This window comes from Enterobacter sp. MGH 4 (genome assembly GCF_000534735.1).
GTDB classification, from domain to species: domain Bacteria; phylum Pseudomonadota; class Gammaproteobacteria; order Enterobacterales; family Enterobacteriaceae; genus Enterobacter; species Enterobacter intestinihominis.
Window position 1 is genome coordinate 115,343 of record NZ_KI973298.1, and the last position, 57,671, is coordinate 173,013.

The window sequence follows — 57,671 nt, forward strand, 5'->3', positions numbered from 1 at the left end:
TGCGGTTTAACCGGGATGTTTTCCATTCACAGTTGCTCTCCAGCTACAGTCACAGCAAAGACTACAATTACGATCCGCACCTTGGACGCTATGACTCCACAGCAACCCTGGATGAAATCAAACAGTACAATGTTCAGTGGACCAACTCAGTTGACGTGGGGCATGGCAACATCGGCGCGGGCGTTGACTGGCAGAAACAGAGCACCGAGCCGGGTACCAACTACGTAACCAACGCCTATGACCTGCGTAACACTGGCGTCTACCTGACTGGGTTGCAGCAGTTTGGAGATTTCACTCTGGAGGCGGCGGCCCGCAGCGATGACAACTCTCAGTTTGGTCGCCATGGTACCTGGCAAAGTAGCGCAGCCTGGGAGTTCGTTGACGGTTACCGCTTCATAGCCTCTTATGGCACGGCCTATAAAGCGCCGAATCTGGGTCAGCTCTATGGCTTCTACGGCAATACCCATCTTGATCCTGAAGAGAGCAAACAGTGGGAAGGGGCGTTTGAAGGCCTGACGGCAGGCGTAAGCTGGCGCGTATCCGGCTATCGTAATGACGTTGATGATCTCATCGACTTCAACAATAACCTGCAGCAATATTACAACGTCGGCAAAGCACGCATTAAAGGTGTAGAAGCGACAGCGTCGTTTGATACGGGTCCGTTGACGCATACTGTGGGCTACGACTATGTGGATGCCCGCAATGCGGCAACCAATCAACTTCTGGACCGTCGTGCTAAACAGCAGGTGAAATATCAGCTTGATACGCAGATCTATGATGTTGACTGGAGCCTGACGTATCACTATCTCGGCACGCGCTACGACACCGACTTTGGAACCTATCCGTCAGAGAAAGTTAAAATGGGCGGCGTCAGCCTGTGGGACGTCGCGGTTTCATATCCTGTCACCTCACATCTCACAGTTCGTGGTAAAATAGCCAACCTGTTCGATAAAGATTACGAGACAGTTTATGGCTACCAAACTGCAGGACGGGAATACACCTTGTCTGGCAGCTACACCTTCTGATCCGCGTCCCACCGTGCTGGTGTTTGATTCCGGCGTCGGTGGGCTTTCGGTCTATGATGAGATTCGGCAGCTCCTGCCGGATCTCCATTACATCTACGCCTTCGATAACGTCGCGTTCCCGTATGGGGAAAAGAGTGAAGACTTTATCGTTGAGCGTGTGATTGAAATCGTCACCGCGGTACAAAAGCGCTATCCCCTGGCGCTGGCGGTTATTGCCTGTAATACGGCAAGCACGGTCTCTCTTCCTGCCCTGCGCGAAAAATTCCCGTTCCCGGTTGTGGGCGTTGTCCCGGCAATCAAACCTGCGGCGCGTCTGACGGCGAACGGTATCGTGGGGTTGCTGGCGACACGCGGTACGGTAAAACGTCCTTATACGCGAGAGCTTATTGAGCGCTTTGCCAATGAATGCCAGATCGCCATGCTCGGCTCCGCGGAGCTGGTGGAAATGGCGGAAGCGAAACTGCACGGCGAGACGGTATCGCTTGAAGAGCTGCGTCGCATTCTGCGTCCATGGCTGCGGATGCAGGAACCACCGGATACGGTTGTTCTCGGCTGCACCCATTTCCCGCTATTACAGGAAGAGCTGTTAAAGGTTTTGCCTGAAGGGACCCGGCTGGTGGATTCCGGTGCTGCGATTGCGCGTCGGACGGCCTGGCTACTGGAGCACGAGGCGCCGGATGCGAAATCAGCGGATGCGAACATCGCTTTCTGTATGGCGATAACAAAAGAAACCGAACAACTTTTGCCCGTTTTACGTCGTTATGGCTTCGAAACGCTCGAAAAACTGGCGCTGTAGCACGGTTTTGAGCAAAAAAGAGACGGTTGAACGTTTTTTTTCAAAGAGGGGTTGTCAACGTCTGAGAACTCCCTATAATGCGCCTCCACTGACACGGAACAACGGCTTACAAGCCGCCGGGACAGCGGGGTTCAGAGATGAACGCCAACAGAGAAAAGTGAAAATAATTGCTTGACTCTGAATGAGGAAAACGTAATATACGGGACCTCGCAACGGTGAGCGAAAGCCGCGTTGCACTGCTCTTTAACAATTTATCAGACAATCTGTGTGGGCACTCAAAGTGACATGGATTCTTAATGTCTTCGGACACTAAATGAATACCAAGTCTCAACGAGTGAACACGTAATTCATTACGAAGTTTAATTCATTGAGCATCAAACTTTTAAATTGAAGAGTTTGATCATGGCTCAGATTGAACGCTGGCGGCAGGCCTAACACATGCAAGTCGAACGGTAACAGGAAGCAGCTTGCTGCTTCGCTGACGAGTGGCGGACGGGTGAGTAATGTCTGGGAAACTGCCTGATGGAGGGGGATAACTACTGGAAACGGTAGCTAATACCGCATAACGTCGCAAGACCAAAGAGGGGGACCTTCGGGCCTCTTGCCATCGGATGTGCCCAGATGGGATTAGCTAGTAGGTGGGGTAACGGCTCACCTAGGCGACGATCCCTAGCTGGTCTGAGAGGATGACCAGCCACACTGGAACTGAGACACGGTCCAGACTCCTACGGGAAGCAGCAGTGGGGAATATTGCACAATGGGCGCAAGCCTGATGCAGCCATGCCGCGTGTATGAAGAAGGCCTTCGGGTTGTAAAGTACTTTCAGCGGGGAGGAAGGCGACAGGGTTAATAACCCTGTCGATTGACGTTACCCGCAGAAGAAGCACCGGCTAACTCCGTGCCAGCAGCCGCGGTAATACGGAGGGTGCAAGCGTTAATCGGAATTACTGGGCGTAAAGCGCACGCAGGCGGTCTGTCAAGTCGGATGTGAAATCCCCGGGCTCAACCTGGGAACTGCATTCGAAACTGGCAGGCTAGAGTCTTGTAGAGGGGGGTAGAATTCCAGGTGTAGCGGTGAAATGCGTAGAGATCTGGAGGAATACCGGTGGCGAAGGCGGCCCCCTGGACAAAGACTGACGCTCAGGTGCGAAAGCGTGGGGAGCAAACAGGATTAGATACCCTGGTAGTCCACGCCGTAAACGATGTCGACTTGGAGGTTGTGCCCTTGAGGCGTGGCTTCCGGAGCTAACGCGTTAAGTCGACCGCCTGGGGAGTACGGCCGCAAGGTTAAAACTCAAATGAATTGACGGGGGCCCGCACAAGCGGTGGAGCATGTGGTTTAATTCGATGCAACGCGAAGAACCTTACCTACTCTTGACATCCAGAGAACTTTCCAGAGATGGATTGGTGCCTTCGGGAACTCTGAGACAGGTGCTGCATGGCTGTCGTCAGCTCGTGTTGTGAAATGTTGGGTTAAGTCCCGCAACGAGCGCAACCCTTATCCTTTGTTGCCAGCGGTTAGGCCGGGAACTCAAAGGAGACTGCCAGTGATAAACTGGAGGAAGGTGGGGATGACGTCAAGTCATCATGGCCCTTACGAGTAGGGCTACACACGTGCTACAATGGCGCATACAAAGAGAAGCGACCTCGCGAGAGCAAGCGGACCTCATAAAGTGCGTCGTAGTCCGGATTGGAGTCTGCAACTCGACTCCATGAAGTCGGAATCGCTAGTAATCGTGGATCAGAATGCCACGGTGAATACGTTCCCGGGCCTTGTACACACCGCCCGTCACACCATGGGAGTGGGTTGCAAAAGAAGTAGGTAGCTTAACCTTCGGGAGGGCGCTTACCACTTTGTGATTCATGACTGGGGTGAAGTCGTAACAAGGTAACCGTAGGGGAACCTGCGGTTGGATCACCTCCTTACCTTAAAGAACCTGCCTTTGCAGTGCTCACACAGATTGTCTGATGAAAAACAGCAGTAAAAAATCTCTGCAGGCTTGTAGCTCAGGTGGTTAGAGCGCACCCCTGATAAGGGTGAGGTCGGTGGTTCAAGTCCACTCAGGCCTACCAAACTCCTTTTAAAGGATGAGCGGTACAGAGATTACAAACGATGGGGCTATAGCTCAGCTGGGAGAGCGCCTGCCTTGCACGCAGGAGGTCTGCGGTTCGATCCCGCATAGCTCCACCATCCTTTACTGCGAACACAAGAAAACTTCAGAGTGAACCTGAAAAGGTGCACTGCGAAGTTTTGCTCTTTAAAAATCTGGATCAAGCTGAAAATTGAAACGACACACAGCTCATGTGTGTTCGAGTCTCTCAAATTTTCGCAATCGGAAGTGAAACATCTTCGGGTTGTGAGGTTAAGCGACTAAGCGTACACGGTGGATGCCCTGGCAGTCAGAGGCGATGAAGGACGTGCTAATCTGCGAAAAGCGCCGGCGAGGTGATATGAACCTTTGACCCGGCGATGTCCGAATGGGGAAACCCAGTGCAATCCGTTGCACTATCGTTAACTGAATACATAGGTTAACGAGGCGAACCGGGGGAACTGAAACATCTAAGTACCCCGAGGAAAAGAAATCAACCGAGATTCCCCCAGTAGCGGCGAGCGAACGGGGAGCAGCCCGGAGTCTGAATCAGCTTGTGTGTTAGTGGAACGGTCTGGAAAGTCCGACGGTACAGGGTGATAGTCCCGTACACGAAAGCACACATGCTGTGAACTCGAAGAGTAGGGCGGGACACGTGGTATCCTGTCTGAATATGGGGGGACCATCCTCCAAGGCTAAATACTCCTGACTGACCGATAGTGAACCAGTACCGTGAGGGAAAGGCGAAAAGAACCCCGGCGAGGGGAGTGAAAAAGAACCTGAAACCGTGTACGTACAAGCAGTGGGAGCCTCTTTATGGGGTGACTGCGTACCTTTTGTATAATGGGTCAGCGACTTATATTCTGTAGCAAGGTTAACCGTATAGGGGAGCCGAAGGGAAACCGAGTCTTAACTGGGCGTTAAGTTGCAGGGTATAGACCCGAAACCCGGTGATCTAGCCATGGGCAGGTTGAAGGTTGGGTAACACTAACTGGAGGACCGAACCGACTAATGTTGAAAAATTAGCGGATGACCTGTGGCTGGGGGTGAAAGGCCAATCAAACCGGGAGATAGCTGGTTCTCCCCGAAAGCTATTTAGGTAGCGCCTCGTGAACTCATCTTCGGGGGTAGAGCACTGTTTCGGCTAGGGGGCCATCCCGGCTTACCAACCCGATGCAAACTACGAATACCGAAGAATGTTATCACGGGAGACACACGGCGGGTGCTAACGTCCGTCGTGAAGAGGGAAACAACCCAGACCGCCAGCTAAGGTCCCAAAGTCATGGTTAAGTGGGAAACGATGTGGGAAGGCACAGACAGCCAGGATGTTGGCTTAGAAGCAGCCATCATTTAAAGAAAGCGTAATAGCTCACTGGTCGAGTCGGCCTGTGCGGAAGATGTAACGGGGCTAAACCATGCACCGAAGCTGCGGCAGCGACGCTTATGCGTTGTTGGGTAGGGGAGCGTTCTGTAAGCCGTTGAAGGTGTCCTGTGAGGGGTGCTGGAGGTATCAGAAGTGCGAATGCTGACATAAGTAACGATAAAGCGGGTGAAAAGCCCGCTCGCCGGAAGACCAAGGGTTCCTGTCCAACGTTAATCGGGGCAGGGTGAGTCGACCCCTAAGGCGAGGCCGAAAGGCGTAGTCGATGGGAAACAGGTTAATATTCCTGTACTTGGTGTTACTGCGAAGGGGGGACGGAGAAGGCTATGTCAGCCGGGCGACGGTTGTCCCGGTTTAAGCATGTAGGCGGAGGTTCCAGGTAAATCCGGTACCTTGTTAACGCTGAGGTGTGATGACGAGGCACTACGGTGCTGAAGTGATAAATGCCCTGCTTCCAGGAAAAGCCTCTAAGCATCAGGTAACACGAAATCGTACCCCAAACCGACACAGGTGGTCAGGTAGAGAATACCAAGGCGCTTGAGAGAACTCGGGTGAAGGAACTAGGCAAAATGGTGCCGTAACTTCGGGAGAAGGCACGCTGATATGTAGGTGAGGTCCCTGCGGACGGAGCTGAAATCAGTCGAAGATACCAGCTGGCTGCAACTGTTTATTAAAAACACAGCACTGTGCAAACACGAAAGTGGACGTATACGGTGTGACGCCTGCCCGGTGCCGGAAGGTTAATTGATGGGGTTAGCGGCAACGCGAAGCTCTTGATCGAAGCCCCGGTAAACGGCGGCCGTAACTATAACGGTCCTAAGGTAGCGAAATTCCTTGTCGGGTAAGTTCCGACCTGCACGAATGGCGTAATGATGGCCAGGCTGTCTCCACCCGAGACTCAGTGAAATTGAACTCGCTGTGAAGATGCAGTGTACCCGCGGCAAGACGGAAAGACCCCGTGAACCTTTACTATAGCTTGACACTGAACACTGGTCCTTGATGTGTAGGATAGGTGGGAGGCTTTGAAGCGTGGACGCCAGTCTGCGTGGAGCCAACCTTGAAATACCACCCTTTAATGGCTGGTGTTCTAACGTAGACCCGTAATCCGGGTTGCGGACAGTGTCTGGTGGGTAGTTTGACTGGGGCGGTCTCCTCCCAAAGAGTAACGGAGGAGCACGAAGGTTGGCTAATCCTGGTCGGACATCAGGAGGTTAGTGCAATGGCATAAGCCAGCTTGACTGCGAGCGTGACGGCGCGAGCAGGTGCGAAAGCAGGTCATAGTGATCCGGTGGTTCTGAATGGAAGGGCCATCGCTCAACGGATAAAAGGTACTCCGGGGATAACAGGCTGATACCGCCCAAGAGTTCATATCGACGGCGGTGTTTGGCACCTCGATGTCGGCTCATCACATCCTGGGGCTGAAGTAGGTCCCAAGGGTATGGCTGTTCGCCATTTAAAGTGGTACGCGAGCTGGGTTTAGAACGTCGTGAGACAGTTCGGTCCCTATCTGCCGTGGGCGCTGGAGAATTGAGGGGGGCTGCTCCTAGTACGAGAGGACCGGAGTGGACGCATCACTGGTGTTCGGGTTGTCATGCCAATGGCACTGCCCGGTAGCTAAATGCGGAAGAGATAAGTGCTGAAAGCATCTAAGCACGAAACTTGCCCCGAGATGAGTTCTCCCTGAGACTTTAAGTCTCCTGAAGGAACGTTGAAGACGACGACGTTGATAGGTCGGGTGTGTAAGCGCAGCGATGCGTTGAGCTAACCGATACTAATGAACCGTGAGGCTTAACCTTACAACGCCGAAGCTGTTTCGGCGAAGAGACAGACACGATTTTCAGCCTGATACAGATTAACAGAATTTGCCTGGCGGCTTTAGCGCGGTGGTCCCACCTGACCCCATGCCGAACTCAGAAGTGAAACGCCGTAGCGCCGATGGTAGTGTGGGGTCTCCCCATGTGAGAGTAGGGAACTGCCAGGCATCAAATTAAGTAGTAAGCCGGTGCATTAATCCGGTGGTTACAGAAGTATTCGGTGGAGCGGTAGTTCAGTCGGTTAGAATACCTGCCTGTCACGCAGGGGGTCGCGGGTTCGAGTCCCGTCCGTTCCGCCACTTATTAAGACATTAAGCCTGCCCAAAGGGCAGGCTTAATGGCAAAAAAATTTAGGGGCGTAGCTCAGTTGGTAGAGCACCGGTCTCCAAAACCGGGTGTCGCGAGTTCGAGTCTCTCCGCCCCTGCCATATAGAATCCTTTGCTTCGGCAAAGGATTTTTTTTTGCCTGTAAAACGGCTCAACACCTTCCTGAAGAATAAGCAGCCTGCGTTTCCGCAGGCTTTTGCGTTAATCCAGTATGCTGGTTTTTAACAGATCTTTTATCTGCGACTGCTTATCGCTGTTTTGCAGCCAAATGGCATACAGCGGCCTGGAGAGCGTTGTTGAATCGGTGACAACATGGAGTGCAGGTTTATTATCCGCCCAGCGAACAGGTAACCATGTACAGCCTTTCAGTGTGGGAAGATGCTGGCATGCGATCTCCGCAGAGCTTGTCGTGAGTTGCGGGATATCATCGCTGGCAATTAACCCCGTCTCGTGCTGCTGAAAATCAGGCCCCCATTCCAGGCGTAAATAATTCAGGTCGGCCTTCATCATTGCAGGCTCGGATGCATAGAGCGCCAGGCTAAACTGTCCAACAATCTGGCTGCTAAATTCATCCATCTTGGGGGCTTCTGTGGTGATCAGCAGATCAAGCTGCCGCTCGTGGAGTTGCTTAACCAGCGACTGGCGTTGCGCAATCCTCGCCTCAAATTGCAGATGGTTGTGTGTGCGATATAGCCGCATAAGCCACTGGCTGAGCATGCATTCCCATAGTGAAGCGCTGGCACCGATCGAGAATTCATTATGCCGGGATGTGTGCGCAACCTCCTTTCGCGCTGCCTGCCAGGTATTCATCAGGGTTTCTGCATAAGGCAATAGCTTTTCACCGGCCGGGGTTAGACGAATATTGTTGCGATGGCGGGTAAAAAGGTTCACACCCAGTTGATTTTCCAGCTGTCGAATACGAAAACTGACTGCTGACTGCGTCAGGTAGAGGGCTTCAGCTGCTCGCCCAAAGTGTCGCGTTCTGCTCACTTCGAGGAAAGTTTTTAGCAATTCCGTATCCACATCTTTCTCCACAAAATTATTTGTCGTTATGATTTAAATGTTTTGTTTTACACTCTGTCAAGCGTAACTAATACTCCGCGCCATAAATAGCTCGGCCAAAGAATTAGGAGCGTGTAGGATGGCGGAAAGCTTTACGACGACTAATCGTTTTTTCGATAATAAACATTATCCGCGCGGGTTCTCTCGTCACGGCGATTTCACTATCAAAGAAGCTCAACTTCTTGAGCGCCATGGTTATGCCTTTAACGAGCTGGATCTGGGTAAGCGCGAACCGGCAACCGAAGATGAAAAACAGTTTGTCTCTGTTTGTCGTGGTGAGCGTGAGCCGCAGTCTGATGCAGAACGTGTATGGATCAAGTATATGGCTCGCATTAAGCGTCCTAAGCGTTTCCATACGCTGTCTGGCGGCAAGCCGCAGATGGAAGGTGCAGAAGACTACACCGAGTCTGACGATTAAGAAGAGAAGGGGCTACGGCCCCTTTTTTTATGCCAGCATTTTTTGCAGATGCAACAGCAGCCGATCGATCGCACGGTAGCTTAATGCCTCCTGCAAATGTCGCCTCTCTATTCCGGGGCAGCCCTCCACGTCAGCGACCGTGCGCGCAACTTTCAACAAACGCTGCCACGCGCGAATGGATAACCCAAACCGCGTCAGTGTCTCTTCCAGCCAGCCTGCATCTTCGGCGTTGAGAGAGCAAAACTGTCGGATCCCGCTGTTATCCAGCCGGGCATTCAGCCTGTTCTGACGAGCATACTGCCGCGCCTGAGCCGCAATAACCCGTTCTCGCACCGCTGCTGAGCTTTCGCCTTTGATACCGGTTTGCCTCAGCAGACCGGGCGGTGGCAGGGGGATCTCGAGAGATAAATCAAAACGGTCGAGGAAGGGGCCGGACAGCTTACTCAGATAGCGCAGCGTCTGCTCCGGCGTACAGCGGTTATGGTTGCCCTGATAATGGCCCGTTGGGCTAGGGTTCATCGCGGCGACCAGCTGAAACTGCGCAGGGTAGCTTATTTTGGCGCGTGTACGAGACAGATGGATTTCGCCGGATTCAATCGGCTCCCGCAACGCATCCAGCACGCGGCGTTCAAACTCTGGCAATTCATCCAGGAACAGAATGCCGTTGTGTGCCAGTGAGATTTCACCCGGTCCGGGAATTGAGCCCCCGCCCACCATCGCGGTAAGAGACGCACTGTGGTGTGGCGAGCGGAAAGGACGGCGGCGCCACTGTTTATGCAGCGATATTGAACTGACCAGGCTAAATATCGCGGCGCTTTCCAGCGCTTCGTGATTATTGAGGGGGGGCAGCAGGCCGCTCAACCTGCTCGCCAGCATCGTTTTCCCCGTGCCTGGCGGACCTATCAGTAGCAGGTTATGCCCACCCGCGGCCGTTATTTCTAACGCCCGTTTACCCTGTTCCTGACCCATAATATCGCTGAGGTCATCGGGAGAATCTGCCACTACCTCCTCATTCTCCTGCGGCTCGGCAAGCTCGTGTCGGCCTTCCAGCCAGGCGCAAACCTCCTGCAAATGTCCCGCGACAAGACACCCCTTTTCGGCGATAAGGCTGACTTCAGAGGCATTTTCATTGGCCACAATGATTTGCCTTCCCGCGCGTATGGCTTCAAGCGCACCCGAGATTGCTCCGGGAACGCCTCTTAACGCGCCTGTAAGCGCTAATTCACCCACGAACTCGCACGAGCTTAACCCTGGCGTATTGAGCTGTTCAGAAGCCGCGAGAAGCGCTATAGCAATAGGTAAATCATATCGCCCTCCCTCCTTTGGCAAATCGGCGGGCGCAAGGTTGATGGTGATCTTCTTCGCCGGAAAAGCATAACCGCTATTAATAATTGCGCTGCGCACGCGATCCCTGGCCTCCTTAACGGTCGTTTCGGGTAAGCCGACCAGCGTCAGCCCGGGCAGTCCATTACTTAAATGAACCTCTACAGAAATAAGCGGTGCCTTCACGCCGATGGCCGCGCGTGTATAAACAACTGACAGTGACATAAGCCCTCCTTGGCGGTAACTATGCCAGCATCATTTTTTCCTGTTTAGCGCTAATTCACTGAATTACGGCGCTCGTTCCAGCCTTTTAGCGCCTAAATGTAATCATTACATGTCGGTGGAATCGGCCTCGCAGAAAAGAAATCATGCGCGCCTTGCCTGATGAAACAGGACAAAAAAATGAAAAATCTTCATTTCTATTTTTTCCCTATATAAAACAACGATTTTGAAAAAAATAGTTCGCCTGCTACAGAAATGGGTCATAAAAAAATCTTGTGTCAGATGAAATATCTGTGGTAACTCTTTAGGTATTCCTTCGAACAAGATGCAAAAAGAACTAAAAATGACAGCCCTTCTACGAGTGATTAGCCTGGTCGTGATTAGCGTGGTGGTGATTATTATCCCACCGTGCGGGGCTGCACTTGGACGAGGAAAGGCTTAGAAATCAAGCCTTAACGAACTAAGACCCCCGCACCGAAAGGTCCGGGGGTTTTTTTATGACTAAAAAACTTAAATGAGGAGCAGAGAATGACGACTAGCACAAAATTCTGTTTCTCCAGATTTATGACGGGGAACTAACTATGAATGGGGCACAATGGGTAGTACATGCGTTGCGCGCGCAGGGAGTCGAAACCGTATTCGGTTATCCGGGTGGCGCAATTATGCCGATTTACGATGCACTGTATGACGGCGGCGTGGAACACCTCTTGTGCCGACACGAGCAGGGCGCAGCGATGGCCGCCATCGGTTATGCCCGTGCGACCGGTAAAACCGGCGTCTGTATGGCCACCTCCGGTCCGGGCGCAACGAACCTGATCACCGGCCTGGCTGACGCGCTGCTCGATTCCGTACCCGTGGTGGCGATTACCGGCCAGGTGGCCTCTCCGTTCATCGGCACCGATGCTTTCCAGGAAGTGGATGTGCTCGGTTTATCGCTTGCCTGCACCAAACACAGCTTCCTCGTTCAGTCTCTTGAAGAGCTGCCGCGCGTGATGGCCGAAGCGTTCGAGGTTGCCAGCTCTGGCCGTCCTGGCCCGGTTCTGGTAGATATCCCGAAAGATATTCAGGTTGCACTCGGCGATCTGGAACCGCACTTCTCCACCGTTGAAAGCGACGACGTGTTTCCCCATGCGGAGGTTGAAGAGGCTCGCCAGATGCTGGCGCAGGCGAAACAGCCGATGCTGTATGTAGGCGGCGGCGTGGGCATGGCGCAGGCCGTTCCTGCCCTGCGCGAATTTATCGCAGTAACGCAAATGCCCGCCACCTGCACGCTGAAAGGATTGGGCGCGGTCGACGCGGACTATCCATACTATTTGGGCATGTTAGGGATGCACGGCACCAAAGCGGCAAACCTGGCAGTGCAGGAGTGTGACCTGCTCATCGCCGTCGGCGCCCGTTTTGACGACCGCGTCACCGGCAAGCTGAACACCTTTGCGCCGAATGCCAAAGTGATCCATATGGACATCGACCCGGCGGAGATGAACAAGCTGCGTCAGGCGCACGTCGCGCTGCAGGGCGATCTCAACGCGCTGTTACCGGCGCTGGAGCAGCCGCTGGATATCAACCCATGGCGTCAGCACACCGCAGATATGCGCACCGAGCACGCCTGGCGTTACGACCATCCAGGCGAGGCCATCTATGCGCCGCTGTTGTTGAAACAGTTGTCCGACCGCAAACCCGCAGACAGCGTGGTGACGACGGATGTCGGCCAGCATCAGATGTGGTCAGCCCAGCACATGACCTACACCCGTCCGGAAAATTTCATCACCTCGAGCGGCTTAGGCACGATGGGCTTCGGCCTGCCCGCTGCCGTGGGCGCACAGGTTGCCCGCCCGAACGATACCGTTATCTGTATCTCCGGTGACGGCTCCTTCATGATGAACGTCCAGGAGCTCGGCACCGTGAAGCGTAAGCAGTTACCGCTGAAGATCGTTTTGCTCGATAACCAGCGTTTAGGCATGGTTCGCCAGTGGCAGCAGCTGTTCTTCCAGGAGCGTTACAGCGAAACGACCCTGACCGATAACCCCGATTTCCTCACCCTGGCCAGCGCCTTCGGCATTCCTGGCCAGCACATCACCCGTAAAGACCAGGTTGAAGCGGCACTCGACACCATGCTGTCAAGCGAAGGGCCATACCTGCTTCATGTCTCAATCGACGAGCTTGAGAACGTCTGGCCGTTGGTACCGCCCGGTGCCAGTAACTCACAAATGCTGGAGAAATTATCATGATGCAACATCAGGTTGCCGTGCAGGCTCGCTTCAACCCGGAAACGTTAGAACGCGTATTGCGTGTGGTGCGTCATCGTGGTTTTCAGATTTGCTCTATGAATATGGAAACGGCCACGGATGCACAAAATATCAGTATCGAATTAACCGTTGCCAGCCCGCGGCCGGTCGACTTACTGTTTAGTCAGTTATCAAAACTGGTAGACGTTGCCCATGTTGCCATCTGCCAGAGCACAACCACATCACAACAAATCCGCGCTTAAGCGTGACAGGACGAAAAAATGACGACAAAAAAAGCTGATTACATTTGGTTCAATGGTGAGATGGTTCGCTGGGAAGACGCGAAAGTTCACGTGATGTCCCACGCGCTGCACTACGGCACCTCCGTGTTTGAAGGCATCCGTTGCTACGATTCTCACAAAGGACCAGTGGTGTTCCGCCATCGCGAACACATGCAGCGTCTGCATGACTCAGCCAAAATTTATCGTTTCCCGGTCTCCCAAAGCGTTGATGAGCTGATGGAAGCCTGCCGCGAGGTGATCCGCCAGAACAAACTGACCAGTGCCTATATTCGTCCGCTGGTCTTCGTGGGTGATGTCGGCATGGGTGTCAATCCGCCCGCTGGCTATAACACCGATGTGATCATTGCTGCGTTCCCGTGGGGCGCCTACCTGGGCGCGGAAGCACTGGATCAGGGGATCGACGCAATGGTTTCTTCCTGGAACCGCGTGGCACCAAACACTATCCCGACCGCGGCTAAAGCGGGCGGTAACTACCTCTCCTCACTGCTGGTTGGCAGCGAAGCGCGCCGTCACGGCTATCAGGAAGGTATCGCCCTCGATGTAAATGGCTACATCTCCGAAGGTGCGGGCGAAAACCTGTTTGAAGTGAAAGACGGCATTCTGTTCACCCCGCCGTTTACCTCGTCCGCGCTGCCGGGCATCACCCGCGACGCCATCATCAAGCTGGCAAAAGATCTGGGTATCGAAGTACGCGAGCAGGTGCTGTCCCGCGAATCCCTGTACCTGGCTGACGAAGTGTTCATGTCCGGTACTGCGGCTGAAATTACACCGGTGCGTAGCGTCGACGGCATTCAGGTGGGCGAAGGCCGCTGTGGTCCGGTCACCAAACGCATTCAGCAAGCCTTCTTCGGCCTGTTCACCGGCGAAACAGAAGACAAATACGGCTGGTTGGATCAGGTTAATCACTAAATATAAATTTGGGACGGCACGCACCGTCCCATTTAATAGTCAGACGGGAGTAAATAAAGCATGCCTAAGTATCGTTCAGCCACCACCACCCACGGCCGTAATATGGCGGGTGCCCGCGCACTGTGGCGCGCTACCGGAATGACCGACGCCGATTTCGGCAAGCCAATTATCGCCGTGGTGAACTCCTTCACCCAGTTTGTGCCGGGCCACGTGCACCTGCGCGATCTCGGTAAGCTGGTTGCCGAGCAAATCGAAGCCTCCGGCGGCGTGGCGAAAGAGTTCAACACCATTGCGGTGGATGACGGTATCGCAATGGGCCACGGGGGGATGCTCTATTCACTGCCGTCGCGCGAGCTGATCGCCGACTCGGTGGAGTACATGGTTAACGCCCACTGCGCCGATGCGATGGTCTGTATCTCCAACTGCGACAAAATCACCCCGGGGATGCTGATGGCCTCCCTGCGCCTGAACATTCCGGTGATCTTCGTTTCCGGCGGCCCGATGGAAGCGGGTAAAACCAAGCTTTCCGACAAAATCATCAAGCTCGACCTGGTCGATGCGATGATCCAGGGCGCGGACCCGAAAGTCTCTGACGAGCAGAGCGACCAGGTGGAACGCTCCGCGTGTCCGACCTGCGGCTCCTGTTCCGGGATGTTCACCGCCAACTCCATGAACTGCCTGACCGAAGCGCTGGGCCTTTCTCAGCCGGGTAACGGCTCGCTGCTGGCGACCCACGCCGACCGTAAGCAGCTGTTCCTTAACGCGGGCAAGCGCATCGTTGAGCTGACCAAACGCTACTACGAGCAGGACGACGCCAGCGCGCTGCCGCGCAACATCGCCAGTAAAGCGGCGTTCGAAAACGCCATGACGCTGGATATCGCCATGGGCGGTTCCACCAACACCGTTCTGCACCTGCTGGCCGCCGCGCAGGAAGCCGAAATCGACTTCACCATGAGCGACATCGACAAGCTCTCCCGCAAAGTGCCGCAGCTGTGTAAAGTCGCGCCGAGTACCCAGAAGTACCATATGGAAGACGTGCATCGTGCTGGTGGTGTCATCGGTATCCTCGGCGAGCTGGATCGCGCAGGGCTGCTGAACCGCAACGTGAAAAATGTGCTCGGCCTGACGCTGCCGGAGTCGCTGGACCAGTACGACGTGATGCTGACCAAAGACGACGCGGTGAAAAAGATGTTCCGCGCCGGTCCGGCAGGTATTCGCACCACGCAGGCGTTCTCGCAGGATTGCCGCTGGGACACGCTGGATGACGATCGCGCCGGAGGCTGCATCCGCTCGCTGGAACATGCCTACAGCAAAGACGGCGGTCTGGCCGTGCTGTACGGTAACTTTGCGGAAAACGGCTGTATCGTGAAAACCGCAGGCGTGGACGACAGCATTCTCAAATTCACCGGTCCGGCAAAAGTGTATGAAAGCCAGGACGAGGCGGTAGACGCTATCCTCGGTGGCAAAGTGGTGGAAGGCGACGTGGTGGTCATTCGCTACGAAGGGCCGAAAGGCGGTCCGGGCATGCAGGAGATGCTCTACCCGACTACCTTCCTGAAATCGATGGGCCTCGGCAAAGCCTGCGCGCTGATCACCGACGGTCGTTTCTCTGGCGGCACGTCAGGCCTCTCCATTGGCCACGTCTCCCCGGAAGCGGCAAGCGGCGGCAATATCGCGATCATCGAAGATGGCGACCTGATCGAAATCGACATTCCGAACCGCGGCATTCAGCTGAAGCTGAGTGACCAGGAGATTGCGGCCCGTCGTGAAGCGCAGGAAGCCCGCGGCGACAAAGCCTGGACGCCGAAAGACCGCCAGCGTGAAGTCTCCTTCGCCCTGCGTGCCTACGCGAGCCTTGCCACCAGTGCAGATAAAGGCGCGGTGCGCGATAAATCTAAACTTGGGGGCTAATGATGGCCGAGTCACAACCCTTATCCGCCGCCCCCGAGGGGGCGGAATACCTGAGAGCGGTGCTGCGCGCGCCGGTCTATGAAGCCGTGCAGGTCACGCCCCTGCAAAAAATGGACAAACTCTCCTCGCGCCTCGACAACGTCATTCTGGTGAAGCGCGAAGACAGGCAGCCGGTGCACAGCTTCAAGCTGCGCGGCGCCTACGCGATGATGGCCGGGCTGACGGATGAGCAGAAAGCGCGCGGCGTCATTACCGCGTCGGCGGGCAACCACGCGCAGGGCGTAGCGTTCTCCGCGGCCCGTTTAGGGCTGAAAGCGCTGATCGTGATGCCGGTTGCCACGGCGGATATCAAAGTCGACGCGGTGCGCGGGTTCGGCGGCGAAGTGCTGCTCCACGGCGCGAATTTTGACGAAGCGAAAGCCAAAGCGATTGAGCTGGCGCAGCAGCAGGGCTTCACCTGGGTCCCGCCTTTCGATCACCCGATGGTGATTGCCGGGCAGGGTACGCTGGCGCTGGAACTGTTGCAGCAGGATGCCCATCTCGACCGCGTTTTCGTCCCGGTGGGCGGCGGTGGCTTAGCCGCTGGTGTGGCGGTGCTGATCAAACAGCTAATGCCGCAGATCAAAGTGATTGCGGTTGAAGCGGAAGACTCCGCTTGCCTGAAGGCGGCGCTGGACGCCGGACATCCGGTGGATCTGCCGCGCGTCGGGCTGTTCGCCGAGGGCGTGGCGGTGAAGCGCATTGGCGATGAAACGTTCCGTCTGTGCCAGGAGTATCTCGACGATATCGTCACCGTCGACAGCGACGCTATCTGCGCGGCGATGAAAGATCTCTTTGAGGATGTGCGTGCGGTGGCGGAGCCGTCCGGCGCGCTGGCGCTGGCGGGGATGAAGAAATACATCGCCCGGCACAACATTCGCGGCGAGCGGCTGGCGCACGTGCTTTCCGGCGCCAATGTGAACTTCCACGGCCTGCGCTACGTGTCCGAACGCTGTGAGCTGGGCGAGCAGCGTGAAGCCCTGCTGGCGGTGACCATTCCGGAAGAGAAGGGCAGCTTCCTGAAGTTTTGCCAGCTGCTGGGCGGCCGTTCGGTAACGGAGTTCAACTACCGCTTTGCCGATGCCAAAGATGCGTGCATTTTTGTCGGCGTGCGTCTGAGCCGTGGCGTGGAGGAGCGCAAAGAGATCCTCAGCCTGCTGCATGACGGCGGCTACAGCGTGGTCGATCTCTCCGACGACGAAATGGCGAAGCTGCACGTGCGTTACATGGTCGGCGGCCGTCCATCCAAGCCGCTCAAGGAACGCCTGTTCAGCTTCGAGTTCCCGGAATCGCCGGGCGCGCTGCTCAAGTTCCTGCACACGCTGGGCACCCACTGGAACATTTCTCTGTTCCACTACCGCAGCCACGGCACCGACTACGGCCGCGTGCTGGCGGCGTTCGAGCTGGGCGAGCACGAGCCGGATTTCGAAACTCGCCTGAACGAGCTGGGCTATGAGTGCCATGACGAAACCCACAACCCGGCGTTCCGCTTCTTCCTCGCGGGCTAAGGGTTGAGCTGCGTGTAGGCCGGGTAAGCGCAGCGCCACCCGGCTTTAGTGGTTCGGCAATATCTTCCAGAACGCATCAATAAGCGGCTCATGCAGCCGCTTTTTTTGTGCGCACACGCCAAGCTCGAACGGCGTTTTTTCGTCGCTGCGTTCTAAAATCATCACGCGATTGCGCACTGGCTCCGGGCTGTTTTCCAGCACCACTTCTGGCAGCAGCGCCACGCCGCAGCCGAGCGCCACCATCGACACCATCGCCTCATGGCCGCCGACCGTGGCGTAAATCGACGGGTTGCTGATTTTCTGGCGGCGGAACCACAGCTCAATGCGGCGGCGCACCGGCCCCTGATCGGCCATGATAAATGGCACCGTCGACCAGTCCGGTTTCTCCACCGAGACCTGATTGCGCACAGGACAGGGCAGCGCCGGGGCAATCAGTACTACCGCCAGATTCTCCAGCATTGAGAACGCTACCGCGCCCGGCAGGGTTTCCGGCTTCCCGGCAATCGCGAGATCCGCTTCGCCCGTGACCACTTTTTCCATCGCGTCGGCGGCATCGCCGGTGGTGAGCTTAATTTCAACCGACGGATGTTCCGCGCGGAAGCGGTCGAGAATGGGGGGAAGATGGCTGTAGGCGGCGGTCACGGAGCAGAAAATATGCAGCTCGCCGGAAAGCGACGGCCCCTGCTGGTCGATGGTGTGCCGCAGCTGCTGGTACTGCAACAAGGTTTGCTGGGCAAAGATGCGCAGCTCTTCACCGGCTTCCGTGAGGGTGACGGTGCGGTTATCGCGCACGAACAGCGGCTGGCCGAGGTCTTCCTCAAGGCGCTGGATCTGGCGCGACAGCGTGGAAGGGCTGACGTGCATCGCCCGGGCGCTGCGGCCAAAGTGACGGCTTTCCGCCAGATGCAGGAACATTTTCAGATCGCGTAAATCCACCGATTCCACTCCCTCTTTTTACATTGCATAAATTGCAATGTGACGTTGTGAATATATCAATTTCCGCAATAAATTTCCTGTTGTAATGTGGGTACATTCTCGCTGAAACGCGAACCGAACAATAAGACACACAACATCACGAGGTATCACCCATGGCTAACTACTTTAATACACTGAACTTGCGCCAGCAGCTGGCGCAGCTGGGCAAATGCCGCTTCATGGCGCGCGATGAATTTGCTGATGGCGCGAGCTACCTTCAGGGTAAAAAAGTGGTCATTGTTGGCTGTGGCGCACAGGGTCTGAACCAGGGCCTGAACATGCGTGACTCCGGGCTGGATATCTCCTACGCCCTGCGTAAAGAAGCGATTGCCGAGAAGCGCGCTTCCTGGCGTAAAGCGACCGAAAACGGCTTCAAAGTAGGTACCTACGAAGAGCTGATCCCGCAGGCGGACCTGGTGGTTAACCTGACGCCAGACAAGCAGCACTCTGACGTTGTGCGTTCCGTACAGCCGCTGATGAAAGACGGCGCGGCGCTGGGTTACTCCCACGGCTTCAACATCGTTGAAGTGGGCGAGCAGATCCGTAAAGACATCACCGTAGTGATGGTGGCACCGAAGTGCCCGGGCACCGAAGTGCGCGAAGAGTACAAACGTGGTTTCGGCGTACCGACGCTGATCGCCGTTCACCCGGAAAACGATCCGAAAGGCGAAGGCATGGCGATTGCCAAAGCCTGGGCAGCGGCCACCGGCGGCCATCGTGCGGGCGTACTGGAATCTTCCTTCGTTGCGGAAGTGAAATCTGACCTGATGGGCGAGCAGACCATTCTGTGCGGCATGCTCCAGGCTGGCTCCCTGCTGTGCTTCGACAAGCTGGTGGAAGAGGGCACCGACCCGGCATATGCGGAAAAACTGATTCAGTTCGGCTGGGAAACCATCACCGAAGCGCTGAAGCAGGGCGGCATTACGCTGATGATGGACCGTCTGTCCAATCCGGCAAAACTGCGCGCGTTCGCACTCTCTGAACAGCTGAAAACCATCATGGCACCGCTGTTCCAGAAACACATGGACGACATCATCTCCGGCGAGTTCTCTTCCGGCATGATGGCGGACTGGGCGAATGACGATAAGAAACTGCTGACCTGGCGCGAAGAGACCGGTAAAACCGCGTTCGAAACGGCACCACAGTTTGAGGGTAAAATCAGCGAGCAGGAGTACTTCGATAAAGGCGTACTGATGATCGCGATGGTGAAAGCGGGCGTTGAGCTGGCGTTCGAAACCATGGTGGATTCCGGCATCATTGAAGAATCTGCGTACTACGAATCGCTGCACGAGCTGCCGCTGATCGCAAACACCATCGCCCGTAAGCGTCTGTATGAGATGAACGTGGTGATCTCCGATACCGCCGAGTACGGTAACTATCTGTTCTCTTACGCCTGCGTACCGCTGCTGAAAGAGTTCATGACTACCCTGCAAGCAGGCGATCTGGGTAAAGCGATTGCGGAAGGTGCGGTTGATAACGCGCAGCTTCGTGACGTTAACGAAGCGATTCGCAGCCACGAAATCGAGAAAGTGGGCCAGAAACTGCGTGGCTACATGACCGATATGAAACGTATCGCAGTAGCAGACTAAAAAGACAATCGGGTGGCGCAAGCCACCCGAACTGTTTTAGCTACGCAGTATCGCGCCGGGATAACCCAGCTGGCGCCACGCCTCATACACCACCACCGACACCGCATTCGACAGGTTCATGCTGCGGCTGTCCGGCATCATCGGAATACGAATTTTTTGCTCAGCGGGCAGGGCATCCAGAATGGTGGCCGGCAGGCCGCGGGTTTCCGGACCAAACATCAGATAATCCCCGTCCTGATAGCTTACGGCACTGTGCGCTGGCGTGCCTTTGGTGGTCAGGGCGAACATGCGCTGCGGCTTCTCTGCGTCCAGAAACGCGGCGTAATCGTGATGACGAACGACGGCAGTAAACTCATGGTAGTCCAGCCCCGCGCGGCGCAGACGTTTGTCGTCCCACGTAAAGCCCATCGGCTCAATGATGTGCAGACGAAAACCGGTGTTGGCGCACAGGCGGATGATATTGCCGGTATTGGGTGGGATTTCTGGTTCGAATAAGACGATGTTAAGCATGCTGCCCCCTTAATTGCGGGGGGCAGAATAGCAGAAAAGAGAGGGACTAGGCGACGCCCGGCTCCTGCGAGCGGCTATACAGCATTTTGTAGACGGTTGCCGCCGCGGCCACGAGAGCAGGCACGCTGAGGATCATCAAAATACTGTCCGCCTGCCACTGCATGGAAAGAAGCTGGGCGCTGGTCATGGTGCCCGCCACGCCGCCGAAGCGGCCGATCCCCTGCATCCAGGCGATACCCGTCGCGCGGCACTCGGTAGGGTAAAAGGTGGCGGCCAGGGTCTGCATCCCCGACTGCGCGCCGTTCATCGCGATCCCCATCAGGAAGATTAACCCGCCAAACAGGGCGATATGATTATGCTCAATGCCGAGTAAAAGAATCAGGCCCATCGTCAGCACGAAACCACACGCGACCACCTTGTGCGCTTCCCAGCGGTCCATCATCCAGCCCGCGAGCAGAATGCCAGCGGTGCCGCCGAAGGTGAACAGCGAGGTGAGCCAGGCGGATTCCGCCAGCGCATACCCCATCCCCTGCATCAGCGTTGGCATCCAGCTCAGCAGGACGTAATAAATCACCAGTCCCATAAAGTAGGTGACCCACAGCATCAGGGTGCCGGGCAGCCAGGGCATGGAAAACAGCTGCGACACGCTGCCTTTTTTCGACGCGACCTTCTCCTCCGCCAGGAAAAAGCCCGTGACGCTATCCAGCGTGCTGCGGGCGAACCGGCTGGCGATGCGGCGAACCTGCGCGACGTCTTTCCCGCGCTGCACCAGAAACTTCACCGACTCCGGCAACAGCAGCGCCAGCAGCACCGTTAAAATCAGCGGCGCAATCGCGCCGGTCAGCAGTACGCTTCGCCAGCCATGGTGAGGGATAAGCCAGGACGAGATCGCCCCGCCGCCCGCCGCACCCAGCGGAAAGCCGCAGTACATGGTGTTAATTGCCATGGCGCGGCAGCGCTGGGGGGCAAACTCTGAGATCAGTGTGATGGCGTTAGGCATCGCGGCGCCCAGCCCGAGACCGGTCAGAAATCGCCACAGCGTCAGGGTATTCAGACTTTGCGCCCAGGCCGTGCCCAGGCTCGCCAGGCCGAAGAACAGGCATGAAAAGACCAGTACGCGCTTGCGTCCCATACGGTCCGATACCGGACCTGCAATAAGAGCTCCCAGCGACAGCCCCAGTAGCGCCGCACTCAACACCGGCCCCAGATCCTGTTTATGTATTCCCCACTCCGCCGACAGCGTAGGCGCAATGTAACCCATCGCTGCGGTATCGAAACCATCGATCGCCAGCACCAGAAAGCCCAGCACAATAAGAAGCCAGTGAAACCCTGAAAAAGGACTCTCATCGATCACCTGCTGTATATCCACCCGACCTGAATACGTCATACGTTCCCCTCCGATGTGATGTTGTTTTTGTGTTCTTGTATTTGCTTGTCTATACAATTGCGGAGGGCAGGCTGTGTCAAATTTTCTTATCCAGAATGTTACGCAGGTGTTATTTTCGACAAAAAAAGCGCCCGAGGGGGAAGTCGGGCGCGGAAGAAGGGGAGGCTAACCGGGGGAGATTAGGCCGCGTTTCCCTGAGAAAGGGGGGCCAGCGCCGCAGGCAGCTTACTGAGTTCCTGCACCAGAGAGTCTTTGCTGATTTCACCGATTGTTTTCGCACCGGTCAGGGTCATCGCCACCTTCATCTCTTTCTCGATCAGGTTCAGCAGATTCGCCACGCCCGCCTGGCCGCTGGTGGCCAGCGCGTACAGGTAAGCACGGCCCAGCAGCACACTGTCTGCGCCCAGGGCAATCATGCGCACCACGTCCAGCCCGTTACGGATGCCGCTGTCGGCCAGAATCGCAATATCGCCTTTCACCGCATCGGCAATGGCTGGCAGGGCGCGGGCGGAGGAGAGCACCCCGTCAAGCTGGCGGCCACCATGGTTAGAGACCACGATCCCATCGGCACCAAAACGCACCGCGTCGCGGGCATCTTCCGGATCGAGGATCCCTTTGATCACCATCGGGCCGTCCCAGAATTCGCGGATCCACTCCAGGTCTTTCCAGGAGATGGATGGATCGAAGTTGTTCGCCAGCCAGCCGATGTAATCTTCCAGCCCGGTCGGTTTACCCAGGTAGGCCGAAATATTGCCCAGATCGTGCGGACGGCCATTCACGCCGACATCCCACGCCCACTGCGGGTGCGTCACCGCCTGCCAGTAGCGGCGCATCGCGGCGTTCGGACCGCTCATGCCGGAGTGCGCATCACGGTAGCGTGCGCCGGGCGTCGGCATATCGACGGTAAAGACCAGCGTAGAGCAGCCCGCCGCTTTGGCGCGCTCAAGGGCGTTACGCATAAAACCGCGATCGCGCAGGACGTACAGCTGGAACCACATCGGGCGCTTGATGGTCGGGGCGACCTCTTCAATCGGGCAGACGGACACGGTGGAAAGGGTAAACGGGATGCCTTTGGCATCTGCGGCGGCGGCGGCCTGCACTTCGCCCCGGCGGGCATACATGCCGCATAAGCCGACGGGCGCAAGCGCCACCGGCATGGAGAGCGTCTCGTTAAACAGCTTCGTCTCAAGGCTCAGGTCAGACATATTCTTCAGCACGCGCTGGCGCAGGGCCACTTCCGACAGGTCCTCCACGTTGCGGCGCAGGGTATATTCGGCGTACGCCCCGCCGTCAATGTAGTGGAACAGGAATGGCGGCAAAATGCGCTGTGCCGCGGCGCGATAGTCACTGGCTGCGGAAATAATCATGCTTTGTTCTCCCTGGAAATATCACTCTCGCCAGGCAGACGGGTAATACGCGCCTGTCGGGCCTGATCTTCATCGAATCGTTTAATGGTGGTATGCACGAAGCCAAGATGCGCCATCATCGCCTTGCGCGCGGCCTCGGCATCACCGGCCAGAATGGCGTTGAGCACCGCCTCGTGCTGTTCGGTCAGTTGGGCAAATACCGGCGGCACCAGATACATGCGCTGGCGGCTCTGCTTCACGGAGGATTGCAGCAGGTCGAAGAACCCGCGCATGGTTTGCAGCAGAACTACGTTGTGCGAGGCCTCGGCAATCGCGAGGTGAAAACGCACGTCCGCCTGGGAGGCGATGTCCGGATCGCTGCTTTGCGTGGCCTCAAAGCAGGCTTTGAGCTTCTCTTTGTCGGCCTCGGTTGCCCGCATCGCCGCATGCCACGCGGTGCTGGTTTCGATGGCGTGACGCGCTTCGAGGATGTCAAAGCTGTAGTCCGGGTCGTTTTCCATCAGCGTCTTAAGCGGCTGCACGATGTTTTGTTCGGACCAGTCGTCATGCTGCCAGCGCACGAAGGTGCCGCCGCCTCGACGGCTCAGCAGCACCCCTTCGCTGACCAGCGTCGCCAGCGCCTCGCGCAGTGAATTGCGCGACACGCCAAGCTGGGCGGCAAGCTGACGCTCGGCGGGCAATCTCATGCCCGCTTCCAGCTGTTGTTCTTCTATCAGCGCCCGTACGCGAGTGGCAATCTCGTCGGACAGGCGTCTGGGCATCACTATCATGGAATCATCCAGGTTAAGACATAGGCCTGCAATGTGGTGATCACGCCCACCATGCAGGTAAATATCAGGCTGTGTTTAACAGTAAAGCGGAACAGATCCGACTCTTTGCCTACCAGCCCCACCGCGGCACAGGCAATGGCGATGGACTGCGGTGAGATCATCTTCCCGGTCACGCCGCCGGTGGTGTTCGCGGCGACCAGCAGCACGTCCGAGACGCCAATCTGCTGCGCGGCTGTGGCCTGTAGGGCGGCAAACAGGGCGTTAGATGACGTATCTGAACCGGTCAGGAACACCCCCAGCCAGCCGAGGAACGGCGAGAAGAAGGTAAACGCGTGGCCGGTATGCGCCAGCGCTAACGCCAGCGTCGACGACAGGCCGGAGTAGTTCGAAATAAACGCGAACGCCAGCACCATGCCGATGGAGTAAATCGGCAGCATCAGCTCTTTAATCGTCGCCGCAAAGGTCTGCACCGCGGCGGCAGGCTTCATGCGCAGCCACACTACGGAAAGGATAGCGGCAAACAGGATTGCCGTGCCGGTGGCTGAGAACCAGTCGAACTTAAACACTGCCGCATACGGCGTGGCGTCGTGTACCACCGGCGGCATACGAGCGACCATCTTGTCGAGGAACGGCACGGAGATATTAATCACCATGTCGTACAGCGCGCCGCCCGGGGCGAACAGGGCCTTAAACGGCGGAATGCTCCACAGCGTCACGGTGGCGGTCAGGAACAGGAACGGTGACCATGCGCGTACAATCTGTCCGGCGGTATAGCCGGTGCGCGCCAGCGTCTGATCCACGTGTGATGCGCCCATGTCAGCAAAGCGGAAGATACGTACCGGCTGCCAGCGTTTCAGGAACAGCGTCAGACAGACCAGCGACACCAGGGAAGAGATGATGTCCGGCAGTTCCGGGCCGAGGAAGTTGGAGCTGAGATACTGGGCAATGGCGAACGAACCGCCCGCTACCATCACCGCAGGCCAGGTCTCCTTCACGCCGCGCCAGCCGTCCATAATCGCCATGATCCAGAACAGCACGATAATGGTCAGGAACGGCAGCTGGCGGCCCACCATCTGGCCGATCTCGAAGCTGTCCAGCCCGGTCACCTGGCCCGCCACCAGAATAGGAATGCCCATCGCGCCAAACGCCACCGGGGCGGTATTCACAATCAGGCACAGGCCAGCGGCATACAGCGGGTTAAAGCCCAGACCGACCAGCAGGGCGGCGGTGATGGCCACCGGTGCGCCGAATCCTGCCGCCCCTTCCAGAAATGCTCCGAAGGAGAAGCCGACGATCAGCATCTGCAAACGCTGGTCCGGCGTGATGGAGAGAATCGACGAGCGAATAATGTCGAACTGCCCGGTTTTGACCGAGATTTTGTAGACAAAGACGGCGGCGATGATGATCCACGCAATCGGCCACAGTCCGTAGAAGAAGCCATAGACGACGGAGGCCAGCGCGCGATCGACCGGCATTTTGTAGAAGAACAACGCCACCATCAGGGCGATGGCAACGGTATACGTCGCGGCGAGGTAGCCCTTCAGCTTGAGCTTAATCAGCGCAAAGAAGAAAAACAGGATCGGTAGCGATGCGATCAGGCTCGACAGCCAGATATTTCCGGCCGGATCGTAGTTTTGTTGCCAGAGGCTCATGCAGGTCTCCTGAGGACCACACAGGTGTTCGTCGGGTGAGTCTCTGCTCATCTCTGCGTCACACTTAGTGTAAAAGTGGTCCTTCCAATATTGTGATGTAGGGTTAAAGACAACAAATGGTTAACCAAGTGTTGCTATTCAGCAATTGTTTTGTGAAGTGGAGCATCGAAATTGTGAACGATGGATAGCTTTGTGCGTGATTGGTAGGACCAAACCCGCAAAATCAAATCACCGTGTGCGTTGGGAGCGGTGGTCAGGTGGAGAGCCTTACATTCGCCTTTTAAGCAGATACAGCGCGTAAAAGAGGTTATATAAAAAGGGGAGGTGATAATACTGCGTGAATTGAATGAGGTTTGTTTGTTTTATTTGTGTTTTTGAGAAGCTGTATATGTGTGAGCAGAGTGATATTTTTCCTATAAATAAAAATTTTTTTGGTTAAAAATGCGAAATCTAAGCTGTAGCAAAAAATTTTAATTAAGGTAAATTTCACATATAGATTTTAACAGTGTATTACAAACGATCAATTGATGATCGATAAAGAAATATCCTGTTCAATTGTGGTTTTTCAGGATAAAGGGTAAGAATTTTGCGCTGAACAGACATTTTTTTGGCTAATAATATTCTGAAATAAATTGATCAAACAATGATCAGTTAACTCTCTTGTAATTTAGTTGCGGTATTAAAAGCAGATTAATAATTATTAGGGCAATCGAAAGGGGTTAAATTTGTTAGCTGAGTGTTAATTTCTGAGTGTTTACAGACGCGGCATATTGCTTTTCAATGCGTAGACGTTAAAAGGCATTTGATTTACTATTTATTCAGAAGCAACGTAACAGAAGATTTTAAATTTATTACTAACCACAACGTATTCAGTGTTATTTTCGGCCAGAAGTCATTCCTCAGTTGAAGGATATCTGTGTATGGCCTTCTGAAAATATACGGATTATCACCATGGGATGGACCCTGCTTTATTCTATAAGGTCGCGTCACCCATTCTGCTAAAAACCTTTCGGTGGCGTTTTTAAATCCTTATAGCGGTTATTGTACCTGGTACAACAAGTCTATATCTGTTTAATTTACAGAGGGGAAAGTGTTCCAAATGAAAATCAAAAATGTGGCGCTGGCGATTGCCGCGGCGGGGCTGCTGTTATCTTCTCAATCAGTACTGGCAAGCAGTGATTCTGGCGTTAATGCTTCTCTGGATACCGGTGCGGGTTCGCAAAGTACGGGCGGGGTGATCAATTTTACCGGGAAGATTACCCTTATTTCCTGTGATATTACTCCGGCCTCTAAAAACAAAACGGTAGACCTTGGGGCGTGGGCAAAAAGCTACTTTGACGATCACAACGAAACGACGCCGCGCGAGTTCAAAATCAACGTGGAAAACTGCCCGGAGACGGTTGAATCGGTTGCGGTACTGTTTGACGGAACCAAAGATACGGTGAATGACACACTGCTTCAGGTTACGCCAGGTGAAGGTATGGCGACGGGTATCGGCGTGAAGCTTTATAACAGCGATCGCAGCACCGCGATTAAACCGGGTACGGTATCTGAAACAACCGCACCGGATGATGAAGGCAATGCTGAATTAACTTTCTATGCCGCACTTGACAAAGATGGCACGGAAATCAACGCCGGCGATGTTAACGCCGTATCCAACTTCCTGATGGTTTATAACTGATTTCACTGTCAGCCACCTCCAGAGATAATAATGATGAAACGTTTATCGTATATTATGCTCACTGCATTAATGGTTAATTCTGCGTCAGTTTCCGCTGGCGTTGTAATGGGGGGAACACGGATCGTATACCCGCAAAACAGCAAGGAGGTGGCATTTTCTGTTTCTAATATGGAAAGTGCGGTTCCCTATCTTATTCAGTCGTGGGTTGAAGGCGATGGGCCGGATAAAAATAACGCTGCGCCATTTATTGTCACACCACCTCTGTTCAGACTTGATCCGGAGCAGACCAACACGCTGCGTATTCAATATACCGGCGCTCCGCTGCCCACAGATCGTGAATCTGTATTCTGGCTCGATATTAAAGCGATAGCGCCAAAGCCAAAAGAGAGCAGCAACGAATTACAGGTAAACGTCAAATCGAAATTTAAAATCTTCTACCGCCCGGACAACCTGAAAGGGGACGCCGCCACGGCCTGGCAGAAAATAACGTTTTCGCGAACGGGAAAAGGGCTTAAGGCCGCTAACCCGACGCCATACTACGTCTCTTTTTATCGTCTGACCGTTGGCGGGCATAAAATTGAGCAGCCGGGCATGATCGGTCCAGGGGAAACCCGGGAATGGCCTGTGTCCGCCTCCGGGGGCGTAAGCTGGTCGGCTATTAATGATTTTGGTGCCATCACCGCCACCCACACCCAGCCTCTTTAAGACCATGCCTTTTCGCCTGTTTCGTTACGCGCCGCTTTCGGTGTTGCTGCTTAGCTTCAGCCGCACGGGGATGGCCGAGGATTACTTTGATCCCGCCGCGCTGGAGCTTTCCTCTACTGAACAGAAAACGGCGGATCTGCACTATTTCTCTGAAAAGGGCGGGCAGATGCCAGGCACCTGGCTCGTGACGCTGGAGATTAACGGACGCGAGGAGCGGCATCAGGAGATCACCTTCGTGAATGAGAAAGGCAGCCTGCAACCCGTTTTTAGCGTATCGCTGCTGGAAGCGCTTGGCGTAAATGTAGGGGCCATTCCTGCATTCTCCCGGTTGCAGGAGGGAGAAACGTTCACGCACCTCGAGGATTTTATTCCGGCAGCGCGAACTTCTTATGATTTCAACCAGCAGCGTCTCTTTCTCAGCCTGCCGCAGGCGGCAATGAAACACCGCAGCCGTGGCTACGTGCCGCAGTCGCAGTGGGACGATGGTATCCCGGCGGCATTTACTGATTACAGTCTGTCGGGCGGTCAGGCCCGTCATCAGAGCGGGGTCACGACATCCAGCTATCTGAGCCTGCGTAACGGCATCAATCTGGGGGCGTGGCGGCTGCGTAACACCTCGGCCTGGAGCTACAGCGACGCGGGCGGCGACCATTTTCAGTCGCAAAGTAGCTGGCTGACCCGGGATATTCGCCGTCTTAACAGCCAGCTACGGATCGGCGATGCCTGGACCGCAGGCGACGTCTTCGATAGCGTGGCGTTTCGCGGGGTACAGCTCTCATCAAGCGAAAGCATGTTGCCCGACAGCCAGCGCGGCTTCGCACCAACCATCCGCGGCGTCGCACACAGCTTCGCTAAAGTCTCCGTTTCGCAAAATGGCTATGTGATCTATGAAACCTGGGTGGCCGCCGGGCCATTTATCATTAACGATCTGTTCCCGGGCGCACAAAGTGGCGATCTACAGGTTACGGTCACGGAAAGTGACGGCTCAACGCGCGTCTTTACCCAGCCCTACTCTGCGGTGCCGTTTATGCGACGCCAGGGCAGCCTGAAATACAGTCTCAATGCAGGACGATTTCACTCCGGCTCCGGTGATGCGCGTTCGCCCGAATTTGTTGAAGGCGCTTTCTTCTACGGTCTGCTCTCCAGGATGACGGTGTATGGCGGCTTTCGTACGGCGAGCAACTATCAGGCCGGTGCAATTGGCGTAGGCAGAGGGTTTGGCGCATTTGGCTCGCTGGGTATTGACGATACGCTGGCAAAAAGCCGTTTACCCGACGGCAAAAGCGCGATGGGGCAGGCGTGGCGCATTCAGTACCAGAAAGATTTCAGCGCTACCGGCACCGCCTTCAACCTGGCGAGCTATCGCTATGCCTCGCGCAATTACTACGAATTTAGTGAACTGAATCAGTCTGACAGCCAACAGCTGCAACTCAATAATCGCCGTAGCCGCTCGCAGGTCACTTTTTCACAGACGCTGGGTCAGTTCGGCAGCCTCAGCGTCTCGGCATGGATGCAGGATTACTGGCATACGTCCGGGCAGGATAAAACCATCCACATCGGCTGGTACACCAGCTGGCGGGGTATTTCCTGGGGCGCGGGGTATGACTACACCGACTCAGCGCTTGAGCAGCATCCCGATCGCACCGTGTCGTTTAACGTCAATGTTCCGCTTGGCAACTGGCTGCCGGGCAGTTCGGTCAGTTACTACGCCAACCACAACAATCGTGGGATGACCACGCAGCAGGTGTCACTCAACGGCAGCGCGCTGGCGAACCGCAACCTGAATTACAGCGTTCAGCAGAGTAAGACCAGTGAGGGAGAGGCCGACAGCACCAGCCTGGCGCTGCAATACAATGGTGGCTACGGCAACGTCAGCCTCGGTTATGACCACAGCCGAAACGGTAGCAACGCGAGTCTTGGACTCGCCGGAGGCGTTATCGCCACGCAGTATGGCGTCACGCTTAGCCAGCCGCTGGGCGATACCGTTGCCCTGCTGCGCGTGCCCGGCGCGGCGAACGTTGAGCCGGAGGGCTACAACGGGATCCATACCGACAGCCGCGGCTATGCGGTCATGCCAACGCTCTCGGCGTATCGCAAAAATACCGTCAGCCTTGATACGGCGACGCTGGGTGAGAACGTCGACATTGAGCAAAGCGGTCTGACGCTCATTCCCACCAGCGGCGCGGTGGTGCTGGCCAATTACACAACCCACATTGGTTATCGCGTTCTGTTTTCCCTGCGCTACCACGGCGAACCGTTGCCGTTTGGCGCGCAGGCTGAAGTGGTGGAGCAGAACCGCCATTCTGCAAACCGAAGCATGGTCGCTGACGGCGGTCAGGCCTACCTGAGCGGGGTACCAGAGCGCGGCACCCTGCGCGTCACCTGGTATGAAAACGGGGAGCAGCAGCAATGCCAGACACCTTTCAGACTGGGGAAAGCTCATATGGCCCCCGGTATCGCCACGCTGTCCGTTGAATGCCATTAGAGGAATATCATGCGTCGTTTTATTCACTGGTTTTTCTATCTGAGCCTTCTTTCGCTTTTTGGCATGCTGAGTTTTCATGCCCATGCTCAGACTTCACCTTGCCGCACCACGCGCGATCAGTGGGTCGTTCAGGTGCCTTATGCCATTGGGTATGCGCCCGGCACGGCTGACTGGACGCCGATATCTGCGCCGATACAGTCTACCGGGGCAGATTTCTACAGCTGTGATGGCGGGAATGATGCCTGGCGTAGTATCGGCTTTGTCGACGTGGATAACCCCGTCGGCACCGTGGTGGGTGAAGACGGTGCGTCGCGGCACGTCTACAAAACCCAGATTGACGGCATCGGCTACGCGCTCGGGTTTCGCGAGCAGCAGTACTGCGGCGCCGATGCGATACGCTATATTGACGGCACAAGTCAGGTGAATGGCAATGAGTCCCGGCGCATTTGCGACGCATCGCAAAACCCCGCCTTTGCCAGCGCCTCAACGTACAAAATGCAGTTCTGGGTGGTGTTCTACAAAATCCCGACGACCAGCGCCATGCCTGACGATAACGCCAATTCCCAGGAGCAAAATGTCGGCTCGCTGATATTGCAGGCGGGAGAAAATCAAGCCAGCGCCACCAACGTGGCGACACCGGTACAGATCCATCTCGCCAGCTTCACCGTCAGGCGTACCAGCTGTTCAGTGGGCTCTCGCAGCATTCTTGTTCCCATGGGGAGCGTGAGCCAGCGTGAATTTCACGGCATCGGCTCCCGTGCCGGAGGCGGACGCTTCAGCATTCCGGTGACCTGTGAAAATAACACGGCGGTTAAGATGGGTTTCTTTGGCGATACCACGCCAGGCAACGATCGGGCGCTGGCGTTGACGAAGCAGGAGGATAGCGCCAGCGGTGTCGGGATCGAACTGCTTTACGGTGACAATACCGGTTCGGTTCAGGGGCAGGTGGTATCGTGGAACACCCCTCAGGTGTCAGCGCTTGGCCAGGTGGGGGATAACCAGACGCAGACCTTCTGGTTTGATGCGCATTACATTCAGACGGAAGAGAACGTAACGGCGGGAAAAGCAGATGCGATGGCCACGTTTAACCTGATTTACAACTGAGTTTCCCCTGCGCAGCGGCAGGGGAGAGCGATCAGAACGCGGTCTTACTAAAACCCGTCATCTCTTTCAGGCCCATTTCGCGGCCAAGCTCAGTCATCGGGTGCACCACCACCAGGCCACGGACGCTTTTCTTCAGCTTGCCCATGTCGGCCTGCTCTTTTTTGGTGATCGCGCGGCGATGCGGCATGTTCATCAGCTTCTGCGCCTCTTTACTCAGCTTCTGGCCTTTCACATCGCGCAGGCGCTCAATTTCCGCCTCCAGCTTCACGGACTCTTTTTCCAGCTCGGCATATTTCTCGGCGGAATCAACAAGGGAGAGGCCAGCCATCTGATGGCGGATCAGATCCAGACGGTCGCTCAGGCGTTTAATTTCGTTCTTTTCGACTTCTTTCATGACAAATAACTCTGAAAACGGGGAATTTACAGGGAAGGATACACCAATGTGTGCGGGCTTACTTCTGAAACGCTTTTTTTAAGCTGATTTTAGAAATCAGCTCAGTCAGGGAAAGCACCATGGTGGAGCGGACAACTTGTTGATAACGCAGCTTTTGCATCATGTACAGCTCAGGGTCGCTGTCATCAAACTGAGGTGCGGGAGGGAGCGCGGCTACGCAGTGCAGTTCGCCGAAGGGCCCCAGGATCTCATCATCGGTGAAGGTGTACTCATTGCCGTCATGATTGAGCTCTTCGCGCAGCGCCATTAACAGCTCGGCGTCTTCATACTCCTGACGGTTGAGCACGCCAAGACCGTAGATCAGCTTCAGCCGTACCGATAAATCGCCCAGCGGTCCGTCTCCGTCAAGTAACGGTTCTACAGCATACTTTACCGCGTAGTCGTCTTTGCGAAACACCTGAAGCACCAGAATGTTCACCGCCTCGGTTAACAGCTCGACGGCGGCGATCAGGAAACTTCGTACGGTTTTGCCAGCATTCAGACGCTCAAGCACACGATTTTCAAAGGCCTGGGTTTGTTCCATTATTGCCTGCATATCTGACAATCTGTTATTCGGGCGCAGGCTAACCTGCGCCGGACTCTGCATCATTTGGTTGCGTTGTATGCGCTGACCGCCTCCGCAACCACGTCACTGTTGGCATCCAGACCGGAAATCTGCGCCAGCGCAGCCTGTGCGCCTTTGTCATCAATCAGCTGAGCCAGCTCAATCGCCTGCGGGTCCTGCTCGCTGCGGTAGTGCATCGCGGCAGCTATCCCTTTCACCAGGTTAGCGTGCGGCAGACCGTATTCCAGCGTGCCCAGCAGCGGTTTAATCAGGCGGTCACCCGCGCTCAGTTTACGCAGCGGTTGACGACCCACGCGCTCAACGTCATCTTTCAGATACGGGTTTTCAAAACGACCGAGGATTTTCTGGATGTATGCTGCGTGTTTATCAGCATCAAAACCGTAGCGTTTGATCAGCACCGCGCCGCTCTCTTCCATTGCCCCTTTGACCACCGCACGGATGTTCTCATCGAGGATCGCGTCACGAATCGTCTGATGACCGGCCAATTTCCCGAGGTACGCGGTTATAGCATGCCCGGTGTTCAGCGTGAAGAGTTTACGTTCGACAAATGCCATCAGATTATCGGTTAATTCCATTCCCGGAATGGTCGGCAGCGCGCCTTTAAACTGAGTTTTATCAACGATCCACTCGCTGAAGGTTTCCACCGTCACTTCCAGCGGGTCGTTGGTGGCGGATTCTGATGGCGGAACGATGCGGTCAACGGCGGAATCCACAAAACCAACGTGCGCTTCAACCCAGGCTTTATCTTCCTCAGCCACAGCGGCCAGAACGTGGCCTTTCAGCTGCGTGGTGCCGCGCACCATGTTTTCACAGGCGATGATGTTCAGCGGCGTTTCAACGCCTTGTGCTTTACGCTTCGCCAGGCCTTTCGCGACCGCCGGGGCGATACGCTCAAGCACCACCGGACCCACGGCTGTGGTGACCAGATCAACGCTTGCGATGAGGTCAATCACGTCGTCGCCAATGCTGCTTACCGCGTTGACGCCAGAGACCGTTTCAACCTGTTCGTTTTCACCCACCACGTGAACCTGATAGCTATGACGGGCATTCAGGGCATCCAGAACCACCTGATTCACATCGGCGAATGTCAGGGTAATGCCCGCGTCTGCCAGCAGTTTACCGATAAAGCCACGACCGATATTACCTGCGCCAAAATGTAATGCTTTCATAGTGTTAACCTTCATCAATGTTTTTACCCGAGAGGGCTGGGGTGAGGAACGTTTTCCCCTCACCCTAGCCCTCTCCCCGGGGGGGAGAGGGAAGAGGCGCTGTTACTTGTTAAGCAGAGCCAGAACTTCTTCAACGCTGGTGGTATTGGCCAGACGCTCAATAACCGTTTCGTCATCCAGCGCGTTGGTCAGGCTGGTAATCACCTGGATATGCTCGTTATTGCGAGCGGCGATACCAATCACCAGACGGGCGATGTCGTCCTCTTCTTCACCGAAGCGCACGCCATCAGGATACTGACAGAACACCACGCCGGTTTTCAGCACGCGGTCTTTCGCTTCAACCGTACCGTGCGGAACCGCGATGGATTCACCCAGGTAGGTTGGGGTCAGCTTTTCACGCTCCAGCATCGCCTCAACGTATTCCGGCTGAACGTAGCCGCCTTTCACCAGCTGCTCACCGGCGAAGCGAATGGCCTCTTCTTTATTGGTCGCCGTGCGGCCAAGGAAGATGTTTTCTGCGCCCAGTTTGAACAGATGCGCGTTGCTCACGTCGAAGCTGTCTTGCAGGCTGGTGCGCACTTTCACTTCGTTATCTTCATGGCGCTGGGCCGCAACCAGACGTTCTGTCAGGCTGGTGTACAAGCCGCTGTCGAGGAAGTTAGTCAGGGAAATGTGCTGCGCCTGCGGCACCTGACGCATAGCGCGCTCGGTCAGATCGCGGTGCGTGATCACCAGGTCAACGTCCGGCGGCAGGTTGTTAATCGCGCTGTTGGTCACGGAGATGTTGGTCAGACCCGCATCCTGCACTTTCTTACGCAGCACGCCCGCACCCATTGCGCTGGAACCCATACCGGCATCACAGGCCACGATAATTTTACGCACGTGGCTCAGGTCGTTAGAGACATCACCCGCCGCCAGCGGCGTTGCGCCTTTGGATTCGGCTTTCATGTCATGCATACGACGGGTTGCCGCTTCGATATCGTCGTCTTCTTTCACCTTGCTGGTTTTCAGCAGGATAGCGGAGACCACGAAGGAGACGGCCATGGCCGCACAGATCGCCGCGATGTTCGCGAAGTAGGCGCCTTTCGGGGTCATCGCCAGCACCGCCAGAATAGAGCCTGGAGAAGCAGGAGACACCAGACCACCGCCCAGTACGCTCAGGGTGAACACGCCGGTCATACCGCCAAGGATAACGGCCAGGATCAGACGTGGGTTCATCAGCACATACGGGAAGTAAATTTCGTGAATACCGCCCAGGAAGTGAATGATAGCCGCGCCGCCAGCAGACTGTTTCGCGCTGCCGCGACCAAAGAACATGTACGCCAGCAGAACGCCCATACCCGGACCCGGGTTCGCTTCAATCAGGAAGAAGATGGACTTGCCGAGATCGTGTGACTGCTGGATACCCAGCGGTGAGAAGATACCGTGGTTGATGGCGTTGTTCAGGAACAGGATTTTCGCCGGTTCAACGAAGATAGACGCCAGCGGCAGCATGTCGTGCGCCACCATGAAGTTAACGCCCGCCGCCAGCAGCTTGGAGAGCACTTCAACCGCAGGACCAATGCCGAGGAACGCCAGAATCGCGAGGATCATCCCGATGATGCCCGCGGAGAAGTTGTTCACCAGCATTTCGAAGCCGGATTTGATCTTGCCATCAACCCAGACGTCAAATTTCTTGATCGCCCAGCCGCCCAGAGGACCGGCAATCATCGCACCGAGGAACATCGGCATATCCGCACCGACAATTACCCCCATGGTTGTGATGGCACCCACGACACCACCACGGTCACCGCCCACCAGACGACCACCGGTATAACCGATGAGCAGCGGCAGCAGGTACGTAATCATTGGGCCAACAAGTTTCGCCAGCGTTTCGTTAGGCAACCACCCTGTCGGAATAAATAATGCGGTGATAATACCCCACGCGATAAACGCGCCGATATTTGGCATCACCATGTTGCTGAGGAAACGACCAAAGCTTTGCACTTTGATCTTGAAATCGGATGACATAAAACACCCCTTCTTATGTTTACGCTTAGGCTTGTGGCCCGAGGTTTATCGTTAATGTGCGGCGGCAGAGGTAGCCGGGCCCTGTTCTGATGCTGTGAAATCTGGCACTGAATCGTTCAACTGTCCAGACAGCGGAATTTTGTGTGATCTGAATCACATGAATGTAGGGGGTGAGGATATTAATGAAGTGATCGCGATCACATAATGGGTGTGTAAAAAAAATACATTGCTCAGAATTACGCCAAAATGAGGGCTATTTTGTGATTAATATCACAATGTTAAGTTGGTTGTTTGTTTCCAGATTGTGATTTGATTCACAAAATATTTTTATGCAGATTTCTCCCGTATCCCCTCACGGCAGGAATGCGATACGTACACCTGCCTTTTTTCACGGCTTGATCCATACTGACCTCTTTATGGGCATTAAGGATAAGCAATGAAACTCATCGGCAGTTATACCAGTCCTTTCGTGCGTAAGATTTCGATTCTCCTGCTGGAGAAAGGGATTGAATTTGAATTCGTAAATGAACAACCGTACAACGCAGAGAACGGCGTTGCGCAGTACAACCCGCTGGGGAAAGTCCCGGCGCTGGTAACGGACGAGGGCGACTACTGGTTTGATTCCCCGATCATTGCGGAGTACATCGAGCTGCTTGGCGTTGCGCCAGCCATGCTGCCGGCGGATCCAAAAGCAGCGCTGGCGATGAAGCAAATTGAAGCCCTGGCGGATGGCATTATGGATGCGGCATTAACGTCCGTACGCGAGCAGGCAAGGCCCGCCGCCCAGCAGTCAGAAAATGAGCTGCTGCGCCAGCGCGAAAAAATCAGCCGCAGCCTGGATATGTGCGAACAGCTGATCCGCGACGGGAAAATTCAGAGCGATAGCCTGAATCTGGCGACGATCGCCATCGCCTGCGCCATTGGCTACCTCAATTTCCGCCGCGTCTCGCCGGGCTGGTGCGTGGATCGTCCGCTGCTGGTCAAACTGGCGGAGACGCTCTTCCAGCGCGAAAGTTTCGCCCGGACTGAACCACCAAAGGCTTGATGCGGGTTATAACACTTCCTGGCGGGAGGCGGTACAATCCCCCCACATGTTAACTCCCTCTCCCGTCGGGAGGGGGGAAGATATTTACTCGCCAGGCGCATTCATGACTACTCATCATTCCCTCTACAGCCAGATCCCCGCTACCGATCGTCTGCTTCGTGATCCGCGCATCACTGCGGTGCTGGAGCAGTTTGGCCATACTGCAACGGTCGACATGCTACGCCAGCTTCAGGACGATGCGCGTCGCCATATTCAGGCTGAAAACGCGCTACCCGGCTGGTGCGAGGCATGGGCGCAGGAAGTTGAACGGAGGCTGAGCAAGCACGCGCAAAGCGCGTTGCGCCCGGTTATTAACCTGACAGGCACGGTTCTGCACACCAATCTGGGCCGGGCACAGCAGGCAGAAGAAGCAATAGAGGCCGTCACCCGGGCCATGCGCTCGCCGGTGACGCTGGAGTACGATCTGGACGGCGCCGGGCGCGGGCATCGCGATCGCGCACTGGCGGATCTTCTCTGCCAGATCACCGGCGCGGAAGATGCCTGCATTGTGAATAACAACGCGGCGGCGGTGCTGTTAATGCTGGCGGCCACCGCGAGCGGAAAAGAGGTTGTCGTCTCTCGCGGCGAGCTGGTGGAGATCGGCGGGGCATTTCGTATTCCGGATGTCATGCGCCAGGCGGGCTGCACGCTGCATGAAGTGGGCACAACCAACCGTACCCATGCAAAAGATTATCGCGCGGCGGTGAATGAAAACACCGCCCTGCTGATGAAAGTGCATACCAGCAATTACCATATTGAGGGGTTCACCAAAACGGTGGAAGAGGCCGAACTGGCCGCCATCGGGCGCGAGCTAAACGTGCCGGTGATTGCCGATCTCGGCAGCGGGTCGCTGGTGGATATGCGCCAGTACGGTCTGCCGAAAGAGCCAATGGTGCAGGAAATGGTTGCTGCGGGCGTAAGCCTGGTCAGTTTCTCCGGCGACAAACTGCTGGGCGGGCCGCAGGCGGGGATTATCGTCGGCAAGCGCGAACTGATTGCGCAGCTACAGCAGCACCCACTGAAGCGCGCCCTGCGTGCCGATAAAATGACGCTGGCCGCGCTGGAAGCCACGCTGCGGCTCTATCTCCACCCGGAGAAACTGGCTGACCGCCTGCCCACGTTGCGTTTGCTGAGCCGTGATGAAGCCTCTGTTCGCGCGCGGGCGGAAGCGCTACTGCCGCAGGTTGCTCCTCATTACCCTGAGTTTGAAGTTCGTATCGAGCCTTGCCTGTCGCAAATTGGCAGCGGCTCGCTGCCCGTGGACAGGTTACCGAGCGAAGCGCTGACGTTCACCCCGCGCGACGGACGCGGAAGCCAGCTTGAGGCGCTGTCGGCGCGCTGGCGTGCATTACCGACACCAGTGATTGGCCGGATCGGTGATGGTCGTATGTGGCTGGATTTACGCTGCCTGGAAGATGAAGGGCGGTTTCTGGAGATGATGTTGAAATGATTATTGCCACCGCCGGTCACGTTGACCACGGCAAAACCACGTTATTGCAGGCCATTACGGGCGTGAATGCCGATCGCCTGCCGGAAGAGAAAAAGCGCGGCATGACCATTGACCTGGGTTACGCCTACTGGCCACAGCCCGACGGTCGCGTGCTGGGCTTTATCGACGTGCCCGGCCACGAGAAGTTTCTTTCCAATATGCTCGCGGGCGTGGGCGGGATCGATCACGCTCTACTGGTTGTCGCGTGCGATGACGGGGTGATGGCGCAAACGCGCGAGCATCTGGCGATCCTGCAACTGACGGGAAACCCGCAGTTGACCGTCGCCCTTACCAAAGCGGACCGTGTGGATGAGGCGCGTATCAACGAGGTGCGTGAAGAGGTACTGGCGGCGCTGAGTGAATATGGTTTTAAGGATGCCGCTCTGTTTGTCACCGTGGCGACAGAAGGCCGCGGTATCGACGCTCTTCGCGACCATTTGCAGCAGATCCCGTCTCGTGAGCATGCCAGCCATCACCGCTTCCGTCTGGCGATCGACAGGGCGTTTACCGTGAAAGGGGCTGGGCTGGTGGTGACCGGTACCGCGCTGAGTGGCGAAGTTAACGTGGGCGATACCCTGTGGCTGACGGGCGTGAACAAACCCATGCGCGTGCGCGGGCTTCACGCGCAAAACCAGCCGGTGGAACAGGCCCACGCCGGGCAGCGTATCGCGCTGAATATTGCTGGTGATGCCGAAAAAGACCAGCTTAACCGCGGCGACTGGCTGCTGGCCGACGCGCCGCCGGAGCCTTCTGAACGGATTATCGTTTCTCTACAGACCCACACGCCGCTGACCCAGTGGCAGCCGCTGCATATCCATCACGCGGCCAGCCACATCACCGGACGCGTGTCGCTGCTGGAAAACGATCTCGCCGAACTGGTGTTCGACTCCCCGCTCTGGCTGGCGGATAACGACCGCCTGGTTCTGCGCGACATCTCCGCGCGCGAAACCCTGGCGGGCGCCCGCGTGGTGATGCTGAATCCGCCCCGTCGCGGCAAGCGTAAGCCCGAGTATTTAGCGTGGCTGGCCTCGCTGGCCCAGGCCCGTGACGACAAGTCTGCGTTAGATATCCACCTTGAGCGTGGTGCGGTGGATCTGGCTGCGTTCGCCTGGGCGCGCCAGCTCAGCGGTGAAGGATTGCGTCTTCTGACGCAGGAGCCGGGTTTTATTCAGGCTGGCAACAGCCTGCTGAACGCGCCGGTGGCGGCGCGCTGGCAGCGTAAAGTGTTGAGCACGCTGGCGACCTATCATGAACAGCATCAGGATGAGCCCGGTCCGGGCCGTGAACGTCTGCGGCGTATGGCGTTGCCCATGGAAGACGACGCGCTGGTGCTGTTGCTGATTGAAAACATGCGTGAAAGCGGCGTGATTGCAAGTCATCACGGCTGGCTACACCTGCCGGAACATAAGGCCGGTTTTACCGCTGAGCAGGACGCGGTCTGGCAAAAAGTGGCGGCGCTGTTTGGCGATGAACCCTGGTGGGTGCGCGATCTGGCGCGTGAAACCAATACCGATGAGCAGCTGATGCGTCAGGTACTGCGGCATGCGGCGCAGCAGGGCATGATTGTGGCGATCGTGAAAGATCGTTATTACCGCAACGATCGGATCGTTGCGTTTGCGAACCTGATCCGGGAGCTGGATCAGGCGCGCGGATCAACCTGCGCCGCAGACTTCCGCGATCGGCTGAACGTAGGACGCAAACTGGCGATTCAGATCCTGGAGTATTTCAACCGCATCGGGTTTACGCGTCGTCGTGGCAATGACCATGTGCTACGCGACGCGCAGTTATTTCCGTAAGCGTTAAGCGCTGCGCGCCTGCTTCTGCTTAGCCAGCCAGACCGCGCCCAGCCTTCCCGCCTGGTTACCCAGCTCGCAGGGAAGGATGGGCACCCGGAGCGCTTCCCACTCCTCGAATCGCTGTAAATATTTATCCAGCAGGAGATAGATTTTCTCCTGCTCACTAATGCCGCCGCCAATCAGCACCGCCTGCGGATCAAACATAGAGATCACGCTGTAAATACCGCGCGACAGACAATGCGCCCACGCTTCAATGGCTTCGCGCAGATGCACGTCGCTGTCCATGCGTTTAAACAGCTCCTCACCATCAGGCATCTCATCTTCCGACACGGCCAGCGCGCGGCGGCAGGCTTTCATCAGGCCACTGGCGGACGCCACTTCATGCATCGGCTCGCCCTCATTGCCTACGGGCAGCACGCCAAACTCACCCGCCCGGTAGTGCGACCCGCGGTAGAGATCGCCCTCCATGACGATACCGCCGCCGATGCCGGTGCCGATGGTGATGCAGACGAAATGCTCATAGTCCTTGCCCGCGCCCTGCCAGCGCTCGCCCAGCGCCGCGCAATTGGCATCGTTTTCGATTGTCACGGGGAGATCGGTCAGCTGTGCGAACAGTTCGCACAGGTTTTCGCCGTCAAGATAGTCCAGCGCTCCGGCTTTGGCCGCTTCGCCGGTATGGTGATTGATATGTCCTGGAAAACTCACGCCAATACTGGCGATCTCGTGCTCCTGGCAGTACTTATCCACTACCGCTTTCCACTTCTCTTTGAAGGTGCTTTCATCGTCCGGCGTATCATATTCATCGGATGTCAGTTCTTCGCCGTTTTCATTAATTACGCCGTGTTTGATGTGGGTTCCACCCACGTCAAAGCCGATAAATAGCTGCATTGCATCATTCCTCATGAGCCCTTGAGCTATTAAGTATGGCTGCGGCGGCAGAAACGAAACGTAAAGTACGGTAATCCGTGATGCGGCTCGTAAACCCGCTACCCGCTGGCGAGAAAATCACCAGCCGGAACTACCCTTGTTGTACAACAACAGCAAGGAGACGGTCATGACAAACAATCCTCCCTCATCGCGTATCCAGCCTGGCGAGTATGGTTTTCCCCTTAAGCTGAAGCCCCGCTATGACAACTTTATCGGCGGCGACTGGGTGGCGCCCGTCGACGGTGAATACTATTCCAACCTGACGCCCGTTACCGGCCAGCCGCTGTGTGAAATTGCCAGTTCGGGCAAGCGGGATATCGATTTAGCGCTGGATGCGGCGCATAAGGCGAAAGATAAGTGGGGGCAAATGTCCGTTCAGGACAGAGCGGCCATTTTGTTCAAAATCGCCGATCGGATGGAGCAGAATCTGGAGCTGCTGGCGACCGCAGAAACGTGGGACAACGGCAAGCCGATCCGCGAAACCATGGCGGCGGACGTGCCGCTGGCGATCGACCATTTCCGCTATTTTGCGTCCTGCATCCGTGCCCAGGAGGGGGGAATAAGTGAAGTTGACAAAGATACCGTGGCGTATCACTTCCACGAGCCGCTCGGCGTGGTGGGGCAAATTATTCCGTGGAACTTCCCGCTGCTGATGGCGAGCTGGAAAATGGCGCCCGCGCTGGCGGCGGGTAACTGCGTTGTGCTGAAACCTGCACGCTTAACGCCGCTTTCGGTACTGCTGCTGATGGAGGTAATTGGCGACCTGTTGCCGCCGGGGGTCATTAACGTGGTCAACGGGGCCGGGGGAGAGATCGGCGAATATCTGGCTACTTCAAAGCGTATCGCCAAAGTGGCGTTTACCGGCTCAACGGAAGTGGGTCAGCAGATTATGCAGTACGCGACCCAGAACATCATTCCGGTCACCCTGGAGTTGGGCGGGAAATCGCCGAACATCTTCTTTGCCGACGTGATGGATGAAGAGGACGCCTTCTTCGACAAAGCGCTGGAAGGGTTTGCGCTGTTCGCGTTTAACCAGGGCGAAGTCTGCACCTGTCCGAGCCGCGCGCTGGTGCAGGAATCCATTTATGAGCGCTTTATGGAGCGGGCGATCCGGCGCGTGGAGTCGATTCGCAGCGGTAATCCGCTGGATAACGTTACCCAGATGGGGGCGCAGGTATCGCATGGCCAGCTGGAAACCATCCTCAACTATATTGATATCGGTAAAAAAGAGGGGGCCGATGTGTTGACCGGCGGTCGTCGTAAGGTGCTGGGAGGCGATTTGCAGGAGGGCTACTACCTTGAGCCGACTATCCTGTTCGGTAAGAACAACATGCGCGTTTTCCAGGAGGAAATTTTTGGACCGGTGCTGGCCGTCACCACGTTTAAAACCATGGACGAGGCGCTGGAGCTCGCCAACGACACGCAGTATGGCCTGGGGGCGGGGGTCTGGAGCCGTAACGGTAACCTTGCCTATAAAATGGGCCGCGGCATTCAGGCCGGACGCGTATGGACAAACTGCTATCACGCCTATCCGGCTCATGCGGCGTTTGGCGGCTACAAACAGTCGGGCATCGGGCGCGAAACCCATAAGATGATGCTGGAGCACTACCAGCAAACGAAATGTCTGTTAGTCAGCTACTCCGATAAACCGCTGGGGCTGTTTTAATCTCCCGGCTCAGGCCCTCCCGGGCGGCCTGAGCCGGGTTAAAGCCGGGTGGCGGCTTCGCCTTACCCGGCCTACTTTTTACTCCCTCTCCCGTGGGAGAGGGTTGGGGTGAGGGCAACAGGCCGCAGTTATTCAGCCTTCATCCACCCATATCCGCATTTCCCCTTCTCCCCGGTTTGCCCAGCTGAACCATGGAATAAAGGTCAGCGTCTGGGGCTGACGTTCTACCGGCGAGTGGTCGTACTGCCACAGGGCATCAGTGTCCTTCGCCTGACACCCGATCCCTTCCGCCTGTATCAGCATCTTGTGCGCGAAAATGCCTTTGCCTTCAAATACCCGAAACGCGCTGTCTTGCGGCAAAGAAAGGTTATGCAGATTTGCGCCGTTATCGGCTTCTTCCAGGCAGTAAACCAGCGGCCCACGCTGCAATGCGACTTTCCCCGCCTGCTGGCGCACCTGCGGGTTGCCGTACACGCGGCGGACCGGCATCGGTAACGTCAGCGTCAGCGTGTCGCCTTCCTGCCAGCTGCGGTTGAGGTATAAGTATCCACGGGAGACCTCGCCTGTAATGGCTTGACCATTGAGCGAAACAGCCGGTTCCGCACACCAGTCCGGCAGCCTCAGGGCCAGCGTGTGAGTCACCGGAACTGGTGAGGTTATCTCGATTTTCACCTGCTCATGCCACGGATAGTTTCCGCTAATACGCAGCTGGAGGGTGTTTTCCCCCACCGGAATGGCGACATCGTTTCCCACGTACAGGTTGATCAACAGCGCGTCCGGGCGAACGGTATAAATATAGTGTCCCAGCGAGGTCAGCACGCGCGCAATATTCGGCGGGCAACAGGCGCAGCCGAACCAGCGCTGGCGCACCGGTTTAACGTGGTCATAGATATGGTTAAAGGCCAGTGTTTTCGGGTGCACTTCCAGCGGATTCACATAAAAGAAATGCTTACCGTCCAGCGCCATGCCACCCAGCACCGTGTTGTATAGTGCGCGCTCCATCACGTCGGCGTAGTGGCCGTCCGCCTCCATCTCCAGCATCCGGCGGGCAAACATCATCAGGCCGATGGAGGCGCAGCTTTCGGCATAGACCGTATCGTTGGGCAGATCGTAATCGCTGCTGAATGCCTCGCCGCTGCTTTGCGAGCCAATCCCGCCGGTGATGTACAGCTGGCGCTGTGCCATGTTGTTCCACAGCCGCAGGCAATCCTGACGTTTCCCTTCGTCGTTGCTCAGGCGCGCCAGATGCGCCATGCCCGCCATCAGATAGACAAAACGCACGGCGTGGCCGATGGCCGTTTGTTGTTCGGCAAGGGGCTGATGCGCCTGGCTGTAGGCTTTGTCCTTGACCATCCACGCCGGGCCATAGGTGTTCCAGTATGACGTTCTGCCGCGCTTCTCATATTCGATATCGTAGAAGTGAGGCTGTGTGCCGCGTTCCTCAATAAAGTATTTCACCAGATTGAGATAGCGTGGCTCCTGCGTGACGTCGTACAGCCGCATCAGCGCCAGCTCGATTTCCGGGTGGCCCGGATAGCCGTGCAGCTGGTTTTCGCCCGGGCCAAACACGCTGTCGATATGATCCGCCAGCCTGCACACCACGTCCAGCAGGCGGCGCTTTCCGGTTCCCTGGAAATACGCCACGCCCGCTTCAATCATATGTCCGGCGCAGTACAGTTCGTGGCATTCGGCCAGATTGGTCCAGCGCTCGGCCGGTGCTTTCACCGTGAAATAGGTATTGAGATAGCCATCTTCACACTGCGCCGCTGCGACCAGCTCGATCACCTCGTCGGCGGTTTTTTCCAGTTCGGCATCCGGCTTCTGGCACAGCGACCACGCTACGGCTTCGAGCCATTTCGCCACGTCGCTGTCCTGAAAGACCATCCCGTAAAACGCCCCCTGTTCCAGACCGGCCGCGATGCGGAAGTTGGCGATGGCGTGGCTGGGTTCAGCCTCCGCCACGCGATCGTTAAGCGCATCCCACTGGTAGGGGATTACCACATCGCGGACCAGCCGTTGGTACTGACCAAGAAACGGGTCGTTGATTTTCAGCTGATGCAGGTCGGCTTCCATTATGGTCATATCGTTCTCCTCAGGACTGTACATGACGCTGGCGCAAATCGGTTGCAATGCGCGACATCACGGGATTGTTAAGCCTGCACCAGCGGATAGCGACCGCCAGCAGCAGGTGGAAAAGGGCAGGGAGCAGCGTCTCCATGGCGGTGATGCCCTGCAATGAGGCGGGTGTCTGGTTGCCCGCGCCTGGCTGATAGGCCACGGCAATAAACACCAGGCTGATGATCCCGGCGCTGGATGCCCACGCGAGCTTGATGAAAAATAGATTGAAGGCGAAATTCATCCCCGAGGAGCGCACGCCGGTTTTCCATTCGCCGTAGTCATCGGCAAAGGCCATTAGCGAGAAGTGAAGCGGCAGGGTGAAGCCCAGGATCACGCCGTTACTTAAAATCACGATAAGCCAGAGCGTCTGGTGCGCCGGGCCACCTGGCAGGAACCACATTCCCATAGCAAGCGCAGCGAGTACCAGGTTGGTGTAGTAGTAGAGTTTGACGGTATCAATCCGCCGCGACAGCGGGTTGACGATCACCGCGCCCAGAATGGCGGCAAAGGTCACCATGGTGAAAAACAGCGAGGTGTACGCCGTGCTGCCCTGAAGCACGTAGGTGATGAAGTACATGTACCCGCCGCCGCGAATGTTGAAGACGTTGATCAGCAGAAACGACATCACCAGCATCAGCAGCAGCTGATCGTTTTTACGCAGGCCCGCCAGGTGCTCGCGCAGGGTGAATTTCCCCATCAGCGCAAGCGGGACGCGCTCGCGCACCCAGAAGAAGCAGCACAAGAACATCACCACAGCGATGGCGCACAGCACGCCGACGCCCAGCTGATAACCCCGGGCGGTATTGCCCTGTCCCAGCTCTGACACCAGCCACGGCAGGCCAACGGAGACCAGAAAGCCCGCCACGCCGCACAGTACGAAGCGCCAGGACTGGCAGGATATTACCTCGTTGTGGCGGGTGGTCATGGTGTTGATCAGCGCGCAATACGGCACGTTGATGGCGGTATAGCCTACGGACAACAGCAAATAGGTGCCGAACGCCCAGGCGATTTTCACGCCCATGCTGGCGTCCGGGACGGTGAAGGTCAGCACGCCGACGATCCCGATGGGAAGCGCGACCCACAGCTGCCACGGACGAAAACGCCCCCAGCGGCTCTGCGTGCGGTCGGCAATCACGCCCATCACCGGATCGGAAATCGCGTCAAATACCCGAAGAGCAATAAACAGCGTGCCCACCAGCGCGGGCGTCAGGCCAAATACATCGGTATAAAAAAAGGTCAGGAAGTTCATGATCAGGCAGGTAATTACCGTGCCGCCCGCGTCGCCCAGGCCGTAGCCAATTTTCTCGCGGACTGACAGTCGGTCATCGGCTGCCTGTTTTGCAACTTCTGCGTCTGTAATCGGTGTGGAAGTCATGGGGTAACTCCTCGATAAACGATTTATTATCGTATTTGTGCAAGGTACCCCATTTATTCTGCATTCAACGGGCATACCAACAAGGGAAGGGAAAAGTATAAAAAGGTGACGATTCCGACCTGATGGTAAAACTGTGAGTTTGATCGAGCTGTTCTGCTGATATTTATTAATAATCAAACAATAAACGCAATATTAGCCACCATAAAAGCGGGAAATTGAATATCCATGCTTGAATTATCCATAGCACTTCCGATTAAGGTTCAAAATGGCGGGTTATTTATCTCCCGGGGCGTGGGTCGTCATCCCGCACGAAAATTATCTTCGTGGGAGATAATCTTTGTCGAAAAAGGGACATTAACGATCCAGGAGGAAAATACGCTGTTTGAGGTAAACGCCGGCGAGAGTTTATTACTTTGGCCGAAGCGGCGGCATGTCGGCGTGGAAGATTTTCCGGGCGATCTCAAATTTTACTGGCTGCATTTTGAGGTGGATGAAGGCTTGCCTGCGTTGCCAGGTGCGACGCCACTGTCGATTGAGCAACACTGTAGCGTGCGGGATCCGCAATATGTTATTGCGTTATTCCGTCAGTTTTTAAGCGAGCAGGAAAAATTACAGCGTAGCCAGGCGCTGGAGATAATTTTGCTGTTAATTTTGCAGCAGATATCGCTCTCGCCGGGATATGAAGATAAAGCGGATGATGCGGGCGCAGCAATGGCGTGGAAGGCCAAACAGCTTATCCGCACTCACTTTCATTTGCCCATATCCACTTCACAGCTGGCGAAAGAGCTGCACTGCAACGCAGATTACCTGGGGCGAGTATTTCGCCGGACGTTTCATTTAACCCTGACGGAGGCAATACACCGCCAGCGCGTCAGGGCCGCTGAAAAATTGTTGCTGAACGATGCGGCCTCATTAACTGAAGTGGCCACCCGGTGCGGTTTTAATGACGTGGGTTATTTCCGGCAGATATTCTCGAAACATACCGGGTTAACGCCCGCCGTCTGGAAACGGCGGTACTGTAAAGAGCATATTAATTCCGGATGAGCGCATCCTCTTTGACCCATCACACCTTCGCTGCCTCGGACGTTATGTATGATGTGCTCAGAACCGGGTTTTAATGCACGCGAGGCGTAACTGATGAACCGATTTATTCTGACGGATCCTGAAAAATGTATCGGGTGCCGCACCTGTGAGGTGGCGTGCATGATGTCGCATCAAAGCAGCGCCACGCCAGAAGCGTTTACGTCACGGATCCGCGTGGTTAAGGGGGGAACCTTCACCACGGCCGTGGGCTGCCATCAGTGTGAAGATGCGCCCTGCGCGAATGTCTGCCCGACGGGGGCCATTTACCGTGCTGCGGGAGCCTGGCTCGTTGAGCAGGCTCGCTGTATCGGCTGCAAAAGCTGTATGGTGGCGTGCCCGTTCGGGGCAATGCAGGTTCGGGTTGTGGGAGATCGCGTTCAGGCGCTGAAATGTGATTTGTGCATGCATCGCGAGGGCGGTCCCGCCTGCGTCGAAGCCTGTCCCACCCACGCGCTGCGCTGCATAGACCCCGCCAGACTACGCGCGGAACGGCTGCGTAATCTGGCCTGAGGTTTTATTAACCGGCCTCGCGCCAGGCGTTCTCAATCTCTTCGGCGAGAATTTTCACACCCGCTTCGATTTTTTCCGGGTCCGGGACGTAGTTCATGCGCATGCACTGGTGCGTATGCGGCCACGGCTTATCCAGACCCGGGAAGAAGTAATCCCCCGGGACCATCAGCACGCCACGCTTTTTCAGACGCTGATAAAGCAGCTCTGTCGTAATGGGCAGATCCTTAAACCACAGCCACAGGAAAATTGCCCCTTCCGGTTTATGGATCAGGCAGCGTTCCTCCGGTAAGTAGCGGCGAAGGATGGCGATAGTTTCCTGAACGCGCTGAGAGTAAAACGGCTTGATCACCTCATTTGACAGGCGCAGCAGGTCGTTACGCCTGATCATCTCGCACATCATCGCCGGGCCGATGCCGCCAGGGGAAAGGCTGATAATGCCGTTCATGTTGGTAATGGCGGTGATGATTTTCTCGTTAGCAATGATAATGCCGCAGCGGCTGCCCGGCAGGCCCAGCTTGGAGAGGCTCATGCAGAGGATGATGTTCGGGTTCCACAGCGGACGCGCTTCGCTGAAGATGATCCCCGGGAACGGTACTCCATAGGCGTTATCGATCACCAGCGGGATGCCGTGCTGATTCGCCAGCGCATCCAGCTTCATCAGCTCGTCGTCGGTGATCACGTTCCCCGTCGGGTTGGTGGGACGAGATACGCAGATCATGCCCGTCTCTTCACCGATATGCAGATGTTCAAAATCGACGTGATATTTGAACTGGCCCTCTGGCAACAACTCGATATTCGGACGTGCGGAAACAAACAGGTCTTCTTCGAGGCCGGCATCGGCATAGCCGATATACTCCGGTGCCAGCGGGAACAGCACTTTTTTCGTGGTGCCGTCGGCGCGGCGTCCGGCGAACAGATTGAATAAGTAGAAAAACGCGCTCTGACTGCCGTTTGTCAGTGCAATGTTCTGTGGTTCGATATCCCAACCCAGCGCTTCCCGCAGCATTGCCGCCAGAAGCGTCAGTAGTTCTGTTTTACCCTGAGGGCCGTCGTAATTACATAGCGCATCGGTTGCTTTACCGTTTTCCAGCATGTCTGCCAGCAGCGTCTGGAAGTAGGTGTTCATCTCCGGAATTTGAGCCGGGTTTCCGCCGCCAAGCATGATAGCGCCTGGGGTGCGCAGCCCGTCGTTGAGGTCCTCCATCAGGCGGGTAATGCCTGAATGGCGGGTAAATTTGTCGCCGAATTGTGAAAACGTCATAGCAGGTGATCTGTCGGGCTTAATATGAAAGGCAGTAACCATAACGCCAGCACCGTGTTGGTGCAAATCGGCGGATGTGGTCGGATTTGTTGTTTTGTATGGTGGAGAGGGATTATTGCAGTGAATCGTTCTGATGAATGTCCCCTCACCCCGGCCCTCTCCCCAAAGGGGCGAGGGTGAAAGACCGCACCGTGCAATCCCCTTGCCCCTTGGGGAGAGGGTTAGGGTTAGGGTGAGGGGGCTGTTCTACTGATTACCCGCCCACACCACCATCACCTTATCGCCCTTGTGCTCGCGCACAAAGCCGTAGCCTTCTTTCATTGACAGCGTTGTTTGCTTGCCTTCACCCACAGCCGGATGACGGGCGCGGAACTGCCCCAGAAGCTGCCAGTGGGCGACAGTTAACGCCTGTTTACCTGTGACGTCCTGCCAGTTCATATCCGAACGGGTTCCCTGTAGCGGATCGGAGCCTGTCGGGCCAAATGGACGCTCTGATTCATCGCCGTAATAGATCTGCACGCTTCCCGGCGCCAGCAGCAGTAACTCAGCGGCGCGCTGGCCCCCTTCACGGAACAGACGCGTATCGTGGGAGGAGAGATAGCTCAGCACATTAAAACTTTGCAGCTTTTCTGCCATTTGCTGCCAGGTCAAATCCATATCTGCCAGACAGTCCACTGCTTTCGCCGCCTGCTCCTGATAGTCAAAGTTGATCATCGCATCGAAGCCGTGGCGGTAATAATCGCTCTGCATCACGCCGTGGCCCCAGGATTCACCGGTCATCCAGAACGGCGCATCGTCGAGTTTTTTGTCCGGGTTGGCTGCCTTCCACGCGGCCAGCGCCTGGCTGGCCTGGTCTTTCAGTTGCTGCCAGGCTTCATGCTCAACGTGTTTGGCGGTATCGACCCGGAAACCGTCGATGCCGTAGTCACGTACCCACTGGCTAAGCCAGTGGGTCAGGTAATCTCGCGGCGTGAAATTCGTCATCACTTTCGCGTTGGTGTCGGGCTTGTGTTGATAAAAGTTCGGCAAACCTGACGGGGTTTTTGATTCCGTTTTCAGATCCGGCAGGAAGGCCAGGGACATGGTCAAGTCGTCAAAGCCCGGGTTGTCGTAATCACCGATATCGGTACGGATCCATTTTTTACCCCACCATTTTTCCCATGCGGCTTTGTCACTGAAGTTGATGTAATCGTTGAAGCTGTGCCAGCTTTGACCCGCGCCTGGCTTCCAGTCAGTCCAGCGTTCGCCGAGCGTTTTTTTCAGCTCATCTCCCTGTAAATAGAGTGCGCCAAACTGATATTGCTGCATATCTGCAAGCGTCGCATAGCCCGCGTGGTTCATGACAACGTCAAACAGGACGCGGATACCGCGCCTGTGCGCGTCGTCGACAAGCTGGCGTAAATCATCTTCGTTGCCCATGTTGGCGTCGAGTTTCGTCCAGTCCTGGGTGTAATAACCGTGATACGCGTAGTGGGGGAAATCCCCTTTGGTGCCGCCGCCAACCCAGCCGTGGATCTGCTCCAGCGGGGAGCTTATCCAGAGCGCATTCACGCCCAGTTGCTGAAGGTAATCCAGTTTGCTGTTAAGCCCTTTCAGATCGCCGCCGTGGAAAGTACCTATCTCCTGCATACCATCTTTATGGCGGCCATAGCTGTTGTCGTTGGTGGGGTCGCCATTCACGAAGCGATCGGTCAGCACGAAATAGACGGTGGCGTTTTGCCAGCTGAACGGCGCGGGTTTGTCCGTTTCGGCGCGCTCAAGCAGCAGCAGGCCATTGCTGTTGGCGGCTGGCTGAAGAGTCACTTTGCCATTTTGAACGGTCGCGGTCTGTTTGCTGTAAAAATCACGCACCACCGTGCCTTCCGGGAACGTGTTAACGACGTCGATCGTGAGCGGTTTGCCGTCCCACTTCGGGCACTGGCGGGTAACGTTTGCGACAGGCTGTGGCGCCGCACTTTGTACCGTCAGCATCAGCGTCGGCGTTCCAGAGCGCGTATCAATACGCATCTGATAAACGCCGTCACGGAATAATCGCCACTGCGGTGGCGTGCCTTCGCACGGTTTGAGCGACAGCATCTCGTTGAGCTTAATGGCCTTTGTCGGCTGCCAGCACGCGTTGTCAAGACTCAACGTCAGTGGACGGGTACCCTTCGCAAGCGTTGCCTGGCTGGTAAAGACGCCGGTACCTTCAGCGTTGAATGCGTCAAATCCCGGCGATGACCAGTCGGCATGCGCGAATGCGGGTAACATCAGAACAGCTAATGCAGTGCGTTTCATTCCATTTTCCTGTCGCGGCATTTTTGACCAGTGTGCCATTCGGCTCAGGGGAAAAACTCCTCCTCTGAGGCTTTCTGCCAGGAGGACGCGTAGGGATGAGTGATCCCGCGCAAAATTAGGCAGTTATCTGCGATATCGCGCACATTTTTCCAGTGTTGGTGCTTTAATGAGCATGTTCCGGATGACATAGTTTCGGAATTGGACTATTTATAGACGTGCTCTTGAAGACTATTTTTGGTACGATTTGAGATTCCGCTCTCAAATTTTGAAGAAAATAAGGTGTTGGAATGCTTATATCCGACCAGGAGACCTAATGATATCGACTCCCATTCGACGATATGGGGCCGCGATACTCATGTTACTCACCATGGCATTTTCAGGTGAGGTGCTTGCAAAGACGCACACGGATACAACGAGTAAGAAAGCCCACGTAATAAAGACGACAAGCAGTAAGGTTAGCAGTAAACAAGAGTATTCTCGCAATAGTGCAAAGAGTAGTTCACTTCCTGATTTGCGAAAATACCCTTCCGGGACACCAAGGAAAAAAGCGTTTCTCCGGACGGTAATGCCTTACATTAAAAGTCAAAATGCCGCGATTACTGCGGATCGTAACTGGCTGATCGCCAAACAGTACGATAGCCGCTGGTCGCCGTCTGAGCGCACTCGCCTGAAAGACATCGCCAAACGCTATAAAGTGAAGTGGAGCGGGAACACGCGTCGTGTGCCGTGGAACACTCTGTTAGAGCGTGTGGACATTATTCCAGGCAGTATGGTCGCGACAATGGCCGCCGCCGAAAGCGGTTGGGGCACCTCGAAGCTGGCGCGCAACAACAACAATCTGTTTGGCATGAAATGCGCAAAAGGTCGTTGTACTAATGCACCCGGCAAGGTGAAGGGCTATTCACAGTTTGAATCGGTGAAAGATTCCGTGAATGCCTATGTGGTGAATCTGAACACCCACCCGGCCTACTCTTCGTTCCGTAAGTCACGCGCGCAGCTGCGTAAGGCGGATCAGGAAGTGACGGCCACGGCGATGATCCACAAGCTGAAAGGTTATTCCACCCAGGGACAGCGCTACAACAACTACCTGTTCTCCATGTACCAGGATAACCAGCGTCTGATTGCCGCACATATGTAATGAAAAACGCCTTCCACTGGAAGGCGTTCTTTTTTCTAGAGCAGGACTTCACTGTACCGTTCCCGGTACTCCTTCGGCGTGGTGTCATACTCTTTCCTGAACACCGAATAGAAATACTGAAGCGACGGATAGCCGCACATCTGTGAAATCTCGTTGATCGACAGCGAGGTGGAGATCAGCAGACTGCGCGCTTTCTCCAGCTTTTCCGCATGGATCACGGCGTGGATCGTCTCACCGACTTCCTCTTTAAACCGCTTCTCCAGATTCGAACGTGAAATGCCGACCGAATCCAGCACCTGATCGACCTTGATCCCTTTGCAGGCATGATTGCGAATGTAGTGCATCGCCTGAATCACGGCCGGATCGTTTAGGGAGCGGTAGTCTGTTGAGCGACGCTCGACCACGCGAACGGGCGGAACCAGCAGACGCTGGAGCGGCAGGGATTCGTTGTCTAACAGTCGGTGCAGCAGCTTCGCGGCCTGATAGCCCATCTGACGGGTACCCTGCGCCACGGATGAGATCGCCACGCGCGACAGATAGCGTGTAAGCTCTTCGTTATCAATACCAATCACGCACAGCTTTTCAGGCACAGGAATATGCAAATGTTCGCACACCTGTAATACGTGGCGGGCGCGGGCGTCCGTCACGGCGATAATCCCTGTCTGGGGCGGCAGCGTTTGCAGCCAGTCAGCCAGGCGATTCTGTGCGTGCTGCCAGTTTTCTGGCGCGGTTTCCAGCCCCTGATAAACGACGCCGCGATACTTCTCCTGGGCAACCAGCTGGCAGAAGGCATACTCACGCTCCATCGCCCAGCGCTTTCCGCTGGTGGCGGGCAATCCGTAAAACGCAAAACGATGGACGCCTTTCTCCTTTAAATGGAGGAAGGCGGTCTCAACCAGGGCATGGTTATCCGTGGCGATGTAGTGAACGGGGGGGTAATGTTCCGCTGAATGGTAAGAGCCGCCAACGCCCACGATAGGTACGTCGACACCACTCAGCAACTGTTCAATCACGGGGTCGTCAAAGTCAGCGATAACCCCGTCTCCCAGCCAGTCTTTGATGTTCTCCAGACGGGTACGGAAATCTTCTTCGATGAAAATATCCCATTCGGATTGCGACGCCTGCAAATATTCACCAACCCCCTCAACCACCTGACGGTCATAGGCTTTGTTGGCATTGAATAACAACGTAATGCGGTGACGCTTTTCAAACATGGCTCACTTTCCCAAATTAGTCACGATACGGTTCTCAGGCGCGCCGCTTGGTGGCAGAGTCCATCCAGACTGCCAGCAAAAGAATGGCCCCTTTGACGATATACTGCCAAAACGTCGGCACGTCCATCATACTCATCCCGTTATCCAGCGAAGCCATAATAAATGCGCCCATCACCGCCCCCGCCACGCTGCCAATACCTCCGGCGAGGCTGGTCCCGCCAATCACGCAGGCGGCGATGGCGTCCAGCTCGGCAATATTACCGGCAGACGGGGAACCCGCGCCCAGACGCGAGCTAAGGATTAGCCCGGCGATGGCCACCATCAGCCCGTTAATGGCAAAGACGGCGAGTTTGGTGCGCTCGACGTTGATACCAGATAAACGCGCGGCTTCAAGATTGCCGCCGATAGCATAAATACGGCGACCGAATGCGGTACGTGTGGCCATAAACATCCCACCTAACAGCAACAGCGCCAGCAGCAGAACGGGCGTTGGGACACCGCGATAATCGTTTAGCAGCCAGATGGCCCCCAGCACAATCACCGCAGTAAGCGCCTGACGGCCGACAACCGAGGTTGAGGCAGGCGAGGCCAGCCCCAGCGCCTGGCGACGCTTGCGTCCTCGCCATTGCCACGCGACAAACGCCATCAGCCCAACCACACCGATCGTAAAACCGACGCCATCAGAGAGGTAGCTTTGGCCAATCTGGGACATCGAGGCGCTGGTCGGGGAGACGGTAGTGCCGTTGGTGATCCCAATCAGAATACCGCGGAAGGCCAGCATCCCTGCTAAGGTGACAATAAACGACGGGACTTTACGGTAGGCCACCCACCAGCCGTTCCACGCACCCAGCAGCAGACCCAGTACCAGCGTGACCACAATCGTCAGCGGCAACGGCCAGCCGAGCCAGACGTCAAAAATTGCCGCCACGCCGCCGAGCAGACCCATCATCGACCCTACCGACAGGTCAATTTCCGCTGAGATAATCACAAAGACCATCCCCACCGCCAGGATCCCGGTGATGGCGGTCTGACGCAGCAGGTTAGAGACGTTACGTGCGCTCAAATAGGAGCCATCGGTCATCCAGGTAAAGAACAACATGATGACGATAATGGCGGCAATCATTACAAAAACTTGCAGATTCAGCGATTTAAGTCCTGCGAACGCACCGGGCGTCGGAACAGCGACTTTGATATCAGACGGGTTGCTTTTCGACATGGCGTTCGCTCCTTAAGGCAGCTTCCATCACCTGCTCTTGCGTCAGGTTCTGGTTGTTCAGGTTGGCTTTGAGTTTCCCTTCATGCATGACCAGCACGCGGTCGCTCAGCCCCAGCACTTCAGGCAATTCGGACGAGATAACAATGACGGCAATCCCTTGCTGCACAAGCTGGTTGATCAGCTTGTAGATTTCATACTTCGCGCCGATATCGATCCCGCGCGTGGGTTCGTCCAGAATTAAAATGCGCGGATTAAGCAACAGGCAGCGTGCCAGAATCGCTTTCTGCTGGTTGCCGCCGCTCAGGCGACCTATCGCCAGTTCCGGCGAGGAGGTTTTCACCTTGAGCCTGGCAAGTGACTGAAGAATACACTGCTGTTCTGCGGCATCATCCAGGCTGCTCAGCGCGCCGGAAAACTGGCTGAGCGCCGCCAGCGTGATATTTTTTCCCACCGCCATGACCGGCACGATGCCGTCTTTTTTGCGGTCTTCGGGCACCATAGCAATGCCTTTGGCAATGGCCTGCTGGCAGTTGTCGATTTTTACCGGCTGACCGTCGATATAAATTTTGCCTTCCCAGCGCCCCGGCCAGACGCCAAACAGACACTGCACGGCCTCGGTTCTTCCGGCACCCACTAAACCCGCAATACCGAGAATTTCGCCGCGGTGCAGCGAGAAGGAGAGGTTATCCACGCGCTTGATGTGGCGGTTAACGGGATGCCACGCCGTCAGGTTTTCCACGCGCAGGAGTTCTTCGCCTATGGTGTGTGGTTCGTTGGGATACAGTGCGGTGAGCTCGCGACCCACCATCATGGTGATGATGTCATCTTCGCTCATGCCTTCTGCTTCACGCGTGCCAATGTGCTGCCCGTCGCGGATGACGCAGATGGTGTCGGAAATAGCTTTCACCTCATTGAGCTTGTGCGAAATATAGATGCAGGCGATACCGTGGTTTTGCAGGTCCTGGATGATATGGAGCAGAACGGCGGTTTCCTGTTCGGTGAGCGAGGCGGTTGGCTCGTCGAGGATCAGCAGGCGTACCTGTTTATTTAGCGCCTTGGCGATCTCCACCAGTTGCTGCTGGCCCAAACCTAAGTCGCCCACGCGCGTATCCGGTGAGATAGCGAGACTCACCTGGGCCAGCAGTTTTTCGCAGCGCAGCGTCATGGTGTCGTAATCCAGTACGCCGTGGCGCGAGAGTTCGGCCCCAAGAAAGATATTTTCCAGCACGGTAAGGTGCTTCACCAGTGCCAGCTCCTGGTGAATGATAGCGATGCCTTTACGTTCGGTATCACGAATGTGCGTGGCCTGAAGCACCTCACCGGCAAAGACGATTTCGCCCTCGTAGCTGCCGTGCGGATAGATCCCGCACAACACCTTCATCAGCGTGGATTTCCCCGAGCCGTTTTCGCCGCACAGCGACATCACTTCGCCGGGGTTCAGCCGCAGGCTTACGTTGTCGACCGCTTTCACCGCCCCGAAGGCTTTGGTGATGCTTTTCATTTCAAGTAAATAAGACATAACTGCTCCGCATAGCCCGACAGATGAACAGGGCAGGTCGATGCGCCCCCGCCGGGCAGGGGCTGCGCTGGATTACAGTTCACTCTTCTTATGGAAACCGTCTTTCACCACCGTGGCGTCAATATTCTCTTTGTTGACTTCGATAGGGGTAAGCAGGCGAGCTGGCACGTCTTTCAGGCCGTTATTTAACGTCGCGTCTGCTTTAGGTTGCTGGCCATTTCCCAGCTCAACGGCAATTTCGGCGGCCGTATTGGCAAGCTCGGTAATGGGCTTATAGACCGTCATAGTCTGGGTACCCGCGATAATGCGTTTTACACCCGCAAGGTCGGCGTCCTGTCCGGAAATAGCGACTTTCCCGGCCAGACCCTGCGCGCTCAGCGCCTGAATGGCGCCCCCCGCAGTGGCGTCGTTAGAGGCCACCACTGCATCGATTTTGTTGTTATTTGCGGTCAACGCGTTTTCCATAATTTTCAGCGCGTTTTCCGGTAACCAGCCGTCAGCCCACTGATCGCCGACGACTTTAATTTTGCCCTCGTCGATATACGGCTTCAGCACTTTCATTTGTCCCTGACGGAACAGTTTGGCGTTGTTATCCACAGGCGAGCCGCCCATAAGGAAATAATTCCCTTGAGGCACTTTTGCGATCAAGCTTTTAGCCTGTAATTCACCCACCTTTTCATTGTCGAACGAAATATAATAATCAATATCCGCATTATTAATCATGCGGTCATAAGCCAGGACTTTTATGCCTTCCTGTTTTGCTTCTTTCACCACGTTGCTTAATACCTGGCCGTTATACGGGATAATGACCAGCACATCGACGCCACGGTTGATCATATTCTCAATTTGCGACATTTGCGTCTCTTCGTTGCCGTTAGCGGACTGAACGAACACCTCCGCGCCGAGAGATTCCGCTTTTTTAACAAAGATATCGCGATCTTTTTGCCAGCGCTCCAGGCGTAAGTCATCAATCGCCATGCCGATTTTGACCTCTTTGGCGTGGCCGGCAAAGCTTGCAAGCAGGAGAGTAGTGCAGAGCGTTAGGGTCAGGTTCTTTATCTTCATAATTATTAGGCCTTTTTGTAGGGGTATGTGTAGCTGAGATAAAAGAAACATTCACTGCTGAGACGCAGCAAATTTTTAACGTGGAAAGGCCTGCTGGCAATTACAGATTTTTATCTTCTCATTACGATATTTGGTTTATTTCTGAATTTATGACCGCG

General features: G+C 55.9%; 43 protein-coding genes, 4 tRNA genes and 3 rRNA genes (1 of these 50 cut by a window edge). 29 read left to right on the plus strand and 21 right to left on the minus strand.

The genetic code is table 11. The features are described from left to right. The 9 genes from btuB to L350_RS01155 form a co-directional block, all read left to right on the plus strand. A protein-coding gene (gene btuB / locus L350_RS01195) for a TonB-dependent vitamin B12 receptor BtuB (RefSeq protein WP_032626966.1) crosses the window boundary here: on the plus strand, nt 1-1,025 show its 3' portion. Its footprint begins 823 nt before the window's first position; 1,025 of the gene's 1,848 nt are visible here — the last part of the coding sequence; its start codon lies beyond the left edge, outside the window; it ends in the stop codon at nt 1,023-1,025. After that, nucleotides 970-1,821: a glutamate racemase gene (murI, locus tag L350_RS01190; protein ID WP_023298885.1), complete on the plus strand. Its 852-nt coding sequence runs from the start codon at nt 970-972 to the stop codon at nt 1,819-1,821. The genes btuB and murI overlap by 56 nt, the downstream gene beginning before the upstream one ends. 384 nt (nt 1,822-2,205) lie before the next feature. After that, a 16S ribosomal RNA gene (locus L350_RS01185) occupies nt 2,206-3,747 on the plus strand. 70 nt (nt 3,748-3,817) lie between these two features. Then, nucleotides 3,818-3,894: transfer RNA gene (locus L350_RS01180), tRNA-Ile, on the plus strand. A 42-nt stretch (nt 3,895-3,936) separates the two neighbouring features. Next, nucleotides 3,937-4,012 (plus strand) — tRNA-Ala (locus L350_RS01175). Nucleotides 4,013-4,182: 170 nt separating this feature from the next. After that, a 23S ribosomal RNA gene (locus tag L350_RS01170) occupies nt 4,183-7,088 on the plus strand. A 69-nt stretch (nt 7,089-7,157) separates the two neighbouring features. Then, nucleotides 7,158-7,273 (plus strand): 5S ribosomal RNA (gene rrf, locus L350_RS01165). The 16S, 23S and 5S rRNA genes sit together here with 4 tRNA genes alongside, the layout of an rRNA operon. A gap of 55 nt (nt 7,274-7,328) precedes the next feature. Beyond that, nucleotides 7,329-7,405, plus strand: a tRNA-Asp gene (locus L350_RS01160). A 53-nt stretch (nt 7,406-7,458) separates the two neighbouring features. Further along, nucleotides 7,459-7,534, plus strand: a tRNA-Trp gene (locus L350_RS01155). A 100-nt stretch (nt 7,535-7,634) separates the two neighbouring features. Here the strand turns inward: L350_RS01155 and hdfR are convergent. Beyond that, on the minus strand, nt 7,635-8,456 hold the full coding sequence (gene hdfR / locus L350_RS01150; protein ID WP_022649779.1) for an HTH-type transcriptional regulator HdfR: 822 nt from the start codon (nt 8,454-8,456) through the stop codon (nt 7,635-7,637). A 118-nt stretch (nt 8,457-8,574) separates the two neighbouring features. Here hdfR and L350_RS01145 point away from each other — a divergent pair, with 118 nt between their 5' ends. Next, complete coding sequence (locus L350_RS01145; RefSeq protein ID WP_006808641.1) at nt 8,575-8,913, plus strand: MaoP family protein; 339 nt, start codon at nt 8,575-8,577, stop codon at nt 8,911-8,913. 27 nt (nt 8,914-8,940) lie between these two features. On the opposite strand, the gene L350_RS01140 is transcribed toward L350_RS01145, so the two are convergent. Next, nucleotides 8,941-10,461: a YifB family Mg chelatase-like AAA ATPase gene (locus L350_RS01140; RefSeq protein ID WP_032626968.1), complete on the minus strand. Its 1,521-nt coding sequence runs from the start codon at nt 10,459-10,461 to the stop codon at nt 8,941-8,943. Between the two features lie 340 nt (nt 10,462-10,801). Here L350_RS01140 and ilvL point away from each other — a divergent pair, with 340 nt between their 5' ends. The 7 genes from ilvL (at nt 10,802) to ilvA (ending at nt 17,352) form a co-directional block, all read left to right on the plus strand. Further along, nucleotides 10,802-10,900 carry an ilv operon leader peptide gene (gene ilvL / locus L350_RS23690; RefSeq protein ID WP_001311244.1) on the plus strand — a complete coding sequence of 33 codons (99 nt, stop codon included), beginning with the start codon at nt 10,802-10,804 and terminating at the stop codon, nt 10,898-10,900. A gap of 86 nt (nt 10,901-10,986) precedes the next feature. Further along, nucleotides 10,987-11,037, plus strand: coding sequence for a peptide IlvX (ilvX, locus tag L350_RS24570; RefSeq protein ID WP_166792073.1), 51 nt, complete (start codon nt 10,987-10,989; stop codon nt 11,035-11,037). A gap of 2 nt (nt 11,038-11,039) precedes the next feature. Continuing rightward, nucleotides 11,040-12,686, plus strand: coding sequence for an acetolactate synthase 2 catalytic subunit (ilvG, locus tag L350_RS01135; protein WP_032626970.1), 1,647 nt, complete (start codon nt 11,040-11,042; stop codon nt 12,684-12,686). After that, nucleotides 12,683-12,946, plus strand: a complete 264-nt coding sequence (gene ilvM / locus L350_RS01130; protein WP_003860184.1) for an acetolactate synthase 2 small subunit — start codon at nt 12,683-12,685, stop codon at nt 12,944-12,946. The genes ilvG and ilvM overlap by 4 nt, the downstream gene beginning before the upstream one ends. Nucleotides 12,947-12,964: 18 nt before the next feature. Then, entirely contained in the window at nt 12,965-13,894 is a 930-nt protein-coding gene (gene ilvE / locus L350_RS01125; protein ID WP_003860182.1) for a branched-chain-amino-acid transaminase, read from the plus strand. Between the two features lie 60 nt (nt 13,895-13,954). Beyond that, nucleotides 13,955-15,805: a dihydroxy-acid dehydratase gene (gene ilvD, locus L350_RS01120; RefSeq protein WP_032626972.1), complete on the plus strand. Its 1,851-nt coding sequence runs from the start codon at nt 13,955-13,957 to the stop codon at nt 15,803-15,805. A gap of 2 nt (nt 15,806-15,807) precedes the next feature. After that, complete coding sequence (ilvA, locus tag L350_RS01115) at nt 15,808-17,352, plus strand: threonine ammonia-lyase, biosynthetic (protein WP_115504215.1); 1,545 nt, start codon at nt 15,808-15,810, stop codon at nt 17,350-17,352. A gap of 45 nt (nt 17,353-17,397) precedes the next feature. Here the strand turns inward: ilvA and ilvY are convergent, their stop codons facing one another. Then, on the minus strand, nt 17,398-18,288 hold the full coding sequence (ilvY, locus tag L350_RS01110; RefSeq protein WP_017382574.1) for an HTH-type transcriptional activator IlvY: 891 nt from the start codon (nt 18,286-18,288) through the stop codon (nt 17,398-17,400). 152 nt (nt 18,289-18,440) lie between these two features. Between ilvY and ilvC the strand changes: the two genes are divergently transcribed. After that, a complete protein-coding gene (ilvC, locus tag L350_RS01105; RefSeq protein ID WP_022649773.1) occupies nt 18,441-19,916 on the plus strand; it encodes a ketol-acid reductoisomerase in 1,476 nt (491 codons plus the stop codon). Nucleotides 19,917-19,952: 36 nt separating this feature from the next. Here ilvC and trmL read toward each other — a convergent pair whose 3' ends face one another. The 5 genes from trmL to lldP all read right to left on the minus strand — a co-directional run bounded on the left by trmL (nt 19,953) and on the right by lldP (nt 25,602). Then, nucleotides 19,953-20,426, minus strand: a complete 474-nt coding sequence (trmL, locus tag L350_RS01100) for a tRNA (uridine(34)/cytosine(34)/5-carboxymethylaminomethyluridine(34)-2'-O)-methyltransferase TrmL (RefSeq protein ID WP_022649772.1) — start codon at nt 20,424-20,426, stop codon at nt 19,953-19,955. Nucleotides 20,427-20,472: 46 nt separating this feature from the next. Further along, nucleotides 20,473-21,813, minus strand: a complete 1,341-nt coding sequence (locus L350_RS01095) for an MFS transporter (protein ID WP_022649771.1) — start codon at nt 21,811-21,813, stop codon at nt 20,473-20,475. 179 nt (nt 21,814-21,992) lie between these two features. After that, entirely contained in the window at nt 21,993-23,180 is a 1,188-nt protein-coding gene (lldD, locus tag L350_RS01090; protein ID WP_022649770.1) for an FMN-dependent L-lactate dehydrogenase LldD, read from the minus strand. Next, on the minus strand, nt 23,177-23,950 hold the full coding sequence (lldR, locus tag L350_RS01085; protein ID WP_023298877.1) for a transcriptional regulator LldR: 774 nt from the start codon (nt 23,948-23,950) through the stop codon (nt 23,177-23,179). Before lldR ends, lldD begins: the two co-directional genes overlap by 4 nt. After that, entirely contained in the window at nt 23,947-25,602 is a 1,656-nt protein-coding gene (gene lldP, locus L350_RS01080; protein WP_022649769.1) for an L-lactate permease, read from the minus strand. Before lldP ends, lldR begins: the two co-directional genes overlap by 4 nt. Nucleotides 25,603-26,701: 1,099 nt before the next feature. On the opposite strand from lldP, the gene L350_RS01075 reads away from it, so the two are divergent. The 4 genes from L350_RS01075 to L350_RS01060 are packed head-to-tail and all read left to right on the plus strand — an operon-like array spanning nt 26,702 to nt 31,577. Then, nucleotides 26,702-27,283 (plus strand): fimbrial protein, encoded by a 582-nt coding sequence (locus L350_RS01075; protein WP_032626976.1) that lies wholly within the window; start codon nt 26,702-26,704, stop codon nt 27,281-27,283. A 30-nt stretch (nt 27,284-27,313) separates the two neighbouring features. Then, complete coding sequence (locus L350_RS01070) at nt 27,314-27,988, plus strand: fimbrial biogenesis chaperone (RefSeq protein ID WP_032626979.1); 675 nt, start codon at nt 27,314-27,316, stop codon at nt 27,986-27,988. 4 nt (nt 27,989-27,992) lie between these two features. Next, nucleotides 27,993-30,473, plus strand: coding sequence for a fimbria/pilus outer membrane usher protein (locus L350_RS01065; protein ID WP_032626981.1), 2,481 nt, complete (start codon nt 27,993-27,995; stop codon nt 30,471-30,473). 9 nt (nt 30,474-30,482) lie between these two features. Beyond that, entirely contained in the window at nt 30,483-31,577 is a 1,095-nt protein-coding gene (locus tag L350_RS01060; RefSeq protein WP_023307173.1) for a fimbrial protein, read from the plus strand. 31 nt (nt 31,578-31,608) lie between these two features. On the opposite strand, the gene L350_RS01055 is transcribed toward L350_RS01060, so the two are convergent. The 4 genes from L350_RS01055 to L350_RS01040 form a co-directional block, all read right to left on the minus strand. After that, nucleotides 31,609-31,971 carry a YibL family ribosome-associated protein gene (locus L350_RS01055; RefSeq protein ID WP_022649764.1) on the minus strand — a complete coding sequence of 121 codons (363 nt, stop codon included), beginning with the start codon at nt 31,969-31,971 and terminating at the stop codon, nt 31,609-31,611. Nucleotides 31,972-32,029: 58 nt separating this feature from the next. Beyond that, nucleotides 32,030-32,620, minus strand: a complete 591-nt coding sequence (mtlR, locus tag L350_RS01050) for a mannitol operon repressor MtlR (RefSeq protein ID WP_023298873.1) — start codon at nt 32,618-32,620, stop codon at nt 32,030-32,032. After that, nucleotides 32,617-33,780, minus strand: coding sequence for a mannitol-1-phosphate 5-dehydrogenase (gene mtlD, locus L350_RS01045; protein ID WP_041907503.1), 1,164 nt, complete (start codon nt 33,778-33,780; stop codon nt 32,617-32,619). Before mtlD ends, mtlR begins: the two co-directional genes overlap by 4 nt. 87 nt (nt 33,781-33,867) lie before the next feature. After that, nucleotides 33,868-35,775, minus strand: a complete 1,908-nt coding sequence (locus L350_RS01040) for a PTS mannitol transporter subunit IICBA (RefSeq protein ID WP_023298871.1) — start codon at nt 35,773-35,775, stop codon at nt 33,868-33,870. 436 nt (nt 35,776-36,211) lie between these two features. On the opposite strand from L350_RS01040, the gene L350_RS01035 reads away from it, so the two are divergent. The 3 genes from L350_RS01035 to selB all read left to right on the plus strand — a co-directional run bounded on the left by L350_RS01035 (nt 36,212) and on the right by selB (nt 40,144). Continuing rightward, the gene (locus L350_RS01035) at nt 36,212-36,820 is read left to right on the plus strand and encodes a glutathione S-transferase (protein ID WP_015572763.1); all 609 of its coding nucleotides are present in this window, start codon (nt 36,212-36,214) and stop codon (nt 36,818-36,820) included. Nucleotides 36,821-36,923: 103 nt separating this feature from the next. Then, nucleotides 36,924-38,309, plus strand: a complete 1,386-nt coding sequence (selA, locus tag L350_RS01030; RefSeq protein ID WP_023298870.1) for an L-seryl-tRNA(Sec) selenium transferase — start codon at nt 36,924-36,926, stop codon at nt 38,307-38,309. Next, nucleotides 38,306-40,144 carry a selenocysteine-specific translation elongation factor gene (selB, locus tag L350_RS01025; protein ID WP_023298869.1) on the plus strand — a complete coding sequence of 613 codons (1,839 nt, stop codon included), beginning with the start codon at nt 38,306-38,308 and terminating at the stop codon, nt 40,142-40,144. Before selA ends, selB begins: the two co-directional genes overlap by 4 nt. Before the next feature lie 3 nt (nt 40,145-40,147). Here the strand turns inward: selB and L350_RS01020 are convergent, their stop codons facing one another. Further along, a complete protein-coding gene (locus L350_RS01020) occupies nt 40,148-41,032 on the minus strand; it encodes an ROK family protein (protein ID WP_023298868.1) in 885 nt (294 codons plus the stop codon). 166 nt (nt 41,033-41,198) lie between these two features. Between L350_RS01020 and aldB the strand changes: the two genes are divergently transcribed. Continuing rightward, entirely contained in the window at nt 41,199-42,737 is a 1,539-nt protein-coding gene (gene aldB / locus L350_RS01015; RefSeq protein WP_023307168.1) for an aldehyde dehydrogenase AldB, read from the plus strand. A 132-nt stretch (nt 42,738-42,869) separates the two neighbouring features. On the opposite strand, the gene L350_RS01010 is transcribed toward aldB, so the two are convergent. Next, nucleotides 42,870-44,819, minus strand: a complete 1,950-nt coding sequence (locus L350_RS01010) for a glycoside hydrolase family 127 protein (RefSeq protein ID WP_032626985.1) — start codon at nt 44,817-44,819, stop codon at nt 42,870-42,872. A gap of 10 nt (nt 44,820-44,829) precedes the next feature. Continuing rightward, the gene (locus L350_RS01005; RefSeq protein WP_022649754.1) at nt 44,830-46,230 is read right to left on the minus strand and encodes an MFS transporter; all 1,401 of its coding nucleotides are present in this window, start codon (nt 46,228-46,230) and stop codon (nt 44,830-44,832) included. A gap of 225 nt (nt 46,231-46,455) precedes the next feature. Between L350_RS01005 and L350_RS01000 the strand changes: the two genes are divergently transcribed. Next, complete coding sequence (locus L350_RS01000; RefSeq protein WP_022649753.1) at nt 46,456-47,274, plus strand: AraC family transcriptional regulator; 819 nt, start codon at nt 46,456-46,458, stop codon at nt 47,272-47,274. Between the two features lie 93 nt (nt 47,275-47,367). Further along, nucleotides 47,368-47,823, plus strand: coding sequence for a 4Fe-4S dicluster domain-containing protein (locus L350_RS00995; RefSeq protein ID WP_032626987.1), 456 nt, complete (start codon nt 47,368-47,370; stop codon nt 47,821-47,823). Nucleotides 47,824-47,830: 7 nt separating this feature from the next. Here L350_RS00995 and avtA read toward each other — a convergent pair whose 3' ends face one another. Both avtA and L350_RS00985 read right to left on the minus strand, forming a co-directional pair. Then, the gene (avtA, locus tag L350_RS00990; RefSeq protein ID WP_023298856.1) at nt 47,831-49,084 is read right to left on the minus strand and encodes a valine--pyruvate transaminase; all 1,254 of its coding nucleotides are present in this window, start codon (nt 49,082-49,084) and stop codon (nt 47,831-47,833) included. A gap of 246 nt (nt 49,085-49,330) precedes the next feature. After that, a complete protein-coding gene (locus L350_RS00985) occupies nt 49,331-51,361 on the minus strand; it encodes an alpha-amylase (RefSeq protein ID WP_032626989.1) in 2,031 nt (676 codons plus the stop codon). 313 nt (nt 51,362-51,674) lie between these two features. Here L350_RS00985 and L350_RS0122745 point away from each other — a divergent pair, with 313 nt between their 5' ends. Next, nucleotides 51,675-52,499: a protein bax gene (locus L350_RS0122745; protein WP_022649749.1), complete on the plus strand. Its 825-nt coding sequence runs from the start codon at nt 51,675-51,677 to the stop codon at nt 52,497-52,499. A gap of 35 nt (nt 52,500-52,534) precedes the next feature. Here L350_RS0122745 and xylR read toward each other — a convergent pair whose 3' ends face one another. From xylR to xylF, 4 genes are all read right to left on the minus strand, one after another. Continuing rightward, on the minus strand, nt 52,535-53,713 hold the full coding sequence (gene xylR / locus L350_RS00980; protein ID WP_032626991.1) for a D-xylose utilization transcriptional activator XylR: 1,179 nt from the start codon (nt 53,711-53,713) through the stop codon (nt 52,535-52,537). Nucleotides 53,714-53,747: 34 nt separating this feature from the next. Next, the gene (gene xylH, locus L350_RS00975; protein WP_032626993.1) at nt 53,748-54,929 is read right to left on the minus strand and encodes a xylose ABC transporter permease XylH; all 1,182 of its coding nucleotides are present in this window, start codon (nt 54,927-54,929) and stop codon (nt 53,748-53,750) included. Further along, nucleotides 54,907-56,448, minus strand: a complete 1,542-nt coding sequence (locus tag L350_RS00970) for a xylose ABC transporter ATP-binding protein (protein WP_032626995.1) — start codon at nt 56,446-56,448, stop codon at nt 54,907-54,909. Before L350_RS00970 ends, xylH begins: the two co-directional genes overlap by 23 nt. A 72-nt stretch (nt 56,449-56,520) precedes the next feature. After that, nucleotides 56,521-57,513: a D-xylose ABC transporter substrate-binding protein gene (gene xylF, locus L350_RS00965; protein ID WP_022649746.1), complete on the minus strand. Its 993-nt coding sequence runs from the start codon at nt 57,511-57,513 to the stop codon at nt 56,521-56,523. Between the last annotated feature and the right edge of the window lie 158 nt (nt 57,514-57,671).

Excerpts from the sequence above, each read along its gene's own strand:
- lldP (WP_022649769.1), bottom strand. The coding sequence starts at position 25,602 with ATGAGCCTCTGGCAACAAAACTACGATCCGGCCGGAAATATCTGGCTG.
- L350_RS00995 (WP_032626987.1), top strand. The coding sequence starts at position 47,368 with ATGAACCGATTTATTCTGACGGATCCTGAAAAATGTATCGGGTGCCGC.
- L350_RS01000 (WP_022649753.1), top strand. The coding sequence starts at position 46,456 with ATGCTTGAATTATCCATAGCACTTCCGATTAAGGTTCAAAATGGCGGG.
- ilvD (WP_032626972.1), top strand. The coding sequence starts at position 13,955 with ATGCCTAAGTATCGTTCAGCCACCACCACCCACGGCCGTAATATGGCG.
- L350_RS01140 (WP_032626968.1), bottom strand. The coding sequence starts at position 10,461 with ATGTCACTGTCAGTTGTTTATACACGCGCGGCCATCGGCGTGAAGGCA.
- L350_RS01005 (WP_022649754.1), bottom strand. The coding sequence starts at position 46,230 with ATGACTTCCACACCGATTACAGACGCAGAAGTTGCAAAACAGGCAGCC.
- L350_RS01035 (WP_015572763.1), top strand. The coding sequence starts at position 36,212 with ATGAAACTCATCGGCAGTTATACCAGTCCTTTCGTGCGTAAGATTTCG.
- L350_RS00985 (WP_032626989.1), bottom strand. The coding sequence starts at position 51,361 with ATGAAACGCACTGCATTAGCTGTTCTGATGTTACCCGCATTCGCGCAT.
- L350_RS01020 (WP_023298868.1), bottom strand. The coding sequence starts at position 41,032 with ATGCAGCTATTTATCGGCTTTGACGTGGGTGGAACCCACATCAAACAC.
- xylR (WP_032626991.1), bottom strand. The coding sequence starts at position 53,713 with ATGTTTGAAAAGCGTCACCGCATTACGTTGTTATTCAATGCCAACAAA.
- L350_RS01010 (WP_032626985.1), bottom strand. The coding sequence starts at position 44,819 with ATGACCATAATGGAAGCCGACCTGCATCAGCTGAAAATCAACGACCCG.
- L350_RS00970 (WP_032626995.1), bottom strand. The coding sequence starts at position 56,448 with ATGTCTTATTTACTTGAAATGAAAAGCATCACCAAAGCCTTCGGGGCG.
- ilvA (WP_115504215.1), top strand. The coding sequence starts at position 15,808 with ATGGCCGAGTCACAACCCTTATCCGCCGCCCCCGAGGGGGCGGAATAC.
- L350_RS01055 (WP_022649764.1), bottom strand. The coding sequence starts at position 31,971 with ATGAAAGAAGTCGAAAAGAACGAAATTAAACGCCTGAGCGACCGTCTG.
- mtlD (WP_041907503.1), bottom strand. The coding sequence starts at position 33,780 with ATGAAGGTTAACACTATGAAAGCATTACATTTTGGCGCAGGTAATATC.
- L350_RS01095 (WP_022649771.1), bottom strand. The coding sequence starts at position 21,813 with ATGACGTATTCAGGTCGGGTGGATATACAGCAGGTGATCGATGAGAGT.
- lldR (WP_023298877.1), bottom strand. The coding sequence starts at position 23,950 with ATGATAGTGATGCCCAGACGCCTGTCCGACGAGATTGCCACTCGCGTA.
- xylH (WP_032626993.1), bottom strand. The coding sequence starts at position 54,929 with ATGTCGAAAAGCAACCCGTCTGATATCAAAGTCGCTGTTCCGACGCCC.
- L350_RS01075 (WP_032626976.1), top strand. The coding sequence starts at position 26,702 with ATGAAAATCAAAAATGTGGCGCTGGCGATTGCCGCGGCGGGGCTGCTG.
- L350_RS01065 (WP_032626981.1), top strand. The coding sequence starts at position 27,993 with ATGCCTTTTCGCCTGTTTCGTTACGCGCCGCTTTCGGTGTTGCTGCTT.
- ilvC (WP_022649773.1), top strand. The coding sequence starts at position 18,441 with ATGGCTAACTACTTTAATACACTGAACTTGCGCCAGCAGCTGGCGCAG.
- aldB (WP_023307168.1), top strand. The coding sequence starts at position 41,199 with ATGACAAACAATCCTCCCTCATCGCGTATCCAGCCTGGCGAGTATGGT.
- L350_RS01060 (WP_023307173.1), top strand. The coding sequence starts at position 30,483 with ATGCGTCGTTTTATTCACTGGTTTTTCTATCTGAGCCTTCTTTCGCTT.
- selB (WP_023298869.1), top strand. The coding sequence starts at position 38,306 with ATGATTATTGCCACCGCCGGTCACGTTGACCACGGCAAAACCACGTTA.
- ilvG (WP_032626970.1), top strand. The coding sequence starts at position 11,040 with ATGAATGGGGCACAATGGGTAGTACATGCGTTGCGCGCGCAGGGAGTC.
- mtlR (WP_023298873.1), bottom strand. The coding sequence starts at position 32,620 with ATGATGCAGAGTCCGGCGCAGGTTAGCCTGCGCCCGAATAACAGATTG.
- ilvE (WP_003860182.1), top strand. The coding sequence starts at position 12,965 with ATGACGACAAAAAAAGCTGATTACATTTGGTTCAATGGTGAGATGGTT.
- trmL (WP_022649772.1), bottom strand. The coding sequence starts at position 20,426 with ATGCTTAACATCGTCTTATTCGAACCAGAAATCCCACCCAATACCGGC.
- xylF (WP_022649746.1), bottom strand. The coding sequence starts at position 57,513 with ATGAAGATAAAGAACCTGACCCTAACGCTCTGCACTACTCTCCTGCTT.
- lldD (WP_022649770.1), bottom strand. The coding sequence starts at position 23,180 with ATGATTATTTCCGCAGCCAGTGACTATCGCGCCGCGGCACAGCGCATT.
- L350_RS01040 (WP_023298871.1), bottom strand. The coding sequence starts at position 35,775 with ATGTCATCCGATTTCAAGATCAAAGTGCAAAGCTTTGGTCGTTTCCTC.
- ilvM (WP_003860184.1), top strand. The coding sequence starts at position 12,683 with ATGATGCAACATCAGGTTGCCGTGCAGGCTCGCTTCAACCCGGAAACG.
- L350_RS01145 (WP_006808641.1), top strand. The coding sequence starts at position 8,575 with ATGGCGGAAAGCTTTACGACGACTAATCGTTTTTTCGATAATAAACAT.
- ilvL (WP_001311244.1), top strand. The coding sequence starts at position 10,802 with ATGACAGCCCTTCTACGAGTGATTAGCCTGGTCGTGATTAGCGTGGTG.
- selA (WP_023298870.1), top strand. The coding sequence starts at position 36,924 with ATGACTACTCATCATTCCCTCTACAGCCAGATCCCCGCTACCGATCGT.
- L350_RS0122745 (WP_022649749.1), top strand. The coding sequence starts at position 51,675 with ATGATATCGACTCCCATTCGACGATATGGGGCCGCGATACTCATGTTA.
- L350_RS01070 (WP_032626979.1), top strand. The coding sequence starts at position 27,314 with ATGATGAAACGTTTATCGTATATTATGCTCACTGCATTAATGGTTAAT.
- murI (WP_023298885.1), top strand. The coding sequence starts at position 970 with ATGGCTACCAAACTGCAGGACGGGAATACACCTTGTCTGGCAGCTACA.
- avtA (WP_023298856.1), bottom strand. The coding sequence starts at position 49,084 with ATGACGTTTTCACAATTCGGCGACAAATTTACCCGCCATTCAGGCATT.